The following is a 57,671-nucleotide window of genomic DNA, read 5'->3' as shown; positions in this document are numbered from 1 at the left end:
AACTATGTCATCGGCCTGGTAGTGTTCCTGATCCTGGTAGTCGTGCAGTACGTGGTGGTCACCAGCGGTGCGCAACGCGTGGCGGAGGTGGCGGCACGTTTCACCCTGGACAGCATGCCCGGCAAGCAAATGAGCATCGACGCCGACATGAACATGGGGTTGATCGACGAACACGAAGCCAAACGCCGTCGCGGACAGGTCGAAAGAGAGGCCAGCTTCTACGGCGCGATGGATGGCGCGACCAAGTTCGTCAAGGGCGATGCGATTGCCGGCATCATGATCATCCTGATTGATATCGTCGGCGGCCTGACTGTGGGCATGGTGCAGCACGGTATGGGTTGGGGCGACGCCGTGCATCGCTATACCTTGCTGACGGTCGGCGATGGCATCGTTACGCAGATTCCCTCGCTGATTATTGCGATTGCCACCGGCATCATCATTACCCGCGCCGCGTCCGACGCCCAGTTGGGTACTGAAATTTCGCGGCAGGTGCTATCCAATTCGCGCACGCTGTTGATCGTGTCCGTGGCCTTGAGTTGCCTGCTGGTGTTACCGGGGCTGCCGGCCTGGCCGGTGCTACTGGTGCTGCTCGGGGTTGTTGCATTGACCGTTTTCGCATCGCGTGCCAGCGCCAGGCAGCCTGAACCGGAAAAGGCGGAGCAGGAGCCTGCGGCAAAACGCGAGGAAGAGGATCTGCATCGTCTCTTGGTCGTGGAGCCGATCGAGATCCATCTGGGAACGGGTATTTCGTCCACGTATAAGGCGCGCGGGCTCGACCTGGGCGATCGTATTGCAACGTTCCGTAAACAGCATGCACTCGATTGTGGCTTTGTCCTGCCCAAGGTGAAACTCATTCAAGCGCCAGGGTTGGCCGAGGATAGCTACGAAGTTCATGTGCAAGGCACCCGGGTGGGCCGTGGTGAGTTGCGCTTCGATGCCTTGCTTGCGATCAACCCCGGAGGCAAGCGCCCTCGACTGGAAGGACGTGAAACGCGCGATCCCGCCTATGGCCTGCCGGCACAATGGATCAGCACGGAGCAACGTCAGTTCGCGCGCGGCGCGGGTTACACCCTGGTGGATCCGGAGACGGTACTGATTACCCACCTGGGTGAAGTGGCCAAGCGCCATGCCCCCGAGTTGCTGACTCGTGCGGAGACCGAACGCATGGTCGCTCGGGTGCGTGAGCAGCAGCCATCGCTGGTTGATGAGCTGATTCCCGGTGTGATGTCTTACACCGACGTGCAGAAAGTGTTGCAGCAGCTTCTGCGCGAGCAGGTCAGCATTCGGGGTATGGAAACGATTCTCGAAGTGCTGGTGGATGCTGGCAAGACCCATAAGCAAACCGAGGATCTGGTCGAGCGCGTGCGTGAGCGTATCGGGCCATCCATCTGCCAGCGTGTAAGCAATACGCAGGGGGAACTGCATGTCATGACCCTGGCGCCGGAACTGGAGCGCGCGATTATCTCCGCGGTCAGGCAGCGCGAGGGCGCCGGTGCCCTGGTTAGCGACCTTGCACAGCTCGAAGCCTTGCTTGGCGGGCTGGCCAAGCAATCGGAAGCCATGATGGCGCGCAACCATCTGCCGGTGTTGTTGTGCCCGAGCGTGGTACGCCGCCACCTGCGCGCGTTGATTCAGCGCAGCCTGCCACACGTCACCGTCCTTGGTATCAATGAAGTGCCTTCGACTGTCATGGTCAAGGCATTCGGAACCGTCACCGCCGCAGCACAGGTAGCCGCATGAGCAATGTCATTACAGGGATAGCGCGTTTTCTCAGCAACGATGTCGACGCGCTCGACGTGGTCAGCCAGAACGTTGCCAACATGCGTACCAGTGGTTATCGCGCGGAGCGACTCAAGGCAGATTTCAAGACGGATACGATGGAGTCCATACCCACCTTGAATCTCGCCGATGGCAGCCTGCATACCACGGGCCACCCATTGGATGTGGCGATTCAAGGAGCCGGCTTTTTTGTCGTCGACGTGAACGGTCAACCGATGCTGACGCGCAATGGTCAGTTTCACCTCGATGCCAATCAGCAACTGGTCGATGCGGCCGGCCATCCGGTGATGGGCGAATCCGGCCCGATCACGCTCAGCCACAGCAATGTGAATATCGACAGCAGCGGGCAGATCGTCGATGGAAAGGACACGATCGATACGTTGCGGATCGTCGGCGTGAGCTCACCCGACGGGCTGCGCGAGATGGGTGACGGCCTGTATGCGTATTCCGGCGGGTCTGGCGATTTCAACGGCAGCCTTCATCAGGGCGCACTGGAGCAATCCAATGTCGATCCCGGCGTGGAAATAGTGCGACTGATGGCATTGACGCGGCACGCGCAGTCCGTGCAACGGGCCATCCAGGCGTATGACCAGGCTTTGCAGACCGGCATCAACCATATTGGCGACAACGCCTGAGGACCGACGACATGATCGACGCGCTCTATATCGCAACCTCCGGCCTGCAAAGTCAGCAGGCACAGATCGATACGCTCTCCAACAACATTTCCAATATGCAGACGCCAGGGTACAAGGCGCAACGGGTTGCGTTCGGCGATATCGCCGTCATGTCGCCGGAACAGGTCCAGGCTGGCCTGACTCCGGAGCATGCCGGCGCGGGCGCGGAGATTCTCTCCACTCGCGCGGTGTTCTCGCAGGGGCAGATGATGCAGACCGGCAAGACCTGGGACATCGGCATTCAAGGTGAAGGGTTTCTCGAAGCGGTCGATGGCAATGGCAACCATGTGTATACGCGTGCGGGGCAGCTGCATATCGACAGTGAAGGCTATTTGGCTACTCCCAATGGCAACCGACTTGCGCAGAATCTGCAGATTCCGCCGGATGCCACCAATATCCAGATCAACCAGGATGGCCAGATTTACGCAAACGTGGGCGGAAGCACGAGTCAGACCCTGCTGGGTACGTTCGAGTTGAGCACATTTCCTTCGACTGAAGGCCTGCAATCGGTGGGAGGCAACAACTATGTGCCGACGCAGGCATCGGGCGATCCGACGGTCGGCAAGCCGAACGACAGCGGCAACGGTGCGATCATGCAGGGTTCGCTGGAAGGGTCGAACGTCGACATGATCAGTGAGATGTCGACGCTGGTGATTGCACAGCGTGCTTACCAGCTCAATGCACGCGTGCTGCAGGCGTCGGATCAGATTCTCGACACCATCAACAACCTGCGTCAGTAACATGCTCAGGCAAATCGCGACCCTGTTGTTGCTTGCGGCGCCCATGGAGGTGCCGGCCGCCGTTGCTACCCAGCATATCGATGCGGCACGTGTGGTCGCGGCCGCACGTGCATCCCTGCAGGAACAGCTGGGGGGCGATGCGGGGCGCGCGCAAGTCTCGGTCGTGGGTACGCCGGAAGACATCCAGGTGAGCCCGGGTCAAGTCACGTTACAGGCTCGGCGTTCCGTTGGGCGCTGGCCGCGCTCGCGCGTGAGCGTGCCAGTGGATATATACGTAGATGGCAAGGTGGTTCGTTCGGCGACGGTGTGGTTCGCGCTCAGCGTGTCGCGCAGCGTGCTCGGTTATGCAAGCGACGCGGCTGCGGGTGCACTTCCCGGAACGTTGACGTTCATTTCGCAGGATGCCGATGTTGCCGCCTTGCCGGCCGCGCCGGTCATGGATGCACATGAGCTCGATGGCAAGCGCTTGCGTCATAACGTGATCGCCGGGGCGCCTGTGTTGCCGGAAGATTTCGAGAAGATCCCGGACGTGGACCGCCGTGGTCGCGTCGATGTAGTGGCGTCATTCGGCTCCATTCGCATGCAGACCAAGGGCACAAGCGCAAGCGCTGGAAATATAGGCGACCTGGTATCGGTGCTTGTCGACGGGGCCGAATCTCCGGTGCATGCGCGAGTTACAGATAAGGGAGTAGTAGACGTTGTCGAATAAACTATGCGGCGTTATGTGCCTGCTTGGCCTGTGCAGCGGGGTCGTCCACGCGCAGATGGTGCCGGGCTCCATGATCGATCTGGATGCCTACCATGGCCTGGCAGCGGACAGGCGGGCGCATCAGGTCGGCGACACGCTGACCGTCGTGGTTACCGAAACCGCTCGCGCTACAGCCAGCGCCAATACCGATGCCAGCGGCAGTGTGCAACTTGGTGCAAGTACGCAAACCCATAACGCGAGCCATCGTTATGGTCTGGGACTGTCCGGCGACGACACGGGGCAGGGCAACACCACGCGTGCGGGAAGCTTGCAGGCACAACTTGCCGTGCGTGTGATCGCCATCGAAGGCGACGGCATGTTGCGTATCCATGGCGCGCAGACCGTGCTGATCAACGGCGAGAAGCAGCATTTCGCACTGAATGGCCTGGTGCGATCAGAAGATATATCGACCAATAACACTATTCTGTCCAACCGCATCAGTGAGGCGAATATCGAGTATGCCGGACAGGGCGATATCTCGGCCGCGCAGCGTCACAGCATTCTCTATCGCATCACACGTTGGTTGGGCCTGATATGAAACGGTTGCTTGCGATAGTTCTTTGTGCGCTGCTGCCGTTTACCGTTGTATATGCGGCTGGCGATAGCGTGCGGCTGAAGGAAATTGCCCGCGTTCAAGGTGTGCGCGACAACGCACTGGTTGGCTACGGGCTGGTGATCGGCCTGGCAGGCACAGGCGACACCACGAAAAACCGCCTCACGATCCAGTCGGTCGCCAATACGCTCAGCCACTTCGGGGTCAATATCAGTCCCGACGATCTCAATAGCCGCAACGTAGCGGCCGTGATGGTGACCGCGACGCTGCCCGCATTTGCCGAATCCGGTCAGAAGCTCGATGTTTCCGTATCCTCGCTTGGCGATGCCAGGAGCTTGAGTGGCGGCATTCTTCTGCTCACGCCATTGAACGGTACCGATAACAAGATGTATGCGCTGGCACAGGGGGCATTATCGGTGGGTGGTTATGAAGTCCACGCTTTTGGCAGTTCCGAGCAGAAGAACCATCCAACCGTCGGCCGCGTGCCCGATGGCGCCAACGTGGAGCGAGCGGCGCCGGTCGGACTCGCCGATGATGGCCGTACGCTGGACGTAGTGCTTTATCAGCCGGATTTCACCACCGCCGAACGCGTCGTCGAGTCCCTGCGCCGCAATGCCGGTGTGCAGGCTGTTGCCGAGCATGCAGGCAAGATCCGCGTGACGTTCGCGACGCCGCCGCAAGATCTGGTGCGTGCGATATCGATGATCGAGAGCGTGCCGGTAACGCCGGACGAAGTGGCGCGCGTGGTCGTGAACGAGCGTACCGGTACGGTGGTGTCCGGCGGTAATGTGCGCTTGAGCGGGGTCACTATTTCTCAGGGCGATCTGCGTATTCAGGTGCAGACGGACTACCTGGTGTCTCAACCCGATGGCGTGCTGGTTAATCCTTCACGCAGCATTGGCACCGCGGTGGTGCCGCAGGCGAACATCCGAGTCAACGATCCGGAAGCCAAGATGGTGACCATTCCCAGCGGGGCGACCGTTGCCGACCTGATTGGCGCCCTGCGTGCAATTCATCTCTCCACCCGTGATGTGATCACGATCCTGCAGTCGATCAAGGACGCTGGCGCTCTGCGCGGCGAACTGGTCATTCAATAACCGAGGCGGCCATGGATATAACCACTGAAGCATTGCGGCTAAGTATCAATATGGCGCGAGAGCGCGCCGAAGTGGCGAGCATGAATATCGCCAATGTCGACGTGCCGGGCTACCGCCCGCAGCGCGCGGATTTCGGCCAGGCCGTTGGCTTGCTGCAGCAGGCCGTCATGCAGCCATCGATGGAGGGGGATCGCTTGCACGCGGTCTCCATGTCGTCGTTGAAGGCCTCGGTGCATGCATCCGATCCGGACCCGACCGCGCCCATAAATCTCGACAACGAAGTGGCCGAGCTGGAAACCGCGGGTGTCGATTTTCAAGCCATGTCCACGGTGATGTCGCGCCGCTTCGCCCTTATGCAACTGGCCCTGGCCGGGAAGAACTGATCATGAGCATCGATTCTATTTTTGCCGCGTCGCGTTACGGCCTCGAGTTCGAGCGCCTGCGACTGGAAGCGGCCAGCCATAATATTGCCGTTGCCAACACACCGAATGAACCGGGCCATCCGGCCAGGCTGATGCATGTGGCCGCCGGTGTTGGTGCGGGCTTCGACGAATCGCTGGGCGTCCACGGCGGCATGGGCACGCCGGTGATGCTGGGCAGCGATGCCGACAATCGACAGGTACACGATCCTTCCGATCCTGCGGCTGACAAGAACGGCATGGTCAGCTATCCACGCGTGGATATGGTTTCCGAAATGGGCGCCTTGCTCGAAGCCAATCGTGCCTATGAGGCGAATGTGCGTGCCTTCAATACGCTGCGCAGCATGGCCTTGCGTGCGCTGGACATGGGCGGCGACGCATGAACATCAACCCGGTAGACGCGATATCGATTCAGGGCCTGGATATGCCCGAGCGCAGCGGCGCCATTCAAACCGGCCCGGCGTTCGCACAGATGATCGGCCATCAGCTGGAGCAGATCGATGGCAGCTTGAACCAGGCCGACGCTGCCGCGCGTGCGATGGCGGCAGGCAACGACGTACCGGTTCACGACGTCATGATCGCGATGGAGCAAGCCCACCTCAAATTGCAGTTCGCCGTCGAGGTGCGCAACCGCGTTATCGATGCCTATCAGAACCTCACCAGCATGCAGGTTTGACGTCTGGCCGCGAGGCCTGGTTTGGGTAGTGCCGTAAGCAAGGGAATCTGGAGTACGTATGCCGCAGTTTTTCTCAAGCATGACTACGCGTGCGCGTTTCGCGTTCGGCGCAGGCCTGCTGCTGATCGCCGTGCTGGTAAGCATGGGCGCATGGTGGGTTACACACCCGCCTTATGGCGTGCTGTTTCGCGATCTGCGCGATTCGGATGCGGCGGAGATTTCCTCCACGCTGGGCCAGCTGCAAGTACCTTATCGCTTGGCGGACGAAGGCAAGACTATCCTCGTTCCAGCCGAGTCGGTGTACGAGACGCGCATGAAGCTGATCTCGCAGGGCGTGCCCAAGGGCGGCAGCGTGGGTTTTGAGCTGTTCAAGGATTCCGATTACGGCGTGACGGAGTTCGCCCAGAAGGTCAACTTTCAGCGCGCGTTGCAGGGTGAGTTGGAGCGTACGATCGCATCGCTGGATGAAGTGTCATCGGCGCGAGTTCACCTGACCATTCATCATGCTGACCTGTTTCAGTCGGACCCGACGCCATCGAAAGCGTCCGTCACGTTGACGCTGCGCCCGAAGAAACACCTCGACGCACGTGAAGTCGCCGGCGTACAACGCCTGATTGCTTCGGCCGTGGATGGTCTGGCACCCGATACCGTTGTGGTGCTGGACGACAAGGGCATGGTGCTATCCGGTTACAGCGCGACCGGGCAGGCCGGGGCGGCATCCGGCGACAGCCTCGACGCGCAGGCGCAAATGGAAACACAGCTTCGAACACGCGTGGGCGAACTGCTGCATCGCGTACTGCAGACCGAGGATTTTACGGTGTCGGTCGACGTGCGTCTGAACTACGACCACGTCAAACAGGTCCGCGAGCAGTTGATTGCGCAGGGCAAGGACGGCAATGGCCTGCTGGTGCGCGAGAAGGTGGATTCCACCGGGCGCCTGGCAGATGACGTCGACGCCGATCATGCCAAGGGTGGCAACACCAGCAACAATCGCGAGCTCGAATATGCCCACGGACGGGAGCAGGAAGAGATCGATCGGGCTCCCGGGCGCATCGAGCGCATCTCGGTCGGCATCGTTGTGCCGGCGGCGCTTCCTGCCAGCCAGCTGACCAAGCTGTCTGATGTGGTCTCGGCTGGCCTGGGACTGGACGCCTCACGAGGCGACAAGGTCGATATCGCCGCGATCGCGCCGCCCGAGCGGGTTGTCGCGGCGGTTGCGCAGAAAACCGATTCAGCGGTCGTGGACGATAAGTCGACGGCTGGTGCCGATGAACCGCACGGCTCGAGTTTTGCCAGTGAGCATGGCTGGGTCTATGCCGTATTCGCCTTGTTGATCATGGTGGTCATTGGTGCCTTCGTCATGGCAGCGCGCGGCGGTACGCCGCAGCGTCGCCTGACGCGGTCCGAGCGCGAAGATGCGCTGCTTCGCCTGCGTCAGTGGATCGAATCGAGTGGAGTCGAGCGATGAGCAGCGTGGAATTGCGCAAGGCGGCGCTCGCGCTGGCTGCCATGCATCCGGCGGACCGACGCTGGATGCTGGCCAGGCTACCGGCAGCCTCGCGTTCCACACTCGATTCCTTGATCACGGAAGCAAGGCGCTATACCGCCCTGGACAGCGACACCTTGCAGGCGGTGCTTTCCGATCAACCCGCCTATCTCGTGCATGAAGTGCCTCCTCCGGACGTGCTTATTGTGGTGTTGGACCGTCTCTCGGCCGCCTGGGCTGCGCGGATACTGCACGCGGTGGCGCAGGACCATGCGGAGATTTACCTGGCTGCGTGCACGAAGTTGCGAGCGGACGCCGTTCGCCAGGAAATGGGACGGCTACCGGAGACATTTCCGCGAGCCATGGCCGTGGCGCTTGGCGATTACCTCACCGAGGCGGCGCAGGCAGCGCGCACGGGAGAGATTCGATGATCAGGCGTGTGGCGGCGAACACGGTGATGGAATCGCTTGCGCGCCGCGCGGTGGCTGGTGGAGAAACGGTGCCCACCTCTTTGGCCGCGGCGGTCGCTGATGACATCGACGCAGCCGCGTACCGAAAGGGTTACGGCGAAGGCTTTGAAGCGGGTGAGCAGGATGGCTTGCGGGACATGGAACAACGCAAGCTGGAACTCGAAGCACGGGCGAAGGATGCCATGGATGCCGAGCTCCGTGTCCTGGCTGAAAAGGAGCGCCAACTGGATGCCCTGATTCAGGGCGTGGAAGGAGCATTGCAGCGGTACGAGCAGGGTATGCAGGAGCTGGCTTTTGAGCTGGCGTTGCGTTCGCTCAGTCACTTGTTCACGGCATCGGAAAGCGATCGCGCCGTACTTGCGCGATTGTGCGAGAGCATGGCCCACGAACATCGCGGCAAAGCCTTGCATATGGCGGTTTCGCCTGAGGACCGCACGCTGTTGCCGGAGCGCATGGGAGGCATCGAGATCGTCGAAGCGGTAGATCTATTGCCCGGTAGCTGCCGCATCGTAGGCGAGCGTGGCGATATGGAAAGCGCGGTAGACGTTCGCCTGGCCGCCATCTACGACAGCATGCTCGGTGCTCTTGGAGTCAGGCGCTGATGCACTTTTCCGCGGCTCTGGATCGTTATGACAACCTGCTGGTTAGTCAGCAGTTGACGGGCGGCTATGGGCGTCTGCTCAGTTACAACGGCCTGGTCATCGAAGCGCAGGGCCCCGATCTGAAGGTTGGCGAACTTTGTGAAGTAGCCCTCGGCGATGGCAAACCCAGCGTCATGGCCGAAGCGGTCGGTTTTCGCGATGGGCGTTTGTTGCTGATGCCATTCGGCCATCTCCGCGGGGTCGCCGCGGGAGCGCGCATCCGTTCACTGGGGCGCTCGCTGCGCATTCCAGTTGCGCGCGAGATGATTGGTCGTGTTATCGATGCCTTTGGCGATCCGCTGGATGGTGGTCCGGGCATTGTGGCCGAAAGCTATCGAGATGTTCAGCCGCAGCCCATCAATCCGATGCAGCGCGCACCTCTCGAGCATGCGCTTGAAACAGGTGTGTCGGCGGTGGATGCCGTGATGCCCCTGGCCAAAGGACAGCGCGTCGGTGTCTTTGCCGGCAGTGGCGTGGGTAAAAGTACGCTGCTTGGCATGATGGCCCGACACGTTCAGGCGGATGTCGTCGTGGTGGCCATGATCGGCGAGCGCGGCCGTGAAGTAGGCGACTTTCTGGAAGAGTCGTTGGGCGAGATGGGACGCCGACGCTCGGTCATGCTCGTGGCGACGGCGGATCAGCCGGCGCTGGTGCGTACGCATGCTGTTCACGCCGCCCACGCCGTCGCCGAATATTTTCGCGATCAGGGTTTGGATGTCCTGCTTATCGTCGACTCGATCACCCGTTTCGCCATGGCGCAACGTGAGGTGGGGCTGGCGGTGGGCGAGCCACCGACGTCACGTGGCTATCCGCCATCCGTCTTTAACCTGCTTCCGAAGATTCTCGAGCGCGGTGGTCGCATGCGAGAGGGTGGTTCGATCTCAGGCATCTACAGCGTGCTCGTCGAGGGAGACGATATGAACGAGCCGGTGGCCGATAATATGCGTGCCATCCTGGATGGCCATATCGTGCTGTCACGCGACCTTGCCAGCCGTGGGCAGTTGCCCGCGATCGACCTGCTGTCCAGCGTCAGTCGACTGATATCGCGAGTTGCCGATGCTTCCGAACGGGAACTGTCCACGCGTATCAAATCGATTATTTCGACCTATGAAACATCGCGCGACCTGGTCGACATGGGTGCTTATCACGCCGGATCCAACGCCGCTCTCGACGAAGCGATCGCGCTGTATCCACGCATCGTGGACTGCCTGAATCAGCAACCTGGCCAGTCATCCACGCGACGTGAAAGCGTCGAGCGCTTGTGGTCCATCGTGTCGGCGGGAGCGTCCGCATGAAGGCGACAAGAAGCAGACTGCGTTCGTATCAAGCGCTCCTGCGCATGGCCCAGGTACGTGAGTCGTTGGCGGCCGCCGAGCTTGCCGAGGCGGCGACCGAAGAACGCGCACGTCGCACGCGTCAGCAGACGGTGCAAGATCAATGTGCCGAGGTTGAGGGCGCCGTCGCGCTTTGTCTTGCCAGTGACGTGCTGGTGGATATGTCTCGTTATGACATGCTTTCGCGGCTTGATGCCGCGTTGACCCATCAGCTCGGCGAGGTTTCCGAACAGCTCGCCGAAGCCGAGCGATCGACGCAGGAGAAGGCTGTCGCGAACTGGCAGGCCAAGCGTTACCGCGAGCGCGCCAGCGAGCAATGGGACATCGCCCGGCAAACGTTGCGCCGTGAACATCTGGCAAAAGGCCAGGCGGAGGCGATCGAGCTATGGGTCGATCGTCGCGGGGAGGACGCATGAACGGTATTGCCGGTATCGATTCCGGTTCTCCATGGCTTGCGCGCGATAACGCCGGCGCGTCGCCCGCGCATGATTTTGCCGATGAATTGGCCAAGGATGAACCGCGAACCGCGTCACATGGGGCACCTGCGAAGGAACGACCGCGCGATTCGAGTGTGGCTACGGAGCTTGGCGGCCAAACCGAGGTAGAGAGTTCGGATAGCCGATTGGACGAATCGCCACGGGCGATCCTGCCTGCCGATGCGTTGTCCGATCTGCCGATAGAGCAACAGCAGGCGTTGCAGCCAGTTGCTCCCGTTGGAATCACCCAGGCGTTTATAGGGGCCCGTGTCTTCGGCTTGCATCTTTCGGCCCAAGGTTATCTCTCGGTACTTTCCGCGGCTCAGCTCGCCGATGAAGGTCGCCCGGGACAGATGTCGTCGGTGGACATCGCGGCGACCATGGCATATGAACAAGACAACGCCCTAAGCGCTACGGCCCGGCCGTCAGCCGCCGAAGTGCTCACGTCGATGCCTGTCGTTGCCTCAATGGGCATGCAGACAGGATCGCTCGCTCAGTTCGAGCTGGATGGTGCACATACCGCCGTCACTTCGGAGGCGCTCGGTGGTGCGCCCGCGTCTGCCGTCATGTGGCCCGAGCGCGTCATTCGCACCGTGCGCGATTCCAACCAGGGGCTGTCGATCTGGCTGCGCGACTACCGCACCAACGCCGATGAGACATCGAAGCTTGTCGGTCAGCTTATCGAGCATGCCCGGATCCACGGCGAGCATCTCAACAGAATTATTCTGAACGGCCGCGAGGTATGGACCTCGCGCGGCGGCACAAACCAGGGAGACGCTTATGTCGGTTGATGCGATTGGCAGTGCACTGAACACCACGGACCCATCCGGATTGCCTAATTCAGGCATCAACGAACAGGACTTCATCCAGCTGTTTGTCAGCGAGCTGCAGTTTCAGGACCCCACGCAGCCGTTGGACAACAGTCAGTTTCTGACCCAGCTTGCGCAATTCGTGAGTATCGAGCAGCAGAGCGAAGAAGTTGGCGGCATCAATAACCTGTTGACCCTTGATGCCAACGACCAGTCGTTGGGCCTGCTTACACACACCGTGCAGGTCACCAATGCGGATGGCTCGACCACATCGGGCAAGGTCACCGGCATTCAGTATGGAACCAGCGGCGTGCAGCTGACCGTGACCACGTCCAGCAACAACGTAATTACCGGTCTGTCGCTATCGCAGATTCAGCTGGTCACCCCTTAAGGAGGCGATGCCATGAGCACCAATATCATGCAGGCGTTGTACAACAGCGTGTCGGGTCTCTTTGGATTCTCCCAGAGCCTGAACACGATCAGCGACAACATCAGCAATATGAACACGCCGGGCTTTCGCGGAAGCGACTCGTTCTTCGAGAACGTGATGGACGATGACGGCACGCGTGTCGCCGGCACAGGGCAAGACCTGACCGAGGGTCAGATCCAGCAAGCAAGCAGCGATACCGATGTCGCTATCCAGGGTGATGGATTTTTCATCCTGAAAGATCCGCAGGGCAATCTTTACTACACGCGTGCAGGTCAGTTCGAGCTGAACGACAAGGGTTTGCTGGTCGACTCGGTCAACAAATATGTCGTGCAAGGCTATGATGCCAGTGGAAACTTTGGACCCATCGATGTGAGCGCGGTGAAGTCATTGCCGCCGCAAGCTACCACTACCGTGAACATGACCGGCAACGTCGCCGGCAGCCCGACCGATACCGTCAACAATGTGACGATCTTCGATGCACAGGGTGTTTCTCACGTGCTTACGGTGACAATGACCAGTGACACCACGGTCGCGCCGGGGAACTGGGACGTGGCCATTACCGACTCGACCGGTGCCTCGGTGGGTAGCGGCCAGATTCGTTTCAGTACCGCCGACAGTACGCCGGAGGCCGGCTTTAACCAGATCACCGTAACGCACGCATTTGGCGCGCAATCGCAAGCGGTGGTGTTCAATTTCGGCACGCCCGGTAGTTTCAGTGGCGCAACGGCTGTCTCCGGTGATGCGGCGTCATTGGCGGCCAACGTGAAGGATGGCCACGGCATCATCGGGTTGAACAGCCAGAGCTTCGACACTAATGGTGTATTGCAGTTGACTTATGCCGATGGCGAAACCAAGGCAGGCCCTCAGTTGGCCCTGGCCTCTTTCAATGACGAGAGTTCGCTGCAGGCTATCCAGGGCAACTTGTATCTACCGCCGCAGAATCAGGTGGCCAATGTGGCCCGCGCCGGTTCGGGTGTGCTTGGCAAGATACAGGGCAGCAGCCTGGAAATGTCCAACGTCGATCTGACTCAGGAACTGGCCGACATGATCGTGATCCAGCGGGGTTATCAGGCCAGCTCTCGCGTCATGACGGTGTCGAGCGACATGTTGCAGCAGCTTTACCAGTCGACCCAAGGTAATTGATCTCGTGACGGACGAATTGCGTTTCGGCTGGATTGGCCATACACGTCGCGCCGCTTTGTTCAAGCAGCTATCCGGCTTGATCGAGGATTGGGCGCACGATTGGTGGGTTGGCGCGTCTCATGGCGTGGTCGAGCTGAGCATGATCGACGACACCCTGGATCGAACGTCATGGCAGGGCGTGCTGGTGTCCAGTTCCAGCGCAGGGACGGCCGCGGTCTATCTGGGCGGCAGGTCATTCGATGCTGTGGGAAGGCATCTGGCAGCCACAACCAGCGATGATGACATCGAGCTGGCCACGAAGCTGGGCGAGAAGGCTATCGGTGAGCTGGCGGCAATCATTCATAAGCGCGCCGGCAGTGCAGCAAACGGCGCGCCGACAAGGGCGTTGCTGCCCAGGATACTTTCGCATGGGCGGTTTGGTGCTTTTGGCGTCGAGATCAAGCTTGGGCGCCTGCAGTGGATGGTGCTTATCGATCGAGACCTGGGTGAACGCATGACGCCGCCGACGGCCCAAGCATCGCTGTCGCTGCATCGCCGTGATGTCGTGTTGGCGGGTGCGTCTGTGGATATCAAGGCGGTGATGCGCCTCGGTACGGTCGATCTTGCCAGTCTTTCGGGCTTGGCGATGGGTGAAGTGTTGATCGGGGACTGCCGGCTTGACGATCCCCTTCAGGTCCACATAGAGGGTAAGGGAGCTGTCGCGACAGGTTATATGCGGCGGCTGGGAACACATCGCGCGATCGTTATCGATAGCGCCATTTCGCAGGAAAATTTGTCGTCATGACTGAAGTAGTCGTTGCTCCCATCGAGCTGGAAGAGGCATCACATTCGCCCACCAGTTCCGATCCCCTGATCAAACGCAATCTGTCGTTGCTTGGACACGTCAACGTTCGCCTTGAGGTAGTTCTCGGTGGCGCCCAGATCAGCGTCGACCGCCTGTTTTCTCTCGGTAAAGGCGATTGCATCGCGCTGGACGCCGATCTCGACGCGATGGTGACCTTGCAACTGGACGGGAAGCCGATTGCACGAGGTCATCTTATGGCGGTCGGTGATTGTTTCGGCTTGAAGATCGCAGAAATCCTGTGAATCTCCCGATGCTCCCTATAACGGCTTTGGCTTGGCTTCCGGATGCCGCAGCCATCCCGTATCGGACGGACGCGGCGTTGTCAGGTGGAACGGTGTGGCTGGCCATGCTGGCCACGTTGTTGTTGCTGGTTGCATTGGTTGCCGTGCTGCTGTACTCGCGCCGCCGTGGCTGGCTTCCTGCGTCGACACGGCCTACGGCAGCCGGCGACACCACGGGTATTCGAGTACTCAGCAGCCGTCGTATCAGCATCCATACAACGGCGCACGTCGTCGAATATGCGCAGGGCACCTATCTGTTGACCGAGAGCGTTCGTGGCACTGCCGTGAACGTCGTCCCATTGCAGCGCCATGGAGTGGCACATGAACACGAAGGAGAGATGCCGTGATGTCGCCGCGGCGCTCGCTCGTCGTTTTTCTCCTACTGACGGGATTGATCTTCCCTATGGCGGGTTGGTGCGCCGATCCGATTCAGGATGCGATAGCGAAAGCGGCGTCGGAGGACTATTCACCCGTTCTACGTTCGTTTCTGTTGCTGAGCCTGCTGTCGTTCATCCCGCTGCTAGTCATTTCGCTGACCTCGTTCACCCGGATCATCGTGGTTTTGTCGTTGATGCGTAATGCGTTGGGTCTGCAACAGACGCCACCCAACAGCGTGCTGATCACGTTAGCGATGTTTCTCACCTTGTTTTCGATGAACCCGGTGTTTCAGCAGGCGAAGCAGACTGCACTGGACCCTTACCTCAGGCACGACATCCCTGCGCAAACAGCAGTTGTCCAGGCTTTTGAGCCGTTCAAGCTGTTCATGATCAAACAGACCCGCGAGGATGATCTGCTCGCGGTCGTTCGCATGTCCAAGTTGCCAGTGCCCAAGTCAGTCAACGACATCGGTGCGCTGCAGCTTGTTCCGGCATTCATGCTCAGTGAGCTGCGTACCGCGTTTCAAATCGGTTTTGTGATTTTTCTTCCGTTTCTGCTGATCGACTTGGTGGTAGCCGCCATATTGATGGCGCTTGGCATGATCATGCTTCCACCAACCACCATAAGCCTGCCGCTGAAGATTCTCTTGTTCCTGCTTATCAACGGGTGGACGTTGTTGGCACAGGCACTCTTGAGCAGCTATCACTTCTGAGGTGGGGCGAGCGTTTGGAGGTCGACGAGTTCAATCTTTGGCAATCCTGGCGCGGGCAGAACGATGTCAGTGCGCGAGATACGCTTGTCCTGAAGTATTCGCCCTGGGCGAGAATGCTGGCCAAGGACGTGTATTTGCGTGTTTATCGGATACGCGATGCGTGGCAGGACTGCGCTCAGAACGCGGTGGTGGGAATGCTTGAAGCGATGCAGCGTTTTGATCCAAGCATTGGCCCGACTTTCCAGACCTTTGCACGGAGCCGTGTGCGGGGTGCAGTCTTCGATGGCTTGCGCGAGCTGGATGACAGCTTTAGACAGCCTGGTGGCAGTGCCGAGCGTGATCATCTTGCAGAGCGTGTCGAATCGCTCCGTCCGGGGGCCGCCGATGGCGAGGACGATCCGCTCGAGGCATTCGTCAATACGACGGTAGGGCTCGGACTCGGTTTTTTGCTCGACATGCAGTCGATTCCCCAGCATGCGACATCGAATGATGCTTACAGCGAGACCGAGCGCGCTGCGTTGCATGTGGCGCTTGCCCGGCACCTCGAAAAGCTCGATGAGCGCGAACGGACGATTCTTACGCTCCATTATTATCATCAGCTTCCCTTCGTCGACATTGCCGGGCAGCTCCAGCTCACCAAGGGCAGAATCTCGCAATTGCACAAGCGCGCACTGGAGCGCTTGCGATGGATGTTGCGGGGGAGTCGCGCTGATGATTGGTAAATCGGCAATGAGTCATTGAAAAGTCGAATGTTCATTTACCGCGAGTCATTATCTTTTCGCAAGAAATTGTATTATCCGACAAGAAATTATTTTCGATCACCCCCTAAACTTTTCTCTCGATCCCGGGATAAGTCTCTTATATAGGGGATAGCCATGGTGGCGTCCCCCGCGCATTGACGGCGGAGAGCACCTCATGGTCGCAGTGGTATCGGGTAACGGACTGGGTCTGGGCAATACGTCGTTGACACAGCTGGGCCAGTCGCAAGGCGGCGCGGCGAGCCTGGGGCAGGCGGGCGGTGGGGCGTACGTCAACACGGCCAGCGGCAACCTGATCCTGCAAAACACGGACGAAGGCCTGCTGTTCGATGGCTTGCCGCTCAATGTACTGCGCAGCTACAACAGCCAGGGCCAGCTCAACGGGCAGAGCGACTGGCGCTACGGCTTCAGCCGTTCGGTCGGCGGCCTGACCGGTACGCTCAACACCGCCGGCAGCACGATCACCCGGACCGACGATGACGGTTCGACCGTCGTCTACAGTTATGACGCGACCCGCGGCGCGTATGTCAGCACGGGCCAGAACGGCGCCCTCGATACCCTGCGCTGGGATACGGGCAGCACGAGCTGGACCTTCAGCGATGCCGCCGACCAGGTGCAGGAAACCTATAACGCCAGCGGCCAGCTGACATCGCTGAGCGATACCGCGACGGGTGCGAGTTACAGCTTCAGCTATAGCAGTGGCCGGCTCAGCCAGATTGCGACAGCCGATGGCGATAGCCTGATCTTTGACTACAACACCGCCGGTCAGCTCATCGACCTCAAAGTTACCGAAGCCCCTGGCCCAACCAATATAGAGACGCGTCAGGCAAGTTATGGATACGACGCCCAGGGTCGCCTGACTTCGGTAACCGTCAATCTCACTTCGACTAGCGATCCAGCAGCTAGCGGCAGCTACACGACCACCTACACTTATGACGGCAGCAGTGACCGTATCGCGTCCATAACGCAGAGTGACGGAACCACGGTCAGTTACGGTTATACCGAGGACGCGGCGGGGGCTTACCAGGTCACTTCGATCATCACGGGCACTGGCGCCAACGCACAAACGGTGACGTTGAGCTACGGCGCCGGTAGTACCACGGTGAGCGATGCGCTTGGTCGCAGTACCACGTACCAATACGATACGACGGGTCGCCTTACGGCCGTCATCGCTCCGGCGGTAAATGGCACAAGTCCGATCACGCGCTACACATACGATGCCAATGGCAACTTGCTGACGAAGATCGATCCGCTTGGGGCTGTCACCTCGTACACCTACGACGCCAGTGGCAACTTGTTGAGCGTAGAAGATCCGACCGGCCACACGGTCAGCTACACCTACGATGGCAACGACCAAGTCACCAGCCAGACGCTGTATGCAGTCGCGGCACAAGGTGTGCTCGGGCAAAGTGGCTATGTGCCTCCGAGTGGCGCGCAGACGACGTACAACGTCTACGACAGCCAAGGGCGCTTGAGCTATGTAATCGACTCGCTGGGCGGCGTCACCGAGTACGACTACGCGACGCAGGCAGGCATCAGTGTCCTGGCAAGCACCAAGCGGTACACGGATGTGACCTATCCGACCAGCGGCTTGAGCCCGACAACCTTGCCAACGCTGGGGAGCATGCAGGCGTGGGTAGCCAGTGCCGCAGTACAGGCCGTCCTGAGCGGCATGCTCCGCTCCGACTATACCTACGATGTGCGTGGCCAGTTGAGCAAGCAAATCCAATGGAGCACTCTGGATGCACAAGGTAACGGCACGCTAAGCAGCGATCCCGATGCCGTGGTGACAATCTATATCTACGATGCCAAGGGGCAACTGTTACAAAAGGGCATGTTGGCTGCCTCTGATCGAAGCTGGCCTGAGACGTTGACCGACTATGCCTACGACGTGCTGGGCCGACTATTGACGTTGGACGACAACGGCACGATCACCACATACAGCTACACCGATGCCACCAATACACGGGTTACTACCCAGTCCGACAATCTGTTGGTCACCACGCAGGTTTACAGCAATACCGGCTTGCTGTTGAGCACTACCCAGTTGGCATATCCCGGGAATCCGGGAGACGAGCGCACGACGACCTACAGTTACGACGCGGCCGGGCAATTGCGTTCAGTGACTGATCCTTCCGGCGCTACAACCTATACCTTCTACGATGCAGATGGTCGTGTCGCCGGTACGGTCGATCCAACCGGTGCGGTTACGGCTTACACCTATGATGCTGACGGCAGGGTGATTTCAACGACATCCTATGCGACGGCGATCAGCACGGCGGGCTGGCCTGGCAGCTTGCCGGCCAGCCTCCCGACTGTCACGACGAGCCCCAATGATCGCATCACGCACACGGTCTACGATGCGGCTGGTCGGATCGTTGCCACTGTCGACCCTGTGGGTGCCGTAGTGACGACTACTTACGATGGCGTCGGTGAAGTGGTTGATACGCGTGCCTATAGCCAATTGCTGACTGGCACGGCACTGACCGCATTCCTGGCAAACCCGAACTTGTCCTCGCTGCCTACGTCTGCGACCGACCGCGTCAACCAGACGTTCTACGATGCCGATGGCAACGTACTCGCAACAGTCGATGCGGGCGGCAACGTAGTACGCCATGTTTACAACGCTGCTGGTCAAGAAACGGAGACACTGGCCTACGACACACCTGTCAGCGGCATATTCGCCAGCTATACGTCGCTGCAAGCTGCGCTGACGACTAGCGCGCAGGATCAGATCACGCACACGTACTACGACGGCACCGGCGCGGCAGTAGCTCAGATCGACGCCGACGGCTATCTGACGACAACCTTGATGGACCAGACCACCAAGACAACTACGACCACTCGCTATTTCACAGCGCTGACAACGGCACAGATCGGTGCCTTGACTGGTACCGAGAATGTTTCTGCACTGGTGGCGCTACTGGGGCCTTCGCCAGCTGGCGAAACCAGTAGCTGCCAATATAACGGGCTAGGTCAAAAAACGACGGAGATAGCGGCCGATGGCACGATAACGCAGTACACCTACGATCAACTTGGAAGGCCTTCACAAACGATCGTGACACCAGCCAGTGGGCAGGGCGCGTCGCGTACGACGAGCACGGTCTACGATCCTTATGGTGACCTGGAGATCGAGGTCGATCCAGATGGGGCGGAGCCTAGTGATAACTACAATGTCCTTGGCAAGGTCAGCGTATCTTCGGATGCGCTTGGAAATGCGTTCTTCAGCTATTACGACGCCGACGGCCGTCTGGCCTATACGATCCAGGGGAACGTCTTCGGTCCGATCCGAAATGGACTCGGTTATCTGACTGCTTATACATACAATAACTTGGGTGAGTTGGTTGGCACCCGGCAGTTCGCAAACTCTATTTTTATGGTAGGTGGGTCATTCAACCCCTGGACAGTCACCCTGCCGCAAATCGCGACGACAGCCGCATCGCTCTCGTCGACGCAAGATCACGTCACGACGGTTACGTATACGCTCGACGGCCAAGTTGCCAGCACAACCGACGGCGACGGTTATCAGACGGACTATCAATACGACGCGTTTGGTGACCTGACCCAGGTACAACAGCAATTGACCCAGCCCGGTAGCGCCTTGAGCGCGACCAACAGCACGACTACTCGATATACCTATGACTCACTTGGCCAGCGTACCGCCGAAACAGATGCGGTGGGCAGCAGTGACTCGCGCACGATGGCAACTCAGTATGATGCTTTCGGTCGGGTAACCAAGGCCATTGATGGCCTGGGCAACACCATTAGCTACACCTATGACGCGCTGGGGCGTCAGACGAGCAGTAGCCAAATTGTTCAGGGCGTCAGCCGTACGGCAAGCGCCACCTACGATGCCTTTGGACGCGTGCTGACGCAGACCGATCCACTAGGCCGTGTCACCACGTACCAATATGACATCGCTCAACATCGTACGACCGTTACAACGCCAGATGCCATGGTTACGGTGACAGTCCGCGATGCGTTTGGCGACATCTTGACCGTGACCGATGGGTTAGGGCAAACGACGACCAGAACCTACGATGCTGCTGGTCGCGTGCTGACTGCAACCGACCCTTCAGGACAAACAACTTCCAATCAGTACGATCGTGACGGCGATCTTATCAGTACTACAGATGCGACCGGGCTGGTCACTACTTATACGTACGACACCTTTGGTCATGTCTTGACCCGGACAGTCGATCCATCTGGTCTGAACGAAGTCACGTTATACGGCTACGACTCATTCGGTCAGCTTGTGGACGTAACGGACCCGATGGGCGTGATTACGGTGTACGTATATGACGCCAACGGCAATGTATTGTCATCGAATCCTCATGGTCTGCTGACTTCGTATAGCTATGATGGAAACAATAACCTGACCCGTGTGATCGACCCCAATGGGAACATAACCCAGTATTTCTATAACGATCTCAACGAAAAGATTTTCTCAGTCGGTCCGGCGGGTGCGATTACTCAATACACCTACGATGCGGATGGCAGGGTTACAACCTCAACTACGTTTGCTACGCCGCTCACGATAGATCAGGTCTTGACGCTGTATTTGAACCCGAGCCTCACGGCACTCGAGAGTGTACTTCCGGCATCAAGTGCCAAGGACGCGTTCCAGCAGAATGTCTATGACGCTGCTGGCGAGCTGATTTATCAGCTCAACGGGGTATCGCTCAACGTTACGCAGTACACCTACGACGCTGATGGCAACCTCACTCACACAGTTGAGTACGCTTCACCCCTGTCCACCGGGACCGTCAGCAAGACAGCAACGCCTTCTGACATAGCGCCATTGGTTCATGCTAGCAGCCTGGATGTGGCCAACACGACGGCTTATGACGCGGTCGGCCGCCCGGTCTATCAAATCGATGGTACGGGTGACGTCACGCAGATTGACTATGATGCCGATGGTCACGTGGTACGTACCATCGACTATGCTACGCCGCTAAGTGCGACGACATTGCAACAGCTCGGTTCCGCGCCGACTGCGGATCAGATCGCCGCGCTGCTGGTACACACATCGGCTGATCGTACTACGTACACGTTCTACGATGCGGACGGGCGTGCGACGTTGACCATCGACCCGACAGGCTCGGCGATGGCTGTTACCTATGACGCCGCAGGTCGCGTTACCAGTACACGCGCTTATGCGGTTGCGCTGTCGGGGCTGGGTGTGGACCCAAGCCTGGAGCATGTCGAGAGCCTCTTGGTGCCCAGTGCGGGCGATCAGGTCAGTTACCGTGTTTACGATAAGCTCGGCGAACTGCGTTATGCCGTCGATCCCATGGGCTTTGTGACGGAGACACGTTATGACGCGAATGGTCACGTCATCGAGACACTAGCCTATCCCGGGGCAATCGATACTTCATCGGAAGTTGGGGCGCTTTCGCAAGGTACGGCACTAAGCTGGATCAGTGCGCAGGTTGGCGGCACGTCCGGACCCAATTCGGATAGTGCTGCTGAAGCGACGCTTTATTTGCGTGATGAAGTAGGGCGCGTTCGTTTTACAGTTCAGCAAAATGCCAATGGCACGCAAGGCACCATTGTCGAGCAGGATTACGACTCCAACGGCAATGTGATCGCGCTGATCCGATATGGGCAGACGGTGGCGCTGAGCCCGGGAAGCTCGCTTTCGACGCAGTTGACGACAGCCAGTATGGCAACGCTGGTCGCCGGTTTCACGGCTAAGCAGACCACCAGTTTGATCTACGACGCCGCCAACCGGCTGATCTACACGATCAACGCGGCCAACGATGTCGTGCAGACGACGTACGATGCGTTTGGCCGGGTCACGCAGGTGGCACAGATCGCCAACCCGATCGTGCTGCCGGGCACGTTGACGGCAAGCAACGTGGCTAGTGCGATCACCACCGCTGGTGGCTTGACCGGCGCACGCCTGAGCACGACGACCTACGATTCGCGCGGCGATGTGCTGGCCACTGGCGATGCGCTGGGTGTCAACGCCAGCTATACCTACGACGGCCGCGGCCTCAAGACCTCGATGACCAACCGCGACGGCGCGGTATGGCATTACAGCTACGATACCGCCGGTCGCCTGGTGCAGACGCAAAGCCCGGCCGTGACGGTCGGCAGCTACAGCCCGGTCGATGGCTCGTTCCAGACCGCGGCCAACCAGTTTGTCTACACCACCACGGTCTACGACGCCTTCGGTGAGGTGCACAGCGTCAGCCAGGGCTCGGGCAGCAGCGCGAGCACGATCGGCAGCATCACCACCACGACCTACGGCTACGACGCGGCCGGTCATCAGGTGCAGAGCACCAATGCGGTCAACATCACCACGCGCGTGACCTATAACGCGCTCGGCCAGGCGGTGGTGAGTCAGGATGGCAACGGTCACACCAGCTATCGCAGCTACACCCTCGACGGCCAGTTGGCCTACGCGATCGACGGCAATGGCGATGTCACCGCCTACACGTACGATGCCTACGGCAATCCAACCGGTGCGACGGCGTATGCCACCGCACTCAACATCGCGGCGATCACCGGCTGGAGTGCCGGCCAGCCGCTGAGCGTGGCCCAGGTGCAACAAGGCCTGGTGACGTCCGCCAAGGACCGCACGGTCACCACGACGTACAACCAGCTCAACCAGGTCACCCAGGTGCAGCAGTCGAGCATCACTTATGCGGCCTCGATGGGCGTGCTGGGCGGGACGGGCGCGACGGGTTCGCCGACCACGACGTATAGCTACGATGCCTACGGCAACGTCACCAGCACGGCGGTGTTGATCCAGGGCGCGATCACCTCGGGCAGCACCACGACACCGGCGATCTGGGCAACGACTTATACCTATTACGACGCGCTCAACCGCGCCGTGATGGTGGTGACACCCACCGGCGATTACACCGCCCCGCAAGGCTATGTGACGACCACCAGCTACGACACGTTTGGTGACGTCAGCACGGTCAAGCAGTACGCCCAGGCCATCAGCACGACCGCCCTCACGTCCACACCGCCGGCCTTGCCGGCGGCGGGCAACGCCACGATCGGCTTTGATCGCACCACGACCTACACCTACGATGCGCTCGGCCGCACGTTGAGCCAGACCGACACCGGCGCGATGGCGTACACCGGTGGCATAGTGGGTCTGCAAAACGGCACCACCAGCAACTACACGGCCAACAACGCCAGCAGCGTCACCAGCACCACGTACGATGGCGAAGGCCGGGTGCTGACGCAGACGGCCAATGGTGCGACGACCACCACGACCTACGATGCCCTCGGTCGCACGCTCAGCGTGACCGCGCCGGTGCGTCAGGTGCTGGTGAGCAACTGGCAGACTCTGCTGCTTCAGAATCCAAGCTGGGATCTGACCACCGCGGCACTGTACATCATGGTCAGCCCGGTAACGACCTATGTGTACGACGGCCACGGCAACGCGCTGAGCACGCATGTGGCCAGTGACACGCTGTCGACGCAGACCTGGTCGTACTACGACGCGATCGGCCGGATGATCGAGCAGTTCGATCCCACCGGCATCGCGCACTTTACGACCTACGACGGCAACGACAATGTCCTCACCCAGAGCTACACGCTGACCAATGCCACGCCGGTCGTGGTGACAACGACGCACTCCTACGATGCCAACAACCGTCAACTGAGTGTGGTCACGCAGCGTGCGGGCACGAGCACGCCTGACAGCGCGACCTATGTGAAGTACGACGCCTTTGGCGAGGTGGTGGCGCAGGGCGATGGTGTGATCAGTGCATCGAGCCCGACCGGCTACGAGCTTATCTACAGCTACGACAACGCTGGCAATCGGATCGCAGCACCTAACACCAGTAATGGGGCGATGCATACGCTCAGCTATGACCTGGCGGGACATCCGGTCGTCGATGTCAGCACGGTGACCGGTGGTAGTGCGCAGACCTGGACCCACGACGTGCTGGATCTGTCCGGCCGTGTCGTCACCGAGTACACGCCCACCAGCGTGGCCACCAGCGGCACCGCCAGTGCGACACCGGCGACCTATACGTACGACCGCTGGGGCAATGTGCTCACCCAGGTCGACAACAACGGCAACCGAACCATCTATGAATACGACAGCCAGAACCACCTGATCCAGCAGACCGAGGCGGCGGTGGTTGTGGTCTCGGAGACCGGTGCCTACAGCACGCAGAACCCGGTCAAGCAGTGGTTCTACAACGTCGCCGGCGAGTTGATGACCACCCGCGATGAGAACGGCCACTTCATCGACTATACCTATGACCCGGTAGGCCATCTGCGAGCACAACAGGATGCCACTGGCGCGTTCACGTTTACCGACTACGATGCGCTGGGCCGCGCGGTGGCGCAGCAGACGCCGACGGTGCAGACGGTCAACGGTCCGGTCGCGCCGATCAACAGCACTACGTATAACGCGCTCAATCAGGTGATCGGGCAGGGCGCGTTCCTGCAGGCGGGGCCGGGCCTGGCGCGCACGCTGCAGTCCGAAGGCAGCTATGTGCTCAACAGCCACGGCGATCGCATCCAGAGCACCGATGCGATGGGCAACACCACCCGCATCAGCTACGACAGCCAGCATCGGATCCTGACCAGCACCACGCCGTTGTCGGAGACGACGACGTATGTGTACGACGTCAATGGCCATCTGATCCACCAGACGTCGGCCGCTGGCTATACGCAAAGCTGGACCTACAACTACGTCGGCCAGATGCTCAGTCACGTCGACGAGAGCGGCGCAACCTATACCTACACCTACGATGCGTCCTCGGGGTTGCTGGTCACCGAGACCAGCAATTGGACCGCAACCGGTCCCAGCGGCTCGACCACCTCGACGCTGAACTTCCAGTACGAGGCCAACGGCGAGATCGCGCAGCTGAGCGAAACGGTGAACGGGCTCGCCTCGACATACGCGTATCAATACGACGCCGACGGTAACGAGATCCACGAAACCGACACCACGCAGGACGGTAGTGGTGCGCAGGTGGCGATGCAGACGCTGATCAGCTACGACAGCCACAACCGCCTGCAGGAAGTGACCGAGGAGAACGCCGCAGGCACCGTGGCGAACATGCGCACGGTGTATGTGTATGACGCGGTCGGCAATCGGCGTGCGGTGTTTGCGCAAAGCGCCTATGCCAATGGCACCACGGCGGCCACGCCGATCTCCCTGGGGACGGGTGTGCCTACGGTGACCGCGGCGCTGGCCACGCAGACGGTGCATCCAGGCGGTGCGGTGAACTACACCGTACCGGCGACCAGCTTCAGCGATCCGCTAGGTATGGGGTTGACCTATACCGCGACCGGCCTGCCGAGCTGGCTGAGCTTCAACGCCAGCACACATACGTTGACTGGCACAGCGCCGGCAACGCTTACCAGTTACAGCATTACCATCACGGCGACGGACGTGATGGGGCGCGCGGCGAGTAGCACGATAACGATCGTCGTGTCCTCGGCCCAGGCGCAATCCGCTGTGGCACTGACACCTGCTCCTGCGGCCATTCAGTCATCGACGCAGACAGCTGGCGTAGCAGCAGTGGCGAGTCCACAGTTGCGCCCCACCCCTGACTTGCTGCCCATTGATTCACCACCGCGTATCGGCATCGGCAGTCCGGCGCCACGCCCAGCACCGACTCCGACTCCGGTTCCCGTTCCGGTCCCGGCGCCAACGCCATCTTCGCCACCTCCACCTCCGCCGCCACCGCCGCCACCACCACCACCACCACCACCACCACCTGCGCCGATACCGGGCTTCGTGGCCAATTGGTTTACCTACGACAACGATAATCGTGTCCTGGTCGCTGACGGTAGCCTGCAGAATGGCCAGATCGTTATCAACAACAACGTCAACTCAGGCCAGAACGCGTACGACCAAGCCGGCAATCTTACGCAGTACACCGAGCTCAATGCGTCGGGGCAATTGTTGAGCGAGCGTGCCTTCTATGACATCCGTAGCAATCTGACCTTGCTGCAGGCGCAGACAACGGTCGGTGGAGTTTTTGCGAGCTATCAGTCCGGTGTGTACGACGCCGATGGCCATCTGACTCGTAGCACGACGTATCAGCTGCTGAACAATAATGAGGTCGGTGTCTTCAACGGTGCGCTGGTGAGCTTCCGTGACGATGGCTGGATCGCGAGCGATACGATCTACACCTACAACGGTGATGGCAGCCTGGTCGATCAAAGCATCTATGCCGAAGAATCGGCCCAGAATCTGATCAACCAGTATCAGACCGCCACTGCTGTACAGAGCAGCTCATACGCGATCCAGGAGACGTCTGGCCTGGGCGCCGCACCACAGCCTGGCAGCGCGACCGATGGCGCCCTGTTTCTGGTTACGGATAATAGTTACGCTGCGACCGGTGCCGGCTACGGCTACGATGCCGATCAAAATTTGCTGGGCTACCACGTTGTTACCGGCGGCGCGGGGACTATTTATAACGGTGCGCCGACGGCGAGTACGGTTGGCTATACCAACACTTATGCGCGCCAGACCGGCGCATTGATTGCCAGCACCACCGATACTGCCGGCAATATCACAACCAACACCTATAACGACTTGGGCGAGCTGACCAAGACGACGGGCCTGGCAGGTGGCACGCAGCAGACAACGGTCATGGCGTACACGGCCGATGGCCAGATCTTGCAGAAAACCACCTCGGTAGCGGGTCAGGCCAATGAGGTAACGAACTATCTGTACGCCCAGGACAACGGCGTGGGTAGCGAGGACAACCTCAAGGGTATCAATGTGCTGGCCACCACGGGTGGCTTCTCGGACGGCGTTCTAGGTACGCAGGGCTATACCGTGCAATCCGGCGACACGCTGGATTCCGTGGCACAACGGATGTTTGGCGACGGCAGCTATGCCTATCTGATCGCGCAGGCGAATGGCTTGCAGTTGGGAAGCCCGTTGACTGTTGGCATGATATTGCACATTCCGCAGGCCACGACCTCCAGTAATTCTGCGCATACATTTCAGCCGTATGCGCAGAGCGCGATTGTCAGCGCGAGCCAGTCGGCGTGCGTAACGACCGCGCAGATGGTGGCGTTGTCGATCGAGTCCGTTCTCAACCAGCAGTCCGCCGTCGCAAGCACCATTGCTCGGATCGAAGCCGAGGAAAACCCTGGTGTAGCCAGCACGGGCAGCACCATGGAGTACGCCAGGCCCGAGGCGTTCTCGGCTATTTCCGCAAATAGCGGCTCAAAGAGCGCTACAAGTGGCGAGTCCTCCTTCTCCGTGAGGCCGATGGCCTTCGTTATGGAAGAGGAGATTGCCGATGAGGATGACGATGACTACGGTGGTGGCGGCGGTGGCGGTGGTTCTGACGGTGGTGGCTACGACAATGGCTACAACGGCGATAGTGGCTACGACAACGGTGGCTACTATGACAATGGTGGTGATGATGGTGACGACAACGACAACGACAACGACAACGACAACGATCCGGGGAATGCTTCATCGCCTGCACCACCTGCACCTCCCGCTCCACCAGCGCCTTCGCCGCCGCCGCCGGACCCCAATCAGGCTGTAACCCTGCCCAGTACAACGGTAGTGGCGCCTCCATTACCGCCGCCGCCCGATGTCGGCCCCAATCAGCATATCGAAATACTGCCGGTGGCCGGTCCCCCGGTCGATGGGGTAATGAACATCAATATCTACGGCGGACGAAATTATCGGATCGTTGACGGGCCGGCACCCGAGCCAGCGCCTGCACCGCCAGCGTCGGAAGCTCCTGCGCCTGCACCGCCGGCACCAGACGTTCCCGCGCCTTCGCCGGCGCCTTCGCCTGATCCAATGCCCGGCATTCCGCCCTGGATGACGATTTATTTCAACTATCCGGGCAACGGCTATATGAATCCGACCGTGGGTTTTGGAGGCGGGGGTGGGTCGTCGCATGCCTCGGGTAGTCAGGGTGGTTCGGCGTCAGGAACGTCTTCGCCGCCTTCTGGCTCGACTGCCGGACCACCATCAACAGGAGTTACATATCCTGCTCCTATATTGCCTGGGACAACGCCTCAGCAACCAGTTCCTTGGGTGCCCGTTCCCAACTATCAAAATGGGAATGTAAATTGGCCCAACTTCAACGGGAACCTTACGGCGCCTGCATCCGGACAACGCACCGGGAATCTTTCACTTCCAGGCCCTGGTGGTGTGGGAATGGGGATTTTGACTGGCGCCAACTCGGTAACTGATGCGCTATATACAAAGGTTCCAGGGGCGGGTACATACGGCGAAATTGCGTCGACTGTGCCTGGTTACCAAGCCCACCATTTGAACCAGGACGCCGCATTTAAGGCAGCAATACCGTACAAAGATGGTCAGGCAATTCTTCTCAAAGGAAACGGCCTTAATGACCTGGGGTCTGCGCACTATCAAGTGCACGCTTCCCTGGAAAAATGGTGGCAGCCGTACAGGGAGACAGCAACCCGACCGACCAATGCTGAATATGTGCAGGCGGTTAAACAATCTCTTCTTGATGGGGGGCTTAGTCCGGCAGACGCTGAACGTTATGCTGAAGTGGCGAGACAGCAACTGCGTGCATCAGGCTTACCGGATGGCGATCTTGTGCCGAGAGTTCCCAAGAAGATCAACCAACCGGTCAAACAGGTGGTCGATCTCGATGTATGGGCTGCGCGAGGCCTCGCTAAGGACCTGGCTGTGGTTGGTCATGTTGGCGTTTACGTTGGAGCTGCGCTTGATGGTTACAGTTTGTATTCCAATTATCAGCAAAGTCTGCGCACAGGTGACTTCACTAACACGAAAAGCGAAGCTATCCGTATCGCAGGTGGTTGGAGTGGGGCTTACGTTGGTGCAGCAGCCGGTGCCGAATTTGGAGCTGGATTTGGCTTGGCCTTTGGTCCCGTAGGTGCCGTGGCGGGTGGTTTTGTTGGCGGATTGATAGGTGGCGGACTGGGCTATTTCGCCGGCAGCTATGAGTCGGTTGGTATCGCCCAGGATCTTGGTGTGCTCCCTCGTTAAATCATTAAGGTAAAAAAGCGTGGATATTAGAGCTAGAGAACTGCTCGATGATTTCAATGATCTGGACTGGTTTTGCAACATCGGAAATCCGCTGCCCTTGGACGTTGATATCGTGCCGGTCATCGATTGGGATGAGGCGATGAGCCTTTGTACGGCGCAGAATTCATATGATGCTCAACTGGAGGGGCAGAACGAGTTGACCGTTCAGCTCTTTCTTCATCGTGACAAAGTCACGAAAGACTGGAATTCACTGGTCGGCGAGTTTGAGCCAATCGTCTCTGGATTGGTGAATGCCAAGATGCGAACCGATGCGCTCAAGGCTCTAGTGCCCTTTGGGGCGGCAGTGGATCTTTCTAGAAAACTGAAAAGAGATCTGGTCTTGCTATGTATGGCACGCGAACATGAATTCATTATCAAGACAAAATACTTCGGCCTGCTAGAGCGTTGGTACTTGGCCGGAAGGTTTCCATGTGGCTGGATTGGAGAGGTGCCTGACGATATGGAGAATGCTTTTGATGTGGGGAAGCTTGCTGTGCTCTGAAGAAATCGACGAGATGGAGATCTTTTGGCGCACGCGCTAAAAGTGGGGATTCCCAGCGATCGAGCGTGAGAGGGGGCATCTGGCAGGCAAATCGAGGAAACTAGGGGATCATCCCTGTCGATGTGCCAACGCGCTTGCGTTCTGGGAACTCAAGAATGGTCCGTTTGGGCTGTTATCCTCGTTTTGGTTTCTTGATCCTCACGTCTAGACGAGAGCGCTAGCGATCCGGCTTCGTCCATCTGGAAGAGAAATCGCAAAAAATAGCGGCGCCCGACCCCTAAACTTTTCCCGATTTCCCGGGATAAGTATCTATAGAGGCGAATTGATGCCGCCGGAGTGCATAGGGGAGCGTTTATGGCAGCGGTGATGTCCGAGGTCGAACGGGTAGGGAGCTCTGTTCCAACACAGAAGGTCTTGCAGGCGGGCTTGAACGCCGAATGGGCAGGCTGGATTTATCTGAACCTTTCCCGCGGCTGTACCCCCATGTCGATGGTCGAGGAGATGCAGCGGCGCGATTTCGACCCTGCCTTTGCCTGGTTCGCGGTCAACAAGTGTCTGGCCGATGGGGTACCGCTGCCGCCCGATATCGATTGGAAAGGATTGACGGCCGGTTATATCCGGGAAACGTCCCGCTTGCCGGCGGGTAATGTGCTGCCCACCTCGGACTGGCCGGTGAAGGTATCGCTGCGGCTGGGTCAGCCGTGTGTCGCGGTGCTGGACAATGTTCTCAGCCATGACGAATGCGACGAAATCATCCGGCGCTCGCTGGACAAGATGCAGCGTTCAGGTACGGTCGATCCGTTGACCGGCGAGAACAAGATCGTGGACGAACGTACCAGCGAAGGCACGCACTTTGAGCCGCATGCCGATGCGTTCATCAGTCGTATCGATCGGCGCATCTCGGAGGCCTTGGGCTGGCCCGAAACCCACGGCGAGGGGCTGCAGGTGCTGCACTACCTGGTGGGCGGTGAGTACAAGCCGCACTTCGATTACTTCTCTTTCGAAGAGGCGGGCAGTCATCGTCATTTGTTGCTTGGCGGCCAGCGTGTGTCGACGCTGGTGATGTATTTGAATGAAGTGGAAGAGGGCGGCGCTACCATCTTTCCCGAGGCGGGTCTTGAGGTGGTGCCCAAGAAAGGGTCGGCTGTGTATTTCGAGTACACCAATAGCCTGGGCCAATCCGATCCGATGTCGCTGCATGGCGGTGCGCCCGTGATCAAGGGCGAGAAATGGATCATGACCAAGTGGATGCATCAGCGTGCTCATGTGCCGTTGCGGCGGGTTTGAAGAGCCCCCCTCACCTCAGCCCTCTCCCCCGGCGTAGCCAGGGGGAGGGGCAATTCAGAACGACATATTTGTTTACATCTCTACGCAACACATTTACAACCGCGCGAATCGCACTGTTTACACTGGTGCGGTCCGAGGCCATGCCTCGATCACAACGATCAAGCGAGGTGCGGCGATGTCTCGAACCAACCGATCCATGCCCGAGGGCACGATCATCCCCGTGCTCAGCTACCCCGATGTTCGCGCAGCGGTGGAGTGGCTAAGCACAGTGTTTGGCTTTCGCGAGCAACTGCGTATCGGCGATCATCGGGCACAACTTTGCATCGGCGAGACTGATAGCGTTGTCGTCGCAAAAGGCCTGGGTGATGCGCCCGCCACCGGCTGGGTCACGCATTCGGTGATGCTCCGCATTGCCGATGTGGATGCCCACCATCGCCACTCGGTGGCTTGCGGGGCGCGCGTGGTCAGCGAACCCGCTGCGTACCCTTATGGCGAGCGCCAATACACTGTTATCGACCTCGGCGGCCATGTGTGGACGTTTTCGCAAACGGTCGCCGATGTCGATCCGGTATCGTGGGGCGGCACTCCCGTGGAGCCGGTGCGGTAAGTTCAAGGGCGAACGGCGATCACCTCGATTTCCACGCGATAGCCGGGGTTGCCCAATGCGGCCACCTGGAAGGCCGAGCGTGCCGGTAGATTGGGCTGCTCCTTGGTACCGAAGAACTGCGTATAGCCGGCCATGAAGCCGGCGAAGTCCATGTGGCCGCCATGGCTTTCGTCGCCGACCAGAAAGGCTTGCATCTTCACGACATTGCTTAAGCTCAAATGCATGCTCTTGAGCTGTTTGTCGATGGCTGTCAGTACGCCGATGGTCTGCGTCTTGGTGTCGCCATAGGCGGCCACCGAGTCCTTGGGGGCTTTCGGGTCGACGACCGGCGGCACGTTGCCGCTGACGTAGATGGTCGCTTTGCCGGCCGGGATTTCGACGGCGGCGGAAATGGGAAAGGTGCTATCGGGGATCTTGTAACGCACGACATCGTTGGCGAGAACGTTCAAGGAGACCGTAGCCAAAGCAGCAAGCAGAACAACACGTCCGATCGTAAGCATGAAAGGTTTTCTCCAGGGGAAGGTAACGAATGGAGCGATATCTAAGGATGCATGGCTGAGACTTCTTGCGCACTGATGCGGTCATCGTATCGATTGCCGAAGTGCGTTCGAATGTAGTTGATCACCCCCGCAATCTGTTCATCGGTAAGCGTCGCATCGTCAAAGAAGCGATCCTTTGGGCCCGGTTTGGGGGCAAACGATGGCATATCGCGGCGGCCATTCAAGATCACGGCGGCCATATAGTTAGGCGAGGCGAGTCTCGGGTTGTCGGTCAGGGCGGGATACGTGCCGGCGCCCTTTGCCCCCTTGGCATCGGGCATGTGGCAACCCTGGCAGATGCTGCGAAAGACGACTTCGCCGTTGGCCGAACTGAATGTGGTGCGCAAATAGGACGCGTTGTCGGATGACTGAGCGTGTGCCGGCAGCAGACAACACCACAGGAAAGCGCCGCAAAATATCCGTGGCAATGTTTTGATTGTCTTGCTGCTCATGCCCTGGCCCCCGCGACAGCACGCTGATGAATGCGGCCGATCGCGTCGATCGCCGACGTGACTGCACCTTCCTGCCACGCGGGCAGATAAGACGCATGCTCTCCGGCAAGCGCAATACGTCCATCGATCTGGCACAGATTGTCGTAGTGCTGGCTGCGCGCCTCTTCCGACCACACACCGAAACACCCCATCGTGAAAGGGGAGCGGTGCCAGCCAACCGCCACGCCGGACTCGAATTCCCTGGAATATTGCGGATGAATCTGGCTGCCGTATTCCACCGCTTTGCGTATGCGTTGCTCGGGTGTCATCGCGGTGAATTCGAAGGCATTGAGACCCCAGATGTAGGCGCCCAGCAGCACGCCCTTGCCGCTGCTGTGAAAGCCCGTACTGGGATAGCTGATGTTGCTGATCGGCAGATCGGTGTAGCTGATACCGCCATAGATATGTTCGTCTTCTTCCCAGAAACGGCGCTTGAACTGCAGGCCGATCTTTACCGCGGCAGCGTAAGGCACGGCAGCAATGGCATCGGACATGGCCTGGCTGACATTGATCGGCAGCTGGCTGAGTATGGATAACGGGATCGTGCACAGGCACCAGTCGCCGCGCGCAACATGCGTATGGCCTGGCGACGTCGTGTCCTCATAGGTGACGTTGACGCCATGGTCGTCTTGTTGAATCGAGGTCACTTTGGCGTTGTAGCGAATAAGCCCCTTCAGCTCGCGCCCAAATGCTTCGCCGATGCGGCCCATGCCGCCGACGGGCTGAAACAAGGTGGTCTGAAATTCATAGATTTCACCTGCCGCCAGGTTGGCCCATAAGCGTGAACCGAGGACATCCCTGGCACTCAACGGCTCGGAAGGAACCGGTTTGGCCGACAAGCCGCCACCGGGGTCTTGCGCATAGCCGCGCCGATCGCTGCTGGTCGTTCCGCGCACGTAGCCGAGATTCTTATCGAGCGCGCCCCACTCGCGCAGGGATTCGAGCAGCAGTTCCTGGTCCTCCTTGCTGACTTGCGCATCCAGTTTGCCTTGCTGCGTGGTCTTGGCCAGCAACTCGGCCACATGCCCGCGATAATCGGCATTGATGGTGCGATAGCGCTGCGGCTTTCCTCCAAAAGCCTTGGCGCTGTGCAGGTAGGCGTTGTGATTGACCTGCACATAGGCTTCCAGCGGCACGCCGAGTTTCTTGCAGTAGCTGAGGATGCCGTGGTGGTGGTGGGGCAGGCGCCAGGGCCCCGGGTTGATGTACAGGCCGGGATCGAACTGGCATTGCTGGGTGAATCCGCCCATCTCGGTAAACGTATCGCCGCCGCGTAGCGACCAGTTACGCCCGCCGGGGCGATGGTTGTATTCCAGCACCTGTACTTTGTAACCGGCCTGGCGCAGCTCATAGGCCGCCACCATGCCGGCAATGCCGGCGCCAAGAATCAGCACTGATGCGCCCTTTGGAGCGCCTTGCAAGGGCGGCGATTGCTTGAACGTGGATTCGGCGGCGAACCCCAGGCTGCTCATCGCCTGATACATCGCCGCCGTGCCTGCGGTGAGGCCGATCATGCGCAATAGATCACGCCGTTTCATTGAAAATTTACAGCCATCGTCTTCCATCGAATACCCCAGCCGAGTCAAGGCGGATACGCAAGCCAAGCCTCGTTTCGGCCTGAGCCGAAACGAGACAGTTCGGCCCATCAGAAGTGATACGTCACCTTGCCGTACCAATAGCGCCCGTTGAATCCGAAGGGCGACAACGCGGAGTACTGCAAGCCATCCGCGCGGTCTTCGTAGACGTTATTGAGTGCGGCCTTGGTCGGGTATTGATTGGTGAGGTTGTCGCCGCCCACGGTGAACGACCAGTCGCGGAAGTTGTAGCTCGCCGCCATATCCAGCAGCCAACGTGCGGCGAAGGTTTGATCTTCGCTGCCATCGCTCAAGTCGCCGCGGCGGGTCACCGAACCGTAGCGGGTCAGATTCGCGTGCAGGTCGAAATCGTGAATCAGCCAGTCACCGCCGAATACGTATTTCGTATGTGGCGTGGCGTCGGTAAGCAGGCCTTCGCTGGCCCGGCCGAATGCTGGCGTGGATACGCTGAGCACCCTTGGTATTGTTGTAGTTGCCGCTGAAGGTCAGATTGACTTTGCCGTAGTCGTTGAAATCCAGGCGATAGCTGGTAATCAGGTCGGCGCCGCGAGTGCGCGTACTGGCACCGTTGACAAAGAACTGTGCGCCGGTGACCTGGCTGGTCGGCGTGGGCGTCACGGCGATCTGATCGGAATAGAGAATCTGATTGCCGATGCGTATCTGATAAAGATCGAGCGTCGCATTGAAGTTGTCGAGCGGTTGCCAGACGGCGCCCAGGCCGTAGTTGGTCGATTTCTCCGGTTTGAGCGGTTTGGCACCGAGAGCGATGGCGGCCGGGTCGGAAGTACGGAAGGTGCCGATCTGCGCAAGCTGACCATTCTGGATCAGCGTCACTACCGATTCGTAATTCTGTTGCGCTAATGATGGTGCGCGAAAACCGTTCGATACCGTGCCACGAAGCGCGAAGCTATCGGTGAACTGATAGCGCAGCGAGATCTTGCCCGATCGTGTTGCACCCGCGTCGCTATAGTCTTCGTAACGTGCGGCCACACCGGCGGACAGCTTGCTGGTGAGATCCGTCTCCAGGTCCAGATAGGCCGCTTCGCTATGCCTGCCAAAGCTGCCGGCTACGCTCGGTGTCAGTCCCGGATATACCTGTGAGCCACCTGCATACGGCGTGGTGGTGCCGGGAATGAGGGTGGTGGGAGAGAAGAAATACGAGTCGGGGTCTCCCGAATCGATGACGTAGGTCTCTTTACGATATTCCCCGCCGAAGGCGACCGTTACCGGATTGGGCAGAAAGCCCCAATGGAAATCCTTGCTGAGGTCGAGATTGACCACGCCTTGCTTGTTTCGAAACGTGCCGGCATTGAAATAGGTCGGCGAGTAGCCCAGCGTGTTGTACAGATTGACGTTGACGGTGTTCTGGATATCGAAATCCAGGTTGTTCTCGCCATAGTCCGCCGACAGGTCCCAATGCCAGCCGCCATCGGTATTGCCCTTGATGCCCAATACCGTGGCGATATCGTTGCTGTGATTGACGATCTGCGGCAGGAAGCCGTTGGGATAGATCTGCACTACATTGCGAGCCGAGTCGAATGCGCGGTAGTAGCCATTCGATGTGACATCGCGCTTGCTGCCATTGAGATAGCCATACAGCTCGATATTCGGCGTGATCTGATAACCGAAATTGAGCAAGGTCTGATAGGTCTTTACCGCCGGGTCGCCATAACGTTCATAGGGAATGTCGCTTGGGTTGGGCGCACCGGCAATCGTGGTCGAGATGTCCTTGTTCTCGGCGCGATTGGTGTTCATCGCATTTTGGTAGTTCCAGGCCAGTCGGGCCAGCCCGGCGCGTTGTCGCCGGTGCCACCGAGCGGAATGCCGACCGATCCCTGCACACCATTTTGCGCACCGTCCCCCTTGTCCATGATGCCTCCGTTGACGGTGATGCTGTTGCCGCCCTCCACGCTGCCGTGCTTGAGCACCACGTTGATGACGCCGGCAATGGCATCGGAGCCGTACTGTGCGGCCGCACCATCGCGCAGCACTTCGATGTGATCGATGGCGGAAATCGGGATGGAGTTCAGATCGACCGGTGCCGATCCGCGTCCCACGGAGGCGTTGTAATTGACCAGGCTGGTCGTGTGATAACGCTTGCCATCGACCAGAACCAGCACCTGGTCGGGTGACAGGCCACGCAAGGTCGCCGGACGGATCGCATCGTTTCCGTCGTTGATGGCAGGTCGGGGGAAATCCAGCGAAGGCAGCAGGGTGTTCAGTGCGCTGGCCAGATCGGTACTACCGCTTGCGGTGAGATCCGCGGGAGTGAGCACGTCGATGGGAGAGAGAGACTCGGCAGCGGTGCGATCGGTAGCACGGGTGCTGGTAACGACGACTTGTTGTAACTGTTTGGCTTTTTCGGGCGTAGCGGGATCGGCAGTGTCTTCGGCCCATGCCACCGAGGTGGCCAGGGCTAAATTCAGGCCGAGCAAAGGCAGCAACGCGGCTGCCAGCGGGCGTCGCAAAAGTCGGTCTTTCATTGTGTCTCCCCAGATCAGACAGTTAGAGCTATAGAAATTCCTCTCATGGATGGCATGTCCTTAACCTGTTCATGCAGCGCAACAACTTCCCTAAAAACGGGCTGCAAAATCAGGCTATGACATATGCTGCACTGCGTCAACAGGACGACATGCGATTGTCTTGAAGCTGTCAAGTTTTTGAGGGTCGCGGCCGTTGCGGTACACGATTTCCCCGTTGCGCTACATGTCGGCTATCGTGTTTCGCCAAGAAGCAAACGCCCCGGAGATCCAATGAAAGGCCAGGCAGGTATGACGATGTTGCGATATGCATTGGCGATAAGCCTTGGCGCGTGCGCGGCCATGGCACATGCGCAAGCCACCACGGCCGAGCCCTGGAAAGATGCACGACTATCCCATGACGTGCGTGCCTCGCGACTCGCAGCGCAGCTGACCCAGGACGAAAAATTTCATTTGATCCGCAGCTATTACGCTGCACGGCCCAAGCCTGGCGACAAGCTCGTGCCACCGGGCGCTATCGGTTCGGCCGGCTATGTCCCAGCCATTGCGCGCTTGGGTATTCCCGCGCTGCAGGAAAGCGATGCCGGATTAGGCGTCGCCAATTCCGACAAGTTTCGTCCCGGCGATACCGCAACGCCGCTTCCTGCCGGCCCGGTGACTGCGGCCAGTTGGGATCCGCAAGTTGCTTATCGTGGCGGCGCGATGATCGGCGCGGAAGCGCATAGCAAGGGCTTCAATATTCTGCTTGCAGGCGGCGTCAACCTGATGCGCGAGCCGCGCAATGGGCGCAACTTCGAATATGCCGGTGAAGATCCGTTACTGGCCGGCACGATCGTCGGCGAGGCCATCAAGGGCATACAGAGCCAAGGGATCATCTCGACCATCAAGCACTACGCGGTCAACGATCAGGAAACCGGGCGCAACACCATCAATGCGTTGTTGAACGAACAGGCGATGCGCGAATCGGATCTGCTGGCGTTCGAGCTGGCCATCGAGCGCGGCAAGCCTGGTTCGGTGATGTGCTCATACAACAAGATCAATGGCGACTGGGCTTGCGAAAACGATTATCTGATGAACCAGGTGCTCAAGCGCGACTGGCATTATCCGGGGTTCGTGATGTCCGACTGGGGCGGTGTACATAGCGCTGCCAAGGCCGTCAACGCAGGCCTGGATCAGGAATCGGCAGGCGAGACATTCGACCAGGAAGTTTATTTCGACGCTTCGTTGCGGCAGGCCTTGGCCAAGGGCGAAGTAAAGCAGCAGCGCTTGGATGATATGGTTCAACGCATTTTGCGCAGCATGTTTGCGGCGGGTTTGTTCGATCAGCCTCAGCAGAAAAAAGCGACCGACGAGAAGGCCGATCTGGCGGTAGCACGTTCGACGCTGGAGGCTGGCGCCGTCCTGCTGCGTAACGAAGGCGAGCTGTTACCGCTGAATGCGACAAGCCTCAAGTCGGTGGCCGTCATCGGCGCGCATGCCGACAAGGGCGTATTGGCCGGTGGCGGTTCGTCGGTGGTGACGGCCAAGGGCGGCAATGCCGTGCCCGGATTGGCGCCCACCGATTGGCCCGGTCCCGTGATGTATCACCCGTTCGCGCCGTTGAAAGCCATTCGCACTGCGGCACCGTCGGCCGACGTGCAGTTCGCCGAAGGCAACGATGTAGCCGCTGCGGCGGAGCTTGCCAGCCATGCGCAGGTAGCTGTGGTTTTTGTGCAGAAGTGGGCGACCGAATCGGTCGATGCGCCCGATCTGAGTTTGCCTGACGGGCAGGACGCACTGGTGGCGGCAGTGGCGAAAGCCAATCCGCATACCATCGTCGTGCTGGAGAATGGCGGTCCGGTGGCCATGCCATGGTTGAATCAAACGGCGGCGGTGTTGGAAACCTGGTATCCCGGCGGGGATGGTGGCGATGCTATTGCCCACCTGCTGTTCGGCAAGGTCAATCCGTCAGGGCGCCTGCCTTTCAGTTGGCCGCGCGACCTATCGCAGCTTCCGCGCGCCGATCTGCCCGGTGCCACCGGCGGCACGCCTCCCGCATCGGTCGACTACAACATCGAAGGCGCCAACATCGGTTACCGCTGGTATCAGGCACGCGGTATCCAGCCGTTGTTCGCCTTTGGCTATGGGCTGTCCTATACGCGCTTTCAGCATGGCGATCTGAAAGTCGTCACTCGCGACGGCCGTGTCCAGGCCACTGTGCAGATAAAAAACACCGGCAAGCATGCCGGCGCGGATGTCGCCCAGATTTACGTGCAGGTCCCAGGTGGCAAAGTGCGTCGCTTGTGCGGTTACGCCAAGGTCTTCCTGCAACCGGGTGAGCAACGCAACGTAAGCATCCCACTGGAGCCCCGTCTGCTGGCGGACTTCGATCCGGCGCAACATCGCTGGGTCGTGCATGGCGGGTCCTACACGTTTGTCGATGGACGCTCCGCCGAAGCGCTTGGTCAGCCCGTCACGCTGGAGCTGCCCGCGCAAACGATCTAGAACGCGAGATTGAGCCCGACCGTCAGCCAATGGTCGGGCCCCGACATGCCGGCGATCAGGTCGACGCTGTCGTTGCCGAAAATGTAACGGCCGCCGAACTGCTCTTCGTTGCGGCCGTTGATGGGCCACAAATGTTCGGCCAATAGCGTGATGCGCGGCGACAGGGTGTATTCGGCTTCCTGACCGATCAAAAGATGCGACGCATGTCCTGGCGTACGCGTCATGCCGGTATTGAAATTCACCGCCCAGCGCTGGTCGCTTTCGAGAATGCGCGAGAAGGAGACATAGGCGATTTCGTTGTCCCAATGCCCTTGCACATGGGTCGCACCGACATCGACCGCGATACCCCAGCGATCGCCCGCATCGCCATTGCGCAGCTGCCATTTGATCGCCGGGCTGACCAGGCTTGCATGAGGGTTCCGTTGAACTCCGAGCGCGGCAGACCATTCGACAGGCCCGGTACTGCAGGCAGGCGCCGTCTCGATCAGGCTCGCGCCAGAAGAAAACGTCTGTAGCCAGCTTTCCAGCTGGCATCGCCCTGGCGTGGTGATCGAGGCATCGTCGACCAGGTAGCTGCCGCCAGCGGCAAAGGAAGGCTGGCCGATCACGCCAAGCGCGAGGCTCAACAGCCCATAAGTGGCCCGCCTGAGATGGCGCTCTCGGCGTTGCACATACATCCCCTTGCAGTTGCTTTACCGAGCGACTTTGGGTGGCGAATGTGACAAACCGAGTGGCCCTACGATGACGCGACGGCCATGGCCTAACGGTGGTGGCTCGAATCCTCGTCGGTGGACAGGCCACCCATGCCCATGCCACCGCCACCGGCCGCGCCACCGCCCATACCTTTGCCACCGCCCTGATTGCCGCCGCCTTCGCCTTTGCCGGCTCCACGTGACGCCGAGGGTCGGGCTGGGCCTTGCGCAGGAATGGAAAGGTGGGTCGGCACCGGTTCCAGGTCCAGCACCTGGCGAATAAAGTCACGTAGCGAGATAACGAGTCTGTCGGTATGCGCAGGGCGCCCGGCGGCAAGCTCAGTAGCCGCCTTGGCGGCCAACTGCACCTGTTCCTCGGTGCCTAGCAGAATGATGTCGGAGAGTGCGGCCTCTACGGCATCGCGAATCCGGCGTGCGCGATCGGAGTTATGTCTGCCATCGTCGAGCGCCGCCGCCTCCATCGCTTCGTTTGCGTGCACTGCCTCTATCTCGGCTTTACGCCGCAGATCGCGCAGATGCGATGGGTCGACCGCCAAGTCGCCGGTGAACGAGCCGCCGAGCGTCTTGTAGGCAGCGATCAGGGTGCGCAGGCGCTCGTTGATCTGACGATTTTCGCGTTCGCGTCGCTGCTGCACCGTCTGCATCACGACCAGACGTACACCGACCATGATCAGGGTAATCAGGGCCAGGCCGAACAAGGTCGAGAACAGAGCCTGCCAGGAACTGAAATCCAGACCGCGCATAGATAGTCCCTTGATGCCTGTCGAGGAATTTAATCTATATGCGCCCCCGGCGCTCGTTGTCTACCGCTCGTTGTCGACTATGGGTCAAAGGTCAGCACCGCGCTGGCGTCCGGCCATTCGGCAAATCGGCTCGCGGTCTCGCTCGCTGCTAATGGCACCCAGGGCGTTCCAAGCTTGGCGATATCCGGATAGCTGCCCAACACGTGGAATCGACGGATCTCGAAGGGCAGGCCTTCTGCATCGAGGGGCGAGTTGCCGTTTGCCACGTGAAAGTGCAGATGCGGCCCGGTGGATTCCCCGGAAAACCCCAATGATCCGATGACATCGCCGGTGGCGACCTTGTCGCCAACCGCGACTTTGACGCTGCCTTTTTTCAGGTGTTCGTAAAAGGCGAAACGGCCGTCGGGTAGCTTCAGCGCGACATAGTTGCCGGCATCGTCGGCAGGTTGATGCGTCGTGCGTTGCGAGATGCGCGCGGGCTCGTCCATACCATCGCGCACCGCGGCAACCGTTGCATCGGCCACTGCCAGTACGTCATCGCCGTAACCGTAGGCTTGCGCGACGACGTCGGGATCGCCCTTGGTCATGTGGCCGTTGTTGTCAAGCTTGACCCAGTCGACCGCGAACCGTCCCGGCAGCCTTGCGTGGCCGGCAACTGTGTAGAACACGCGGCGATGCCCGCGCGGCCATGCCGCATTGTGGATCGCCACCCAAGGACCGCCGCGAAGCGGCGGGGCGATCAGTGAAGGCCTGGTGTTGCTCATCAGTGGCGTGTCGTCGAGCTGCGTCGTGTTGGCGCTGCTATCGGCCGCTGTGTAGTCGACGCGTTGTCGGATCGTGGCGACTGCTGCGTTTATCGGCACGGTGAAATCCATGAACAACACCGCTCGTTGGCCGGGTGCGACCTCGAGCTGGTTTCCCTTCAAGGGCGTGGAGGAGCCGACAAGGGTGGCATGGCCCACCAAGCGTTGACCCGAGAGCGCGGTGATCGTGTGGCCATCACGCGCATCGCTTACGGTGAAACCTGTGACAGTAAGCCGCTCGGCGGAGAAATTGGTGAGATGGATTTCATAGCTCACCTGTAAATGGTCGCCGACGCGTACGGGAGTGGGAGGTAGCGGCATGCCTACGTCGAAGCCGTTGTGGAGGTCCTGCGCAGAGGTGCTATTAGCGATAAAGAAGGACGCGAACAGGGCAAGCGTCACGAGTAACCGGGTCAAGGTGTTGCCCCTTTGCAGTCAGGTCGATACGTCGCAGCTTGCGCTTTTGGCGAACTCCGAACCTGTCCCAGAAGTCTTTGTCGTTCGTTGGGGGCCTGAAATAGCCTCAGTTTTCATCGTCGCCCCGGCGAAAGCCGGGGCCCAGTGTCTTCAGCACGTTGAAGCGTAAGGCGCTGGGTCCCGGCGTGCGCCGGGACGACGGATAGGTCAGGTTTTTAAGAAGCCGCTTGCACGGTCAGGTACGTCGGCACTAACGATCCCCCGAATTGTCGGTCAGTCGCTCCTTATCCAATTGCAACTTGCCGCGCAGCTTCGCCACCTGCGAGGAGTTTACCGCCGACGCCCGATTGCCCCAGCTGTTACGCACATAGGTGCTCACGTCGGCCACTTGCTGGTCGGTGAGCTTCCACGCAAAGCTCGGCATGGTCAGCGGCGATGGCCGCGTTGGCGATGGCCCGACGCGTACCCCGGCCAGGATGATATGCAGCACGCTGGTGGGATCGTTCTGCTGCGCCACCGCGTTATTGCCCAGCGGAGGAAAGATCGCAGGCTGGCCGACGGCATTTTCAAGGTGGCAGGCCGTGCAGGCGTCGGAGAAGATCGCCGCACCGCGCTTCATCGATGCCGCATCGGGTGCAGCCACGTCGACATCGGCGCTGGCCGGCAGGCTCTTCAGATACACCGCGATGGCGTGCCGATCCTCATCCGTAATCAACGAGGTCGAATAAGTGACGACGTCGCCCATCGGGCCGCCGGCAGCGGCGCGTGCATTGCGTCCGGTACGCAGGTATTCGGTGATGTCGTCGACACTCCATCGACCCAGGCCCGTGCGCATGTTGCCGGTAAGGTCCGGTGCCACGAAGTTGTCCAGCAGACCGCCCTGGAAGTCGCGGCTTTTCTTGTCCGCCCCCAACAGGTTTCGCGGTGTGTGGCACGCGCTGCAATGTCCCGGGCCGCGCACCAGTGCTTCGCCATGACTCCATTCGGGTGGTGCGCCTTGTGGCGGCTGTGCCGCGGGCGCTTGCCCAAGCGACAGCAGATTCCACACGGACACCGATGCGCGGATATTCATCGGAAAGATCAACTGATTGCCGGGCGGATCGTAGGCCGCGGGCGGCGTAGTTTTCAGGTAGGCAAGCAAGGCGTCGTCGTCATCGCGACTGAGATGGCGAAACCACGGATAAGGGAAGGCCGGATACAGGTGCTGGCCTTGGCCGCCGATGCCATCGTGCATGGCACGGTAGAACTGATCGGGCGTCCAGTTACCGATCCCGTGATTCGGATCGGATGAAATATTCGAGGAGTAGATCACCCCGAAGGGCGTGTTCAATCCCAGCCCGCCGGCAAACGGTTCGCCGTCGGCGCGCAGGTGGCACGAAAGGCAATCGCCCATACGCACCAGATACTGTCCATGTCGCAGCTGCGCTGCGTTGGGCCCATCGGCGATCGGGTCCAGCAGCATCCTGGCCGGGGCCACCGACGTGACCGGCGTCGCCGGCAGGCTCGAAGCACGGCTCATGCTCCAGGCGACAAACGCGCCGGCGATCAGGCCGAGCACCAGCAACACCCCGACGATACGAAACAATATGCGCATGGCACTACGCCTGTACCAGTGGACCGGGATTCTTCAGGTATTGCTGCACGATCGCCTGCGCCGAGTAGTACGCCAGCGCGGCGACGGTACCGGTGGGGTTGTAACCGGCGTTTTGCGGAAAGGCACCGGCACCCATCGAGAACACATTCGAGACGTCCCAGCTCTGCAGGTATTTATTGACGACACTGCTGGCCGGACTGTCGCCCATGATCGCGCCGCCCGTATTGTGCGTGGTTTGGTAGGGCACGACGCTCCACGAGCCAACACGCCGGTTGAGTTTGATCTCACGCGGATTCATCGCCTTGGCGATTTCCGCGGCGCGATCAGTGAGGTAGTCGGACATCTTGTGTTCGTTGTCGGTAAAGTCGAAGGTCATGCGCAACATCGGCCGGCCATGGACGTCGCGGTAGGTCGGGTCCAGATCCAGATAGTTGCCGCGATGGCTCATGCATGAGCCGTGCACGCTCAGGCTGAAGGAGCGTAGGTAATTCTTCGCCGCGGCATGTTTCCAGGCCATGCCCCAGGCCGGCGTGCCCTGCGGGGTGTAGATCATCTCGATCGGGCGCCCACCGGTGATCATGCCGGCGATATAGGCGCCGCCGATAAAGCCCAGCCCCGAGTGATCGAAGTTGTCGCCATTGAAATCGTCGACCACGGTAGCGAGCGCACCCGCGCCGATGAAAGGATTGATCAGCTTGTCGTCGAAGAATACGTTCACCGACGACATGGTCTGGTACGCATAGTTTTTACCCACCACGCCCTGGCCGGTCTGCGGGTCATACGGCGTGCCGATGCCCGAGAGCAACAGCAGGCGCACGTTCTGCAGGATGTAAGACGACAGGATCACGATCGACGCAGGCTGAAAGAACTCTTCGCCCGCGCTGTTGACGTAAGTGACGCCGGTGGCGTGCTTGCGATCGGGCGACAGCTCCACTTTCAGCACTTCAGTTTCGGTGCGCAGGGTGAAATTGGGCTTGGCCATCACATAGGGCAGGAGAGTCGTCTGCGGGCTGGCCTTGGAGTAGTTGCCGCAACCGAACTTTTCGCAGAAGCCGCAGTAGGTACACGCGCCCAGTTGTGCGCCGAAATTATTGACGTACGGCTGCGAAAGATTGCCGGTGGGGTGGGGAAACGGGTGCCGTCCCAGTTCGGTCGCGGCCTTGCCGAACAGCGTGGGCCCATAGGTTTGCGGCATCGGCGGCGTGGGATATTCGGCCGAACGCGCCCCCTCGAACGGATTGCCGCCGGGTTGAATTGTGCCGTTTAGGTTGCCTGCCTTGCCGCTGGTTCCGCACAGTACGTCGAACTGGTTGTAGAACGGCTCGAGCTCTTCGTAGGTTACGCCCCAGTCCTGCACGGTCAGGTCGTAATCGGTGACCGCTTGCTTGCCGTAGCGCTGTTCGTTGTGACTCTTGGTCAGGAAGTCCGAAGGCAGGAAACGCCAGATCTGGCCGTTCCAGTGCACGCCGCCGCTGCCGACACCCGTGCCGAGCAGGAACGAACCCAGGTGCCGCATCGGCAAGGCTGTCTGGCTGGTGTTGTTGCGGACCGTCAGGGTGTCGTCGGAGACGTTCTGAAACAGATGATGCCGCCACATGTAGCGCAGTTCGTCCTGCGCAAAACCGGTGGCGAAGTCGGTGGACGTGTCGCGCCAGGGGCCGCGTTCCAACGCGAGCACTTCAAGCCCCGCGTCGGCCAGTTGCTGCGCCATGATCGCGCCGGTCCAGCCAAAGCCGACGATCACCGCATCGACGGGTTTCAAGGTCGTCGCCATGCTCAGCTCTCCCCATTCCAGCCAGGACGGCCCTTGAAACCCACGGGCGGGAAGGGCACCGGCTCGCCGTGGCGCGTCACCCATTCGCGATAGTCGTAGTGCGCACCGGGGAAGCCGATCATCTTCCAGGCGGCCATATCCTTGTTGCCGCCGTAGATCGGGTCGGAGAAGTAACCCTCCTTGGTGTTCTGCAGCAGCATGGCGAAAAAGGTCTTGGCGTCGACGCCGTCCTCCAACTGGATGGAGCCGCTTTCCATGCTTTTCAGCAGCTTGTCGCGATCGTCGTCGGACAATTTCGCGAAGTCCGCGCCGTTGAAATTCGCGTGCGCATATTTGTCGATCGCTGCGATCGCCGCCCGATACATCTGCGCTGGCGAGAAACGGCTTTGATAACCCTGTTCAGGCGCGCCTTTGGGCCATGGCCCGCCCAGGTAGTAATGATCGCCACGGCCAAACGGCCCGGCCAGCTGCCGATCCAGAAAGAACGGAACGTTCGCCTCGACGGCGCCCGGCCCAACCTCGTCGTTGGGAATCAGACGGCTGACCGCCGCTTCGATAAACACACGCTCCGCGGGCGTGAAGAACTTGAAGTCGGTGCCCGAGACCCCTGGCGGTTGATCCGCCAGCCCCTCGGTCCAGGGGACGCCACCTTTGTAAGTGCGCGGTGGCGCGCCGAGTTCGCCATCATGGACTTTCGCGCCGAGTGAACCTGCTACGCCGGCACCGGCCGCAACGGCGGTGCTGATCAGGAAATGACGCCGACCGGGAACTGGCTTATCCATGGGACCCCTCGCGTTGACGCAAGACACCGCTTCAATACTTCTCTCGGCTTGGTGATGTCTTGGTGAAGCAGAGGCTGGTTGATTTAAATATAAATAAAAACAGTGAATTATGAAAATAATGTGATGTAAATTATCACTATGCTCTGCTTGCGGGGGCAACGTTGGAAACCTCGAAAGACCTCCCTAGCCGTCATCCCGGCGCAGGCCGGGACCCAGTGACTTTGTGACGGGTTATCGCGAGAGCCATCAAGCACCGCTCTATCGCGAAAACCAGAAACCGAAGCCACTGGGTCCCGGTCTTCGCCGGGACGACGAGTAGGAGGGATGTCTACTCGACGACTGCGTTTGCACGCAACCATGTAAACGTTTTAAGACCAAAGGCGCATGGCGCATCCCTTGCGAGCCGCATCACAATTTCATACGTATGAGTGGCATCATGTCGTGCTGAAGACCGCAGACCATGTCGAAGCCGTGCAAGTGCCGGTTATGCTTGCAAGTAGATGCGCAACTGACGCATCACGCCGTTCCCGATGACTGGCCAGTTGCCCTGGCATGAGAGGTCGCGGGAGCCAAGACTCAAGTGGGTGTTTTTTAATCAGGGGAAAGTCATGTTTCAACGCTCGCTGCGGGTGCGCCTGCTGCTGCCGGTATTGGCCTTGGTGCTGATTGCCGTCATCGCCTCTACCTTCGTTCTCGCTACGACCGAGGCAAGCCGGATCCGGGACGACGCCGACGCATCGATCGGCCGCCAGACCACCGCGCTGCAGAGCCTGCTGGCGGTGACCCGGTCGATCATGCTGGACCAGGTAAAAAGCTCCATGCGTCTGCTGCGCACCGAGAGCGACCGGCTGGGCAATCCGAGTGCCGGCGCTGAGGTGGATGTGGCCGGGCATCAGGCCAGCGACCTGCAGTTCGGATCGACTCGCCAGGCCAATCATTTCGAACTGGTCGATCAGGTGACCCAGATCGCCGGAGGCACGGCCACGATCTTTTCGCGTTCGGGCAACGACTACGTGCGTATCGCCACGAACGTGAAAAAGGACGATGGCAGCCGCGCCGTGGGCACCCAGCTGGACCCGAATGGTCCGGTGATCGCCAATATTCGCAAGGACACCAATTTCTACGGTGTGGTGGACATCCTTGGCAGCCCCTATGTGACCGGTTACGAGCCCATCTACAACGCGGGCAACAGCAGCGTGATCGGCATCTGGTACGTGGGTTACAAGACCGATCTGGATTCGCTCGACCGCGTCATCAGCCAGTCCAGCGTGCTCAATTCGGGTTTCGTGGCCTTGTTCGACAGCAAGGGCAAACTGCGTTTTCACTCCAAGACGGGAGCCACCCAGACCCCTGAAGCGATGGACGCCATCGTCAAACAGAATCCGCGCGACTGGGTGATCAGCAAGCAGGACGTGCCTGGGTGGGGCTTCACCCTGGTCGCTGCCTATCCCAAGAGCGACGTGAACGGTCAGATTCACCGCCAGTCGATGTGGATCGCGGGCTTTGGCCTGGTTATCTGCGCGCTGTTGCTGGGGCTGCAATCGGCATTGATCTGGAGCCGCGTGCTCAAGCCGGTGCAACGCCTGACCGCCGTCGCCGACGAACTGAGCCTGGGCAAATGGGATAACACGATCGACGAGGTCAACCTCAAGGATGAAATTGGTACGCTCGCCCGCGCCATCGCACGCCTTTCCAACAGCGTAAGATTGGCGATGGAGCGTTTGAGTAAACGTTGAGCCGCCCGTGAAAGGACACTACACGACAGTCGCAGGCAGGAACCCGCATGGCCAATGAGTCTCGAAGCCTGATCGACATCTTGCGCGAGTTGCACGCGTTGGCGATAAAGAAGTCCTCCGGGTTCTTCTTTATCGCCACCACGGACAACCACTCCTGCACGATCCGCATGCGCGGCGGCATGATCGAGGACGTCATCTACAGCCGCCTACGCGGCGATGACGCCGTGCAGTTGCTCTCCAACACCCAAGGCGGGCGTGGTCGTTTCCAGCCCGATCCGGGCAGCAACGCCGCTGGCCGCAGCACGCTGAGCCAGGCCGCCCAGAGCTGGCTGCTGGGCGGGTTCGAGTCGGGCCCGCCCAGAGGGCTTGGCGGTGGCGGTACGCAAGAGCCGCGCTCCGCGCCGGCCCCGGCCGTCAGCGCGCCCGCCGGCCCGCCGGCCAGCGCGACCTCGGGCGGTCACACCGCAAAGATCATTGAACGGGTGGCACTCAACTACCTGGGGCCGATCGCCGGCATCATCTGCGAGGAAGCGTTCGAGGCATCCAGCGATGTCGAGGAGATTCTCGAATTAATCGGCAAGAACCTTATCTCGGGTGACGAGATACTGCGTTTCAAGAAAGAGGTCCGGGCCGCGCTTGCCGCCGGCTGAGCATAGGGAAAGCCTATCCCCGGCATCCAAACAAGCGATTGGATTTGCCGGCTGCACTCCCGGAAAATTTCTCCACTTTATGAGGAGAATCGATATGGCGGGTTTCAACACCTCCCGAGTCAGCTGGCTGTCGCACCTGGCATCCGTCGCAGCGGTGGCTTGCGCCGTGGCCATAGGCGTGACGCAAACCGGTACGTTTTAAGGCTTCGTTTTACACGTGCGACACCGTCAGAGCTTGTAGTTGACGCCGAACATCACCGTACGGCCATAGGTGTCGTATTCGAGCGGGCGGGTAATACTCACCCCGTTCGGCAACGCCGATATCTGCACCGTCTTCATCGGCGAATTGGTCAGATTGTTGACCTGCAACAGAATCGACAGCCCGCTCCAGCGCCCTTGGTCGAAGGCGTATCCGAGCTGAAAGTCGGTCTGCTTGTCGGCCAGTATCTTGGTATAGCCCAGCTGATCGAACAGCGCGACCGCCTCGCCGGTAAACGACGAGCGATAACGTTCGGCAATGCGCACCGACCAGCCGTACTTTTCGTAGTACAAGGCGAGGTTGGCGACCTTGCGCGACAGGCCGGGCAGGGTGGACGGGCTTCCGGGAATGGTCGATACCGCGCTGACCGGTAGTGTTGTATTGGTCAGCGAGAAATTCGCCTGCACGCCAAAGCCATCCAGCGCATGCGCGATGAGGGCGCCTTCGAGCGCGCCCGATAACTCCAGTCCCTGCATCTTGCCGCCGGAGCTGTTCTCCGGCCTCGTGAACGAGCCGATATTGCTCGACGGCTTCAACGTCGGGTTGTCGTTGATGTAGTTCGAGAAGTCGTAATCGAGTGTGGTCAGGTTATAGATGTAGTTCAACAGATTCTTGTTGAACACGGCCGCAGCCACATAGCTGGATGTGCCGAAGTATTTTTCCCAGGACAAATCCGCGCCTACCGCGATATAGGGCTTGAGCTTGGGATTGCCGCCCGAACCGGACCACAGCGCTTGTCCCGCTCCCGGGCCGTCGGTGACAACAGCGACGCTGGCCGACGTGGCGACTTTCTCGTCGTCAATGCGGCCACGCGCCATGGTCTTGGCCAGGCCGAAGCGCAGATATTGCTTATCGGCGATTTCAGCGACCAGGTTGAGGCTGGGCAATACCTTGGTGTAGCTCGTCCCGCCGGAAATGCGGCCCACGAGCGCGTCGCCGTTGGTCTGCAAGGCGTCGGACGACTGATCGGTATGAACGACCTGTACGCCCATATTGCCGCGCAGCGGTATGCCATCCATGTTGGTGTCGATATTGAGCTTGAAGTAGGCCACGGGGACCTTCTCTTCGACCGTGTAGTTGCGGCTCCAATCGGACTGACCATTGCGCTGGGTCAAGTAGTACTGGTGGGACAACGCGCCGAGCACGTCGTAATTGACGATGCCGGGAATGCCGCCATAGCTCAGGTCGGTATGGCCGCTGAGGAACGACGGATCGATTGGCAGGGCGAAGCCGGGCTGGTAGGCGTTATCGGTGGAACCGTTGCCGTTCAACCATGCAAAGTAGACATCAGCCTGCTTGGTCTTCTGCCGATCGGAGTAGTTCACGCCGAGATTGAAGTCGCTGAAAATCCATCCGGCCGGATGGCTCACTTCCAATCGGATCGCCTTGATCGTGTCTTTCTGCCGATCGAATTCTTCGCGACCGTCGTAGCCATAGTCGTTCGGGTCGGTGAGAAAGACCGTCGCCGGATCACCGAAATTCACGCCTGGCTGAAAGTTGGGAAAGCCCTGATCGAGCGGCGTGGCGAAATCGGTGGAACTGGTCGCCTGACCGGGCAGGCCGGCAAACAGATACGCATCGTGCAGGCGCCGCTTGGCGCTTGAATACGAGAGGTCCGAGGTGGTCACCCAGCCGTTGCCGAAGTCGTACTGGTTATTCCAGCCGGCGGAAAACAGCTTGTCCTTTTCCTTTGTGTATTCGTTCTGCAGAACGGTTTTCAGTCCGTCGATATGCCCGGTAGTGACGATCGGATAGGGCTGCGCCGGCATGGCGCCCACGTTCGAATAAGAAACGTTGTCATAGGGACTGCTCGACCACTGCGCACCGTTCAAGTACGTTTTCTGATTGAACGTGGAGTAGTACAGATCCAGCGTCGAGTGATAGTGCTCGTTCGGTGCCCATTCGATCACCGTCATCAGGCCGTTGCGCAATTGGTTCTCAGACTTGGCGCGCAGTTGTGCACCCTCCTGAGAAAGCACGTTGTCCGGCAGGCCTGGCGTATGCGCCGCACCCCAATTGCCCTCGGCACCTTGCGGCCCGTTGTTCAGACTCCACCACCATGCCTGGTATTGTTTCTCCTGCACCGGCGAATCGAGCTGCGCGAAGCCGACCGCAATACCCAAGGTGTGATTGAAGAACTGGTCGATGTACGAAAAGCTGGCGCGGTGTCCGGTGTCGCCAATGTTCGAGCCATGATTGAGACTCCCGTTGGACGCATTCTCGCCACGCAGGTTGGCTGCCAGCGTGCGTTGCGGCAGGTCGAGCGGACGGATCGTGTGCAGGTCGACGGTGCCTGAAAGGCCCTGGCCGATCAGGCTCGCATCGGGCGTCTTGTACACGGCGGCACCGCTGATCAGTTCGGACGGATACTGATCGAAGTCGACGCCGCGGTTTTCACCGATGGTCGCCTGCTCACGCCCATTCAAGGTGGTGCCGGTGAAATCCGGCGAAAGGCCGCGAATCGAGATCTGGTTGGCTCGCCCGTCTACGCGCTGGGTCGCCAGTCCGGAAAGCCTCGCCAGGCTCTCGGCAATGCTGCTGTCGGGCAATTTGCCGATGTCTTCGGCAGATATCGCCTCGATGATGTTGTCGGAGTTCTGTTTCGCTTTCAGCGCATTTTGTATGGATGCCTGGATACCGGTCACGGTGATTGTGTCCAGATTGCTGACCGAATCCGGATTGGCCGGGCGCTTGTCCTTGGTAGAGGTCGCCGGCGGCGCTGTCGATGCAGGCTTCGAATTGTCCTGGGGTTGGTCCTGCGCATAGGCCGCGCCAGCCCCCCAGAAGAACAGTGACATCGTGGCGCATGCGGCAGCCAACGGACGTAAACGGAAAGCAGGCGCAAGCGTAGACAGCGCCGAATGGCGACGGCTCATCAATTTTTCCCCAGGGCGGTTAAAGGACCAGCAAGTCCCCACAAACTTGCGGCGCGAGAATGGGGGAGCGAAATCTTGCTGTCATCCTGCGGCGCAGCAGATTTGGCGCGGACGTTCAGCTAAAACAGCGAAATATGTGACGGAATTATCGGATTCACCGCATTGATTCGCATGCATGGATGGCCCATATTGCGTGCTCGGCGCGCTATCCATTCAGGTCGACCCGTGGCCTCCATCCTCGTTTCGACCACTCAATGAAGCTCGTAGCCCCTCCAGGCAGTACTCCGGTGATTGACGGCCATTCGGCCGCCTTGCATGGCATGCGCCGCGTCTCGGTAAGAACGCCTGCGGGTGTTCAACTGAGCGTTTATCTAGGTGGCTTCGATATCGAGAAGTTTTCGACGGCAGCCTTCGCCGCCGCTGGCATTGCCTGTCCGCCGGGTGTGGCGCGCAGCGTTCACAAGCGTCAAGCGGAGTTTTATTTCGGTCGATGGGCGGCGCGCCAGGCCCTCGATGCATTGGGCATTTCGGCCTTCGACGTAGGTATTGGTGCGTCACGCCAGCCGATGTGGCCAGTCGATGTCATAGGCAGCATTTCGCACACGCATACCTACGCGGCAGCCGTGGCCTTACGCCATGGTGAATGCTCGGGGGTGGGTATCGACCTTGAGCATATCGCCGGCCCCGATGCTTCCGCTGCGCTATCGGCAACGACGGTTGACGCCATCGAGCGTCGATATCTGGAAACGCTTACCCCCGTATTGCCCACCAGCGCCCTGCTTACGGCTGTATTTTCCGCAAAGGAAACCCTTTTCAAAGCGGCATTCAACGCGGTGGGGCGATATTTCGATTTCAGTGCCGCGTCCGTATTTCTGGTCGATCTGCCGCAGGGAGTTATTCGGCTGCGCCTGACAGAGACCCTGTGCGACGCTTTCGTTTATGGACAGGTCTGTGAGATCGGCTTTTGTTTTATCGAGCCGGATGTTGTGCTCACTTATTTCACCTGGTAAACGGGTTCGAAGATCTTCTTTATTCGGGACGCGGGATTTTCGTAAGTTTCGCGAAATAAAGTGTCATTAAGAAAAGTGATGCACTGCTCATTACGCCAGCCGAGTCCGTGACAGATTCGTGGATTGGCCTAATAAGCAAGATTTTGCGGCTTAACGCAAGATCATGCTTATTGACAAACAGGCTCGTATTATTCGAAGTATGCGAACGGCGAGACGGGGATTCGCCGTGGCATGGAATGAATTCCGTGTGCGTTCGGTAAGTGATTCGAAGCGATTGAATTTATGCGTGCCAGGGTCATGCCCAGGCTTGCGCAGCTGGTTCCGTCGATCGATGCAACGCGCAAGGTAAATCGTTAGATCATTGCGTTTCGGGGCAATGAGTGGGGCCGGGTCGGGAACTCAGGGCGAGGGTACATGGAGAGCACAGGTATCGATGCGTTGGCGGCTTTCGGGCAGCCGCGCCGGGTGGGTGGCCGCGCGAGCAGCCGCACCGTTCCCGATTGCGCCGCCTTGATGGCGGGCGCTTTTACAACGTCCGTGGCACGGTGCCGCCACTCTTTCCAGGGACGAGCCTTGCGAGGCGCGATACAAATCATCCTTCAAGATGAATAACCGGGCAGCCGATCGGTAGCGGCGCCAACGTCCCTCTTTGTCTTTGCATAGGAGCATGCATGTCCAGCAGTTTGAGCCAGTCGGAGGAGATGTATGAAGTGGTTGTCAATCAAGAGGAACAGTATTCCATCTGGCCTTTGAACAAGGCCGTGCCCAGCGGGTGGACGAAGGTAGGCAAGCAAGGCTCGAAAGAGAGCTGCCTGGCATTTATCAGCGAGGTCTGGACGGATATGCGGCCGCTCTCGCTACGCAAACAAATGCAGGCCGATTAGCCAGCTCCACAAGCGCCCAACTGAAATAAAACAACGTCATCCTTTCTGGGCGGTGACCTGCCAGATAAGCGTGGCCGGTTCATTTGTGCGCGATTTTCGAGACCACCCGTCCTATTGCGTACGTTCCAGGAGGCTGTTTGTACGGTCTGCCCCATATCCCTCATTCCCTCACTCGCCCCGGCTTTGATGGGTTGCGCGAGTTTGAGGTCGAGTTACGTTCGGCAATATGTGCACGTAATGTGAAAAACGTATTTCTTTTTTCGGGACAGAGTTCACAGCATTTCCAAATGGGCCGGGAATTGTTTGAACTTGACGCTTGCTTTCGCGCCGCGATGGAACATTCGGATCGAGTGGTGCGAAAGCGCTGCGGTGAATCCGTATTAGCCGTGCTGTTTGCGGAAAAGAGCACTCGAGACATTCCTTTCGATCGCCTTTTGCACAGCCATGCCGCCATATTCATGGTCGAACATGCGCTGGCGACTTCGCTGATCGACCGCGGTATCCGGCCCGACATAGTGGTGGGTGCGAGTCTGGGAACGTTTGCCGCCGCGGCCGTGGCCGGTTGCCTGGATTCTGACGCTGCGCTGCTGGCCGTGGTCGAGCAGGCACTCACGCTGGAAAACCATTGCGAGCCGGGTTGCATGATCGCGGTAGTGGGCGAGCCGACGCGGTATCTCACCCCCGAGCTGCTCGCGCTATGCGAACTCGGAGCAAGCCATTTCGCCACCCACACGGTGCTCTCGTTACCTCAGCCGAACGTCGCGGCAGTCGAAGCTCATCTTCGTCGGCAAGGCATGGCGTTTCAGCGTCTGCCGATCGACTTTGCCTTCCATTCGCGCTGGATCGACGCGGGCAGGCAGCCGTACCAGACCTTTCTTCAAACGCTTCGGCCGCGGCAGGGCGATATTCCCATCGCTTGTTGTGCCAGCGGCAAGCTGTTGCACTCGATGCCGGGCGAGCATTTCTGGTCGGTCGTGCGCGATCCGATCCTCTTTCAGCAAACCATTGGCTTGATCGAGTCGAGCGGAAGCTGCCGCTATATCGATGTCGGTCCAAGCGGAACGATGGCGACCTTTCTGAAGTATGGGCTATCGGCCGACTCGCCCTCCCAGACCTATCAGCTCATGTCGCCGTTGGGTGGCGACATGGATCGGTTGCTTGAGTTGACGACGCTGCACCGAACGACAACACCAGGAATAACGCAAACCGAAACACCGGTAGCACCAGGGCAGCAGGGCAACCATGCAAGTAGTGAGCGCAACGTGGAGTCACGCACAATGAAGGCAATTATCTTCCCCGGCCAGGGCTCTCAGTTCAAAGGAATGGGCAAGGATGTCTTCCCGCTCTTCCCTGAGCTGGTCAAGGAGGCCTCCGACATTCTCGGTTATTCGCTCGAGGAACTCTGCCTGGCGGACAGTCAGGGGCGGCTCTCGCAGACCCAATACACTCAGCCGGCACTGTTCGCCGTCAATGCGTTGCACTATTTCCACCAGCGCGATCTGCATACCGCGACCGAAACCCGTTGGCAGCCTGATTTCCTCGCGGGCCACAGCCTGGGCGAGTACAACGCGTTGCTCGCGGCCGGTGTGTTCTCCTTCGAGACGGGACTGCGCCTGGTAAAAAAACGGGGTGAGCTGATGGGCGCGGCCACTGGCGGCGGCATGGCGGCGGTACTCGGGATTTCGGCCAGCGAAATAAAGGCAATCCTCGACGAGCACAAACTCGGCCAGATCGACGTTGCCAACTTCAACACGCCAACACAAACGGTCATTGCCGGTGAGAAAGACGTGCTCGCCGTGGCGGCCGACTTGTTTGCGCAGAGAAACCTGCGCTGCGTGATGCTGAACGTCAGCGCAGCCTTCCACTCCCGTCATATGCAATCGGCGCAGCATGAGTTTGCCCAGTTCCTGAAGCAGTTCACCTTTGCCGCGCCGGCTATCACGGTGATTGCCAATGCTACCGCTCGCCCGTACGACCGCGCCCGAATCGCCGAGACCCTGGCCAGCCAGATCGCGGCGCCGGTCCAATGGGTGGATTCGATTCGCTATGTGATGGGTCGCGGCGAGGTTGAATTCCAGGAGATAGGTGCGAGCGTACTTTCGAAAATGGTGTTGGAGATAAAGGCCAAGGAGACGGCGATCGTCGATGATGCTCCGGTGGACGGGCGTTGGAGCGATTCGGAAACGGATGAGGCGATGTCCGACGAATCTGCACCGGTAACGAACGTGGGCCAGCGCGAAGCGAGCGTGGCCGAAGCGGTTCGCGACATAGGCCGGGTCACCGGCCATGGCGTGCCGCTTCGGATCGAGGCGACGTCACTTGGTAGTGAAGTGTTTCGCCGCCGCTTTGGCCTGAAGTACGCATACATGGCCGGTGCCATGTATCGCGGCGTGGCTTCCGCCGAACTGGTCATCAAGATGGCGAAGGCAGGCCTGCTGAGTTTCTTCGGTGCGGGCGGACTTTCGCCGAGCAAGATCGAGACGAACATTGTCCGCATTCAAGGCGAGTTGAGTGCGGGTCAACCGTATGGCATGAACTTGCTGGCGAACTACGAGTATCCGGCGCACGAAGAGGCTGTAGTCGACCTCTACCTCAAGTATGGGATTCGGAATATCGAAGCGGCCGCCTTTATGCAAATGACGCCGGCCTTGATCAAGTTTCGTTTGCAGGGATTGCGTACCGATGCACACGGCGATGTCGTTTGCGACCATCGTATCGTGGCGAAAGTATCGCGGCCTGAGGTGGCCAAAGCGTTCATGAGTCCGCCGCCGATAGCGATCGTGGAGAAGTTGCTGGAGCGGCAGTTGGTCACGCCGCTGCAGGCCGAACTGTCGCAAAAGATTCCGGTCAGCCACGACATATGCGTGGAGGCCGATTCTGGTGGCCATACCGATGGTGGCATAGCGGCGGTGATGCTGCCGCCCATGCTGCAGCTTCGTGACGACATGCAGCGGACTCACGCTTATCTGGAGCCGATGTGCATGGGGTTGGCGGGCGGCATCGGCGGACCGGAGGCAGCCGCGGCGGCGTTGTTGCTGGGCGCCGATTTTGTCGCCACCGGTTCGATCAACCAATGCACCGTGGAAGCGGGCATGAGTGCGGATGGAAAATCCATGCTGCAGGAAATGGACATCCAGGACACCGAATATGCACCGGCAGGCGACATGTTTGAGATCGGCGCCCAGGTACAGGTCATGAAGAAGTCCGTGTTCTTTCCGGCTCGCGCGAACAAGCTGCTGTCGCTATATCGTCATTACGACAGCCTGGACGACATTCCCGCCCGCACCCGAAAGCAGCTGGAAAGCACGTTCTTCAAGAAAACCTTTGAAGAGATCTGGCACGAGACCGCGAACTATTTCAGGTCGGTAAGCCTGGAACATGAAGTTGCCAAGGCGGAAGCCAATGCGAAGCACAAGATGGCGTTGGTATTTCGCTGGTACTTCGCCTACTGCACGCGTATCGCCATGGAAGGTAAAGGGGATGATCGCGTGAATTATCAGATTCAGACCGGGCCGGCGTTGGGCTCGTTCAACCGATGGGTGAAAGGAACGGAGCTGGAGCCGTGGACCCAACGGCATGTAGACCATATCGCCGTGAAGATCATGGAAGCGACTGCGGAACACCTGACGCGGTCGTTTGCTCGTTTTTTCAGTAACTGAAGATCGTCTCGAACCACTTCAACGCTGCAATCTTTGTGGGAGCGGCTTCAGCCGCTACCGGCTGTTACGCAAACGCGGGCCGCGGTTAAAGCCGCTCTTACAAGACCGGGGCGATTTTTCAAGGTTTCCTGAAGATCTCATGGGCGCGAGCGGGCGACGGCTCGGAGCGAAAAAGTTTGGCTTCCGCAAGATCGATACAAGCAATGTCCGAAGAACACATCACAGGATAGGCACGATCATGAACGACCGTCAGACTCCGCCTCAGGAAATCCCGTCGCAGGCCGTTGGTGAGGAGGTTGGCGATCCCCGTGTCGATCGAGGCGATATCGCCATCGTCGGTATGGCCTGCC

General features: G+C 59.7%; 43 protein-coding genes and 1 pseudogene (1 of these 44 running past the window's edge). 32 read left to right on the top strand and 12 right to left on the bottom strand.

Translation table 11 applies throughout. From position 1 onward, the window contains the following. The 26 genes from flhA to ACZ6WW_RS22640 all read left to right on the top strand — a co-directional run. Positions 1–1,740, top strand: the 3' portion of a protein-coding gene (gene flhA / locus ACZ6WW_RS22765) for a flagellar biosynthesis protein FlhA (protein ID WP_465276235.1). 327 nt of this gene lie to the left of the window's left edge; the window shows 1,740 of its 2,067 coding nt (coding positions 328–2,067); its start codon lies beyond the left edge, outside the window; the stop codon is at positions 1,738–1,740. After that, a complete protein-coding gene (locus tag ACZ6WW_RS22760) occupies positions 1,737–2,414 on the top strand; it encodes a flagellar hook-basal body protein (protein ID WP_465276234.1) in 678 nt (225 codons plus the stop codon). Before flhA ends, ACZ6WW_RS22760 begins: the two co-directional genes overlap by 4 nt. An 11-nt stretch (positions 2,415–2,425) precedes the next feature. Beyond that, on the top strand, positions 2,426–3,193 hold the full coding sequence (locus ACZ6WW_RS22755) for a flagellar hook-basal body protein (protein ID WP_465276233.1): 768 nt from the start codon (positions 2,426–2,428) through the stop codon (positions 3,191–3,193). Between the two features lies 1 nt (position 3,194). Next, positions 3,195–3,902 (top strand): flagellar basal body P-ring formation chaperone FlgA, encoded by a 708-nt coding sequence (flgA, locus tag ACZ6WW_RS22750; RefSeq protein ID WP_465276232.1) that lies wholly within the window; start codon positions 3,195–3,197, stop codon positions 3,900–3,902. Then, on the top strand, positions 3,892–4,479 hold the full coding sequence (locus ACZ6WW_RS22745) for a flagellar basal body L-ring protein FlgH (protein ID WP_465276231.1): 588 nt from the start codon (positions 3,892–3,894) through the stop codon (positions 4,477–4,479). The genes flgA and ACZ6WW_RS22745 overlap by 11 nt, the downstream gene beginning before the upstream one ends. Then, a complete protein-coding gene (locus ACZ6WW_RS22740; protein WP_465276230.1) occupies positions 4,476–5,591 on the top strand; it encodes a flagellar basal body P-ring protein FlgI in 1,116 nt (371 codons plus the stop codon). Before ACZ6WW_RS22745 ends, ACZ6WW_RS22740 begins: the two co-directional genes overlap by 4 nt. A gap of 11 nt (positions 5,592–5,602) precedes the next feature. Further along, positions 5,603–5,974: a flagellar basal body rod protein FlgB gene (locus ACZ6WW_RS22735; protein WP_465276229.1), complete on the top strand. Its 372-nt coding sequence runs from the start codon at positions 5,603–5,605 to the stop codon at positions 5,972–5,974. A 2-nt stretch (positions 5,975–5,976) separates the two neighbouring features. Then, complete coding sequence (locus tag ACZ6WW_RS22730) at positions 5,977–6,393, top strand: flagellar basal body rod protein FlgC (protein WP_465276228.1); 417 nt, start codon at positions 5,977–5,979, stop codon at positions 6,391–6,393. After that, positions 6,390–6,686: a flagellar hook-basal body complex protein FliE gene (gene fliE / locus ACZ6WW_RS22725; protein WP_465276227.1), complete on the top strand. Its 297-nt coding sequence runs from the start codon at positions 6,390–6,392 to the stop codon at positions 6,684–6,686. Before ACZ6WW_RS22730 ends, fliE begins: the two co-directional genes overlap by 4 nt. A gap of 58 nt (positions 6,687–6,744) precedes the next feature. Beyond that, a complete protein-coding gene (fliF, locus tag ACZ6WW_RS22720; RefSeq protein ID WP_465276226.1) occupies positions 6,745–8,154 on the top strand; it encodes a flagellar basal-body MS-ring/collar protein FliF in 1,410 nt (469 codons plus the stop codon). Then, entirely contained in the window at positions 8,151–8,603 is a 453-nt protein-coding gene (locus ACZ6WW_RS22715; RefSeq protein ID WP_465276225.1) for a hypothetical protein, read from the top strand. The genes fliF and ACZ6WW_RS22715 overlap by 4 nt, the downstream gene beginning before the upstream one ends. Then, a complete protein-coding gene (locus tag ACZ6WW_RS22710; protein WP_465276224.1) occupies positions 8,600–9,244 on the top strand; it encodes a FliH/SctL family protein in 645 nt (214 codons plus the stop codon). The genes ACZ6WW_RS22715 and ACZ6WW_RS22710 overlap by 4 nt, the downstream gene beginning before the upstream one ends. Then, a complete protein-coding gene (locus ACZ6WW_RS22705) occupies positions 9,244–10,578 on the top strand; it encodes a FliI/YscN family ATPase (protein WP_465276223.1) in 1,335 nt (444 codons plus the stop codon). Before ACZ6WW_RS22710 ends, ACZ6WW_RS22705 begins: the two co-directional genes overlap by 1 nt. Continuing rightward, positions 10,575–11,033 (top strand): hypothetical protein, encoded by a 459-nt coding sequence (locus tag ACZ6WW_RS22700; protein WP_465276222.1) that lies wholly within the window; start codon positions 10,575–10,577, stop codon positions 11,031–11,033. Before ACZ6WW_RS22705 ends, ACZ6WW_RS22700 begins: the two co-directional genes overlap by 4 nt. Beyond that, the gene (locus ACZ6WW_RS22695) at positions 11,030–11,884 is read left to right on the top strand and encodes a hypothetical protein (RefSeq protein ID WP_465276221.1); all 855 of its coding nucleotides are present in this window, start codon (positions 11,030–11,032) and stop codon (positions 11,882–11,884) included. The genes ACZ6WW_RS22700 and ACZ6WW_RS22695 overlap by 4 nt, the downstream gene beginning before the upstream one ends. Continuing rightward, complete coding sequence (locus ACZ6WW_RS22690) at positions 11,874–12,293, top strand: flagellar hook assembly protein FlgD (RefSeq protein ID WP_465276220.1); 420 nt, start codon at positions 11,874–11,876, stop codon at positions 12,291–12,293. The genes ACZ6WW_RS22695 and ACZ6WW_RS22690 overlap by 11 nt, the downstream gene beginning before the upstream one ends. 12 nt (positions 12,294–12,305) lie before the next feature. Further along, a complete protein-coding gene (locus ACZ6WW_RS22685) occupies positions 12,306–13,475 on the top strand; it encodes a flagellar hook protein FlgE (protein WP_465276219.1) in 1,170 nt (389 codons plus the stop codon). A gap of 4 nt (positions 13,476–13,479) precedes the next feature. Next, on the top strand, positions 13,480–14,259 hold the full coding sequence (locus tag ACZ6WW_RS22680) for a hypothetical protein (RefSeq protein ID WP_465276218.1): 780 nt from the start codon (positions 13,480–13,482) through the stop codon (positions 14,257–14,259). Beyond that, on the top strand, positions 14,256–14,561 hold the full coding sequence (locus tag ACZ6WW_RS22675; protein WP_465276217.1) for a FliM/FliN family flagellar motor switch protein: 306 nt from the start codon (positions 14,256–14,258) through the stop codon (positions 14,559–14,561). The genes ACZ6WW_RS22680 and ACZ6WW_RS22675 overlap by 4 nt, the downstream gene beginning before the upstream one ends. A gap of 77 nt (positions 14,562–14,638) precedes the next feature. Further along, positions 14,639–14,947 carry a hypothetical protein gene (locus ACZ6WW_RS22670; protein WP_465276216.1) on the top strand — a complete coding sequence of 103 codons (309 nt, stop codon included), beginning with the start codon at positions 14,639–14,641 and terminating at the stop codon, positions 14,945–14,947. After that, positions 14,947–15,690, top strand: coding sequence for a flagellar type III secretion system pore protein FliP (gene fliP, locus ACZ6WW_RS22665; RefSeq protein ID WP_465276244.1), 744 nt, complete (start codon positions 14,947–14,949; stop codon positions 15,688–15,690). The genes ACZ6WW_RS22670 and fliP overlap by 1 nt, the downstream gene beginning before the upstream one ends. 14 nt (positions 15,691–15,704) lie before the next feature. Next, complete coding sequence (locus tag ACZ6WW_RS22660) at positions 15,705–16,412, top strand: sigma-70 family RNA polymerase sigma factor (protein WP_465276215.1); 708 nt, start codon at positions 15,705–15,707, stop codon at positions 16,410–16,412. 193 nt (positions 16,413–16,605) lie between these two features. Then, positions 16,606–29,397, top strand: a complete 12,792-nt coding sequence (locus ACZ6WW_RS22655) for a LysM peptidoglycan-binding domain-containing protein (RefSeq protein ID WP_465276214.1) — start codon at positions 16,606–16,608, stop codon at positions 29,395–29,397. A gap of 19 nt (positions 29,398–29,416) precedes the next feature. Further along, positions 29,417–29,938: a hypothetical protein gene (locus ACZ6WW_RS22650; protein WP_465276213.1), complete on the top strand. Its 522-nt coding sequence runs from the start codon at positions 29,417–29,419 to the stop codon at positions 29,936–29,938. A 354-nt stretch (positions 29,939–30,292) separates the two neighbouring features. Continuing rightward, positions 30,293–31,225 carry a 2OG-Fe(II) oxygenase gene (locus ACZ6WW_RS22645; RefSeq protein ID WP_465276212.1) on the top strand — a complete coding sequence of 311 codons (933 nt, stop codon included), beginning with the start codon at positions 30,293–30,295 and terminating at the stop codon, positions 31,223–31,225. 175 nt (positions 31,226–31,400) lie between these two features. Next, complete coding sequence (locus ACZ6WW_RS22640; protein WP_465276211.1) at positions 31,401–31,832, top strand: VOC family protein; 432 nt, start codon at positions 31,401–31,403, stop codon at positions 31,830–31,832. Between the two features lie 2 nt (positions 31,833–31,834). On the opposite strand, the gene ACZ6WW_RS22635 is transcribed toward ACZ6WW_RS22640, so the two are convergent. The 4 genes and pseudogenes from ACZ6WW_RS22635 to ACZ6WW_RS22620 all read right to left on the bottom strand — a co-directional run bounded on the left by ACZ6WW_RS22635 (position 31,835) and on the right by ACZ6WW_RS22620 (position 36,940). After that, on the bottom strand, positions 31,835–32,332 hold the full coding sequence (locus ACZ6WW_RS22635; RefSeq protein ID WP_465276210.1) for a RidA family protein: 498 nt from the start codon (positions 32,330–32,332) through the stop codon (positions 31,835–31,837). A gap of 41 nt (positions 32,333–32,373) precedes the next feature. Then, positions 32,374–32,823 carry a c-type cytochrome gene (locus ACZ6WW_RS22630; protein ID WP_465276209.1) on the bottom strand — a complete coding sequence of 150 codons (450 nt, stop codon included), beginning with the start codon at positions 32,821–32,823 and terminating at the stop codon, positions 32,374–32,376. After that, the gene (locus ACZ6WW_RS22625) at positions 32,820–34,400 is read right to left on the bottom strand and encodes a flavin monoamine oxidase family protein (protein WP_465276208.1); all 1,581 of its coding nucleotides are present in this window, start codon (positions 34,398–34,400) and stop codon (positions 32,820–32,822) included. The genes ACZ6WW_RS22630 and ACZ6WW_RS22625 overlap by 4 nt, the downstream gene beginning before the upstream one ends. Positions 34,401–34,507: 107 nt before the next feature. After that, positions 34,508–36,940 (bottom strand): annotated as a pseudogene (locus tag ACZ6WW_RS22620) (TonB-dependent receptor plug domain-containing protein). 270 nt (positions 36,941–37,210) lie between these two features. Here ACZ6WW_RS22620 and ACZ6WW_RS22615 point away from each other — a divergent pair. Beyond that, on the top strand, positions 37,211–39,421 hold the full coding sequence (locus ACZ6WW_RS22615) for a beta-glucosidase (protein WP_465276207.1): 2,211 nt from the start codon (positions 37,211–37,213) through the stop codon (positions 39,419–39,421). Here the strand turns inward: ACZ6WW_RS22615 and ACZ6WW_RS22610 are convergent. From ACZ6WW_RS22610 to ACZ6WW_RS22585, 6 genes are all read right to left on the bottom strand, one after another. Continuing rightward, a complete protein-coding gene (locus ACZ6WW_RS22610) occupies positions 39,418–40,092 on the bottom strand; it encodes a hypothetical protein (protein WP_465276206.1) in 675 nt (224 codons plus the stop codon). The genes ACZ6WW_RS22615 and ACZ6WW_RS22610 overlap by 4 nt on opposite strands. Positions 40,093–40,181: 89 nt before the next feature. Then, positions 40,182–40,877, bottom strand: a complete 696-nt coding sequence (locus ACZ6WW_RS22605; RefSeq protein ID WP_465276205.1) for a hypothetical protein — start codon at positions 40,875–40,877, stop codon at positions 40,182–40,184. Positions 40,878–40,954: 77 nt separating this feature from the next. Further along, complete coding sequence (locus tag ACZ6WW_RS22600) at positions 40,955–42,097, bottom strand: M23 family metallopeptidase (protein ID WP_465276204.1); 1,143 nt, start codon at positions 42,095–42,097, stop codon at positions 40,955–40,957. 250 nt (positions 42,098–42,347) lie between these two features. Next, positions 42,348–43,691, bottom strand: coding sequence for a c-type cytochrome (locus ACZ6WW_RS22595; protein WP_465276203.1), 1,344 nt, complete (start codon positions 43,689–43,691; stop codon positions 42,348–42,350). A 4-nt stretch (positions 43,692–43,695) separates the two neighbouring features. Next, positions 43,696–45,465, bottom strand: coding sequence for a GMC family oxidoreductase (locus tag ACZ6WW_RS22590; RefSeq protein ID WP_465276202.1), 1,770 nt, complete (start codon positions 45,463–45,465; stop codon positions 43,696–43,698). Between the two features lie 2 nt (positions 45,466–45,467). Further along, positions 45,468–46,247 (bottom strand): gluconate 2-dehydrogenase subunit 3 family protein, encoded by a 780-nt coding sequence (locus tag ACZ6WW_RS22585; protein WP_465276201.1) that lies wholly within the window; start codon positions 46,245–46,247, stop codon positions 45,468–45,470. Positions 46,248–46,855: 608 nt separating this feature from the next. On the opposite strand from ACZ6WW_RS22585, the gene ACZ6WW_RS22580 reads away from it, so the two are divergent. Continuing rightward, complete coding sequence (locus tag ACZ6WW_RS22580) at positions 46,856–47,983, top strand: Cache 3/Cache 2 fusion domain-containing protein (protein WP_465276200.1); 1,128 nt, start codon at positions 46,856–46,858, stop codon at positions 47,981–47,983. A 47-nt stretch (positions 47,984–48,030) separates the two neighbouring features. Further along, positions 48,031–48,633, top strand: a complete 603-nt coding sequence (locus ACZ6WW_RS22575; RefSeq protein WP_465276199.1) for a DUF8082 domain-containing protein — start codon at positions 48,031–48,033, stop codon at positions 48,631–48,633. Positions 48,634–48,861: 228 nt separating this feature from the next. Here ACZ6WW_RS22575 and ACZ6WW_RS22570 read toward each other — a convergent pair whose 3' ends face one another. Then, a complete protein-coding gene (locus tag ACZ6WW_RS22570; protein ID WP_465276198.1) occupies positions 48,862–51,768 on the bottom strand; it encodes a TonB-dependent receptor in 2,907 nt (968 codons plus the stop codon). Between the two features lie 254 nt (positions 51,769–52,022). Here ACZ6WW_RS22570 and ACZ6WW_RS22565 point away from each other — a divergent pair, with 254 nt between their 5' ends. From ACZ6WW_RS22565 to fabD, 3 genes are all read left to right on the top strand, one after another. Next, a complete protein-coding gene (locus tag ACZ6WW_RS22565; RefSeq protein ID WP_465276197.1) occupies positions 52,023–52,778 on the top strand; it encodes a 4'-phosphopantetheinyl transferase family protein in 756 nt (251 codons plus the stop codon). Positions 52,779–53,449: 671 nt separating this feature from the next. After that, positions 53,450–53,662, top strand: a complete 213-nt coding sequence (locus ACZ6WW_RS22560; RefSeq protein WP_281848920.1) for an MbtH family protein — start codon at positions 53,450–53,452, stop codon at positions 53,660–53,662. A gap of 83 nt (positions 53,663–53,745) precedes the next feature. Beyond that, positions 53,746–57,321, top strand: a complete 3,576-nt coding sequence (gene fabD, locus ACZ6WW_RS22555) for an ACP S-malonyltransferase (RefSeq protein WP_465276196.1) — start codon at positions 53,746–53,748, stop codon at positions 57,319–57,321. 118 nt (positions 57,322–57,439) lie between these two features. On the opposite strand, the gene ACZ6WW_RS22550 is transcribed toward fabD, so the two are convergent. Then, on the bottom strand, positions 57,440–57,671 hold a 232-nt coding region (locus tag ACZ6WW_RS22550; protein WP_465276195.1), incomplete at its 5' end, for a hypothetical protein.

Source organism: Dyella sp. NPDC103356 (assembly GCF_055584465.1).
The sequence above is the reverse complement of the archived record's forward strand: the minus strand, read 5'-3'. Positions and strand labels throughout refer to the sequence as shown.

Excerpts from the sequence above, each read along its gene's own strand:
- ACZ6WW_RS22715 (WP_465276225.1), top strand. The coding sequence starts at position 8,151 with ATGAGCAGCGTGGAATTGCGCAAGGCGGCGCTCGCGCTGGCTGCCATG.
- fliF (WP_465276226.1), top strand. The coding sequence starts at position 6,745 with ATGCCGCAGTTTTTCTCAAGCATGACTACGCGTGCGCGTTTCGCGTTC.
- ACZ6WW_RS22655 (WP_465276214.1), top strand. The coding sequence starts at position 16,606 with ATGGTCGCAGTGGTATCGGGTAACGGACTGGGTCTGGGCAATACGTCG.
- ACZ6WW_RS22705 (WP_465276223.1), top strand. The coding sequence starts at position 9,244 with ATGCACTTTTCCGCGGCTCTGGATCGTTATGACAACCTGCTGGTTAGT.
- ACZ6WW_RS22595 (WP_465276203.1), bottom strand. The coding sequence starts at position 43,691 with ATGCGCATATTGTTTCGTATCGTCGGGGTGTTGCTGGTGCTCGGCCTG.
- ACZ6WW_RS22730 (WP_465276228.1), top strand. The coding sequence starts at position 5,977 with ATGAGCATCGATTCTATTTTTGCCGCGTCGCGTTACGGCCTCGAGTTC.
- ACZ6WW_RS22695 (WP_465276221.1), top strand. The coding sequence starts at position 11,030 with ATGAACGGTATTGCCGGTATCGATTCCGGTTCTCCATGGCTTGCGCGC.
- ACZ6WW_RS22645 (WP_465276212.1), top strand. The coding sequence starts at position 30,293 with ATGGCAGCGGTGATGTCCGAGGTCGAACGGGTAGGGAGCTCTGTTCCA.
- ACZ6WW_RS22605 (WP_465276205.1), bottom strand. The coding sequence starts at position 40,877 with ATGCGCGGTCTGGATTTCAGTTCCTGGCAGGCTCTGTTCTCGACCTTG.
- ACZ6WW_RS22580 (WP_465276200.1), top strand. The coding sequence starts at position 46,856 with ATGTTTCAACGCTCGCTGCGGGTGCGCCTGCTGCTGCCGGTATTGGCC.
- ACZ6WW_RS22565 (WP_465276197.1), top strand. The coding sequence starts at position 52,023 with ATGAAGCTCGTAGCCCCTCCAGGCAGTACTCCGGTGATTGACGGCCAT.
- ACZ6WW_RS22625 (WP_465276208.1), bottom strand. The coding sequence starts at position 34,400 with ATGAAACGGCGTGATCTATTGCGCATGATCGGCCTCACCGCAGGCACG.
- ACZ6WW_RS22700 (WP_465276222.1), top strand. The coding sequence starts at position 10,575 with ATGAAGGCGACAAGAAGCAGACTGCGTTCGTATCAAGCGCTCCTGCGC.
- ACZ6WW_RS22760 (WP_465276234.1), top strand. The coding sequence starts at position 1,737 with ATGAGCAATGTCATTACAGGGATAGCGCGTTTTCTCAGCAACGATGTC.
- fliP (WP_465276244.1), top strand. The coding sequence starts at position 14,947 with ATGTCGCCGCGGCGCTCGCTCGTCGTTTTTCTCCTACTGACGGGATTG.
- flgA (WP_465276232.1), top strand. The coding sequence starts at position 3,195 with ATGCTCAGGCAAATCGCGACCCTGTTGTTGCTTGCGGCGCCCATGGAG.
- ACZ6WW_RS22685 (WP_465276219.1), top strand. The coding sequence starts at position 12,306 with ATGAGCACCAATATCATGCAGGCGTTGTACAACAGCGTGTCGGGTCTC.
- ACZ6WW_RS22675 (WP_465276217.1), top strand. The coding sequence starts at position 14,256 with ATGACTGAAGTAGTCGTTGCTCCCATCGAGCTGGAAGAGGCATCACAT.
- ACZ6WW_RS22590 (WP_465276202.1), bottom strand. The coding sequence starts at position 45,465 with ATGGCGACGACCTTGAAACCCGTCGATGCGGTGATCGTCGGCTTTGGC.
- ACZ6WW_RS22690 (WP_465276220.1), top strand. The coding sequence starts at position 11,874 with ATGTCGGTTGATGCGATTGGCAGTGCACTGAACACCACGGACCCATCC.
- ACZ6WW_RS22630 (WP_465276209.1), bottom strand. The coding sequence starts at position 32,823 with ATGAGCAGCAAGACAATCAAAACATTGCCACGGATATTTTGCGGCGCT.
- ACZ6WW_RS22710 (WP_465276224.1), top strand. The coding sequence starts at position 8,600 with ATGATCAGGCGTGTGGCGGCGAACACGGTGATGGAATCGCTTGCGCGC.
- ACZ6WW_RS22615 (WP_465276207.1), top strand. The coding sequence starts at position 37,211 with ATGAAAGGCCAGGCAGGTATGACGATGTTGCGATATGCATTGGCGATA.
- ACZ6WW_RS22560 (WP_281848920.1), top strand. The coding sequence starts at position 53,450 with ATGTCCAGCAGTTTGAGCCAGTCGGAGGAGATGTATGAAGTGGTTGTC.
- ACZ6WW_RS22575 (WP_465276199.1), top strand. The coding sequence starts at position 48,031 with ATGGCCAATGAGTCTCGAAGCCTGATCGACATCTTGCGCGAGTTGCAC.
- ACZ6WW_RS22735 (WP_465276229.1), top strand. The coding sequence starts at position 5,603 with ATGGATATAACCACTGAAGCATTGCGGCTAAGTATCAATATGGCGCGA.
- ACZ6WW_RS22570 (WP_465276198.1), bottom strand. The coding sequence starts at position 51,768 with ATGAGCCGTCGCCATTCGGCGCTGTCTACGCTTGCGCCTGCTTTCCGT.
- ACZ6WW_RS22740 (WP_465276230.1), top strand. The coding sequence starts at position 4,476 with ATGAAACGGTTGCTTGCGATAGTTCTTTGTGCGCTGCTGCCGTTTACC.
- ACZ6WW_RS22640 (WP_465276211.1), top strand. The coding sequence starts at position 31,401 with ATGTCTCGAACCAACCGATCCATGCCCGAGGGCACGATCATCCCCGTG.
- ACZ6WW_RS22635 (WP_465276210.1), bottom strand. The coding sequence starts at position 32,332 with ATGCTTACGATCGGACGTGTTGTTCTGCTTGCTGCTTTGGCTACGGTC.
- ACZ6WW_RS22755 (WP_465276233.1), top strand. The coding sequence starts at position 2,426 with ATGATCGACGCGCTCTATATCGCAACCTCCGGCCTGCAAAGTCAGCAG.
- ACZ6WW_RS22585 (WP_465276201.1), bottom strand. The coding sequence starts at position 46,247 with ATGGATAAGCCAGTTCCCGGTCGGCGTCATTTCCTGATCAGCACCGCC.
- fliE (WP_465276227.1), top strand. The coding sequence starts at position 6,390 with ATGAACATCAACCCGGTAGACGCGATATCGATTCAGGGCCTGGATATG.